This window comes from Variovorax sp. (assembly GCF_035634955.1).
GTDB lineage: Bacteria > Pseudomonadota > Gammaproteobacteria > Burkholderiales > Burkholderiaceae_C > Variovorax.
Map to the genome: position 1 here is coordinate 452,003 of NZ_DASQBZ010000015.1, position 54,766 is coordinate 506,768.

General features: G+C 68.8%; 57 protein-coding genes (2 of these 57 cut by a window edge). 21 read left to right on the forward strand and 36 right to left on the reverse strand.

Annotation, left to right across the window (positions count from 1 at the left end; genetic code table 11):
* A protein-coding gene (locus VES41_RS07055; RefSeq protein ID WP_324814746.1) for a CreA family protein crosses the window boundary here: on the forward strand, positions 1-21 show its 3' end. 468 nt of this gene lie to the left of the window's left edge; only the last 21 of its 489 coding nucleotides appear in the window; its start codon lies off the left edge, out of view; the stop codon is at positions 19-21.
* A 9-nt stretch (positions 22-30) separates the two neighbouring features.
* On the opposite strand, the gene ccmI is transcribed toward VES41_RS07055, so the two are convergent.
* The 17 genes from ccmI to VES41_RS07140 all read right to left on the reverse strand — a co-directional run bounded on the left by ccmI (position 31) and on the right by VES41_RS07140 (position 16,508).
* The gene (gene ccmI / locus VES41_RS07060; protein ID WP_324814749.1) at positions 31-1,347 is read right to left on the reverse strand and encodes a c-type cytochrome biogenesis protein CcmI; all 1,317 of its coding nucleotides are present in this window, start codon (positions 1,345-1,347) and stop codon (positions 31-33) included.
* Positions 1,348-1,411: 64 nt separating this feature from the next.
* The gene (locus VES41_RS07065) at positions 1,412-1,897 is read right to left on the reverse strand and encodes a cytochrome c-type biogenesis protein (RefSeq protein WP_324814750.1); all 486 of its coding nucleotides are present in this window, start codon (positions 1,895-1,897) and stop codon (positions 1,412-1,414) included.
* On the reverse strand, positions 1,890-2,435 hold the full coding sequence (locus VES41_RS07070; RefSeq protein ID WP_324814752.1) for a DsbE family thiol:disulfide interchange protein: 546 nt from the start codon (positions 2,433-2,435) through the stop codon (positions 1,890-1,892). The genes VES41_RS07065 and VES41_RS07070 overlap by 8 nt, the downstream gene beginning before the upstream one ends.
* Complete coding sequence (locus VES41_RS07075; RefSeq protein ID WP_324814755.1) at positions 2,432-4,408, reverse strand: heme lyase CcmF/NrfE family subunit; 1,977 nt, start codon at positions 4,406-4,408, stop codon at positions 2,432-2,434. Before VES41_RS07075 ends, VES41_RS07070 begins: the two co-directional genes overlap by 4 nt.
* Positions 4,405-4,857, reverse strand: a complete 453-nt coding sequence (gene ccmE / locus VES41_RS07080; protein ID WP_324814758.1) for a cytochrome c maturation protein CcmE — start codon at positions 4,855-4,857, stop codon at positions 4,405-4,407. Before ccmE ends, VES41_RS07075 begins: the two co-directional genes overlap by 4 nt.
* Positions 4,854-4,994, reverse strand: coding sequence for a heme exporter protein CcmD (ccmD, locus tag VES41_RS07085; protein WP_324814761.1), 141 nt, complete (start codon positions 4,992-4,994; stop codon positions 4,854-4,856). The genes ccmE and ccmD overlap by 4 nt, the downstream gene beginning before the upstream one ends.
* On the reverse strand, positions 4,991-5,782 hold the full coding sequence (gene ccmC, locus VES41_RS07090) for a heme ABC transporter permease CcmC (RefSeq protein ID WP_324814764.1): 792 nt from the start codon (positions 5,780-5,782) through the stop codon (positions 4,991-4,993). The genes ccmD and ccmC overlap by 4 nt, the downstream gene beginning before the upstream one ends.
* A gap of 11 nt (positions 5,783-5,793) precedes the next feature.
* Complete coding sequence (ccmB, locus tag VES41_RS07095; RefSeq protein WP_324814766.1) at positions 5,794-6,480, reverse strand: heme exporter protein CcmB; 687 nt, start codon at positions 6,478-6,480, stop codon at positions 5,794-5,796.
* The gene (gene ccmA / locus VES41_RS07100; RefSeq protein WP_324814768.1) at positions 6,477-7,127 is read right to left on the reverse strand and encodes a cytochrome c biogenesis heme-transporting ATPase CcmA; all 651 of its coding nucleotides are present in this window, start codon (positions 7,125-7,127) and stop codon (positions 6,477-6,479) included. Before ccmA ends, ccmB begins: the two co-directional genes overlap by 4 nt.
* A gap of 3 nt (positions 7,128-7,130) precedes the next feature.
* Positions 7,131-7,727, reverse strand: a complete 597-nt coding sequence (locus tag VES41_RS07105; protein WP_324814770.1) for a cytochrome c3 family protein — start codon at positions 7,725-7,727, stop codon at positions 7,131-7,133.
* Positions 7,728-7,733: 6 nt separating this feature from the next.
* Positions 7,734-8,195 (reverse strand): nitrate reductase cytochrome c-type subunit, encoded by a 462-nt coding sequence (locus VES41_RS07110; protein WP_324815025.1) that lies wholly within the window; start codon positions 8,193-8,195, stop codon positions 7,734-7,736.
* A gap of 123 nt (positions 8,196-8,318) precedes the next feature.
* Positions 8,319-10,811, reverse strand: a complete 2,493-nt coding sequence (napA, locus tag VES41_RS07115) for a periplasmic nitrate reductase subunit alpha (protein ID WP_324814772.1) — start codon at positions 10,809-10,811, stop codon at positions 8,319-8,321.
* Positions 10,812-10,872: 61 nt separating this feature from the next.
* Positions 10,873-11,184 carry a chaperone NapD gene (locus tag VES41_RS07120; RefSeq protein WP_324814774.1) on the reverse strand — a complete coding sequence of 104 codons (312 nt, stop codon included), beginning with the start codon at positions 11,182-11,184 and terminating at the stop codon, positions 10,873-10,875.
* A 107-nt stretch (positions 11,185-11,291) separates the two neighbouring features.
* Positions 11,292-11,459, reverse strand: coding sequence for a periplasmic nitrate reductase, NapE protein (gene napE, locus VES41_RS07125; protein ID WP_324814776.1), 168 nt, complete (start codon positions 11,457-11,459; stop codon positions 11,292-11,294).
* A 122-nt stretch (positions 11,460-11,581) separates the two neighbouring features.
* Positions 11,582-11,824 carry a F0F1 ATP synthase subunit C gene (atpE, locus tag VES41_RS07130; RefSeq protein ID WP_324815027.1) on the reverse strand — a complete coding sequence of 81 codons (243 nt, stop codon included), beginning with the start codon at positions 11,822-11,824 and terminating at the stop codon, positions 11,582-11,584.
* Between the two features lie 171 nt (positions 11,825-11,995).
* Entirely contained in the window at positions 11,996-15,097 is a 3,102-nt protein-coding gene (uvrA, locus tag VES41_RS07135) for an excinuclease ABC subunit UvrA (protein ID WP_414719052.1), read from the reverse strand.
* Positions 15,098-15,164: 67 nt separating this feature from the next.
* The gene (locus tag VES41_RS07140; RefSeq protein WP_324814779.1) at positions 15,165-16,508 is read right to left on the reverse strand and encodes a chloride channel protein; all 1,344 of its coding nucleotides are present in this window, start codon (positions 16,506-16,508) and stop codon (positions 15,165-15,167) included.
* Between the two features lie 132 nt (positions 16,509-16,640).
* Here VES41_RS07140 and ssb point away from each other — a divergent pair, with 132 nt between their 5' ends.
* Positions 16,641-17,192: a single-stranded DNA-binding protein gene (ssb, locus tag VES41_RS07145; protein WP_324814781.1), complete on the forward strand. Its 552-nt coding sequence runs from the start codon at positions 16,641-16,643 to the stop codon at positions 17,190-17,192.
* Positions 17,193-17,315: 123 nt separating this feature from the next.
* Here ssb and VES41_RS07150 read toward each other — a convergent pair whose 3' ends face one another.
* From VES41_RS07150 to VES41_RS07160, 3 genes are read right to left on the reverse strand one after another with little or no spacing between them, the layout of a single operon-like run.
* The gene (locus VES41_RS07150) at positions 17,316-18,572 is read right to left on the reverse strand and encodes a cyclopropane-fatty-acyl-phospholipid synthase family protein (RefSeq protein WP_324814784.1); all 1,257 of its coding nucleotides are present in this window, start codon (positions 18,570-18,572) and stop codon (positions 17,316-17,318) included.
* Positions 18,569-19,378, reverse strand: a complete 810-nt coding sequence (locus tag VES41_RS07155; protein ID WP_324814786.1) for a DUF1365 domain-containing protein — start codon at positions 19,376-19,378, stop codon at positions 18,569-18,571. The genes VES41_RS07150 and VES41_RS07155 overlap by 4 nt, the downstream gene beginning before the upstream one ends.
* The gene (locus tag VES41_RS07160) at positions 19,375-20,793 is read right to left on the reverse strand and encodes an NAD(P)/FAD-dependent oxidoreductase (protein WP_324814788.1); all 1,419 of its coding nucleotides are present in this window, start codon (positions 20,791-20,793) and stop codon (positions 19,375-19,377) included. Before VES41_RS07160 ends, VES41_RS07155 begins: the two co-directional genes overlap by 4 nt.
* Positions 20,794-20,877: 84 nt before the next feature.
* Between VES41_RS07160 and VES41_RS07165 the strand changes: the two genes are divergently transcribed.
* Together VES41_RS07165 and VES41_RS07170 are read left to right on the forward strand one after the other, a co-directional pair.
* Positions 20,878-21,585, forward strand: a complete 708-nt coding sequence (locus VES41_RS07165; RefSeq protein WP_324814791.1) for a sigma-70 family RNA polymerase sigma factor — start codon at positions 20,878-20,880, stop codon at positions 21,583-21,585.
* Positions 21,585-22,247: a ChrR family anti-sigma-E factor gene (locus VES41_RS07170; RefSeq protein ID WP_324815032.1), complete on the forward strand. Its 663-nt coding sequence runs from the start codon at positions 21,585-21,587 to the stop codon at positions 22,245-22,247. The genes VES41_RS07165 and VES41_RS07170 overlap by 1 nt, the downstream gene beginning before the upstream one ends.
* Position 22,248: 1 nt before the next feature.
* Here the strand turns inward: VES41_RS07170 and VES41_RS07175 are convergent, their stop codons facing one another.
* The 5 genes from VES41_RS07175 to VES41_RS07195 are packed head-to-tail and all read right to left on the reverse strand — an operon-like array spanning position 22,249 to position 25,803.
* Positions 22,249-22,668 (reverse strand): DUF2177 family protein, encoded by a 420-nt coding sequence (locus VES41_RS07175; protein ID WP_324814794.1) that lies wholly within the window; start codon positions 22,666-22,668, stop codon positions 22,249-22,251.
* 42 nt (positions 22,669-22,710) lie between these two features.
* The gene (locus tag VES41_RS07180; RefSeq protein WP_324814797.1) at positions 22,711-23,343 is read right to left on the reverse strand and encodes a DUF6134 family protein; all 633 of its coding nucleotides are present in this window, start codon (positions 23,341-23,343) and stop codon (positions 22,711-22,713) included.
* Positions 23,340-24,140 carry a DUF1295 domain-containing protein gene (locus VES41_RS07185; RefSeq protein ID WP_324814800.1) on the reverse strand — a complete coding sequence of 267 codons (801 nt, stop codon included), beginning with the start codon at positions 24,138-24,140 and terminating at the stop codon, positions 23,340-23,342. Before VES41_RS07185 ends, VES41_RS07180 begins: the two co-directional genes overlap by 4 nt.
* A complete protein-coding gene (locus tag VES41_RS07190; RefSeq protein ID WP_324814803.1) occupies positions 24,137-24,760 on the reverse strand; it encodes a DUF2878 domain-containing protein in 624 nt (207 codons plus the stop codon). The genes VES41_RS07185 and VES41_RS07190 overlap by 4 nt, the downstream gene beginning before the upstream one ends.
* Positions 24,757-25,803, reverse strand: coding sequence for a cyclopropane-fatty-acyl-phospholipid synthase family protein (locus VES41_RS07195; protein WP_324814805.1), 1,047 nt, complete (start codon positions 25,801-25,803; stop codon positions 24,757-24,759). Before VES41_RS07195 ends, VES41_RS07190 begins: the two co-directional genes overlap by 4 nt.
* A gap of 212 nt (positions 25,804-26,015) precedes the next feature.
* On the opposite strand from VES41_RS07195, the gene VES41_RS07200 reads away from it, so the two are divergent.
* Both VES41_RS07200 and VES41_RS07205 read left to right on the forward strand, forming a co-directional pair.
* The gene (locus VES41_RS07200; RefSeq protein ID WP_324814808.1) at positions 26,016-26,972 is read left to right on the forward strand and encodes a fasciclin domain-containing protein; all 957 of its coding nucleotides are present in this window, start codon (positions 26,016-26,018) and stop codon (positions 26,970-26,972) included.
* A 3-nt stretch (positions 26,973-26,975) separates the two neighbouring features.
* Complete coding sequence (locus VES41_RS07205; protein WP_324814811.1) at positions 26,976-27,575, forward strand: lipocalin family protein; 600 nt, start codon at positions 26,976-26,978, stop codon at positions 27,573-27,575.
* Positions 27,576-27,612: 37 nt separating this feature from the next.
* Here VES41_RS07205 and VES41_RS07210 read toward each other — a convergent pair whose 3' ends face one another.
* Genes VES41_RS07210 through VES41_RS07220 form a run of 3 tightly spaced genes read right to left on the reverse strand, consistent with a single transcriptional unit; the run spans position 27,613 to position 30,328 of the window.
* Positions 27,613-28,569 carry a LysR substrate-binding domain-containing protein gene (locus VES41_RS07210; RefSeq protein ID WP_324814814.1) on the reverse strand — a complete coding sequence of 319 codons (957 nt, stop codon included), beginning with the start codon at positions 28,567-28,569 and terminating at the stop codon, positions 27,613-27,615.
* Positions 28,569-29,357 (reverse strand): alpha/beta hydrolase, encoded by a 789-nt coding sequence (locus tag VES41_RS07215; protein WP_324814816.1) that lies wholly within the window; start codon positions 29,355-29,357, stop codon positions 28,569-28,571. The genes VES41_RS07210 and VES41_RS07215 overlap by 1 nt, the downstream gene beginning before the upstream one ends.
* Positions 29,354-30,328, reverse strand: coding sequence for a tripartite tricarboxylate transporter substrate binding protein (locus VES41_RS07220; protein WP_324814818.1), 975 nt, complete (start codon positions 30,326-30,328; stop codon positions 29,354-29,356). Before VES41_RS07220 ends, VES41_RS07215 begins: the two co-directional genes overlap by 4 nt.
* 223 nt (positions 30,329-30,551) lie before the next feature.
* Here VES41_RS07220 and VES41_RS07225 point away from each other — a divergent pair, with 223 nt between their 5' ends.
* From VES41_RS07225 to VES41_RS07250, 6 genes are all read left to right on the forward strand, one after another.
* Positions 30,552-31,541, forward strand: coding sequence for a tripartite tricarboxylate transporter substrate binding protein (locus VES41_RS07225; RefSeq protein WP_324814821.1), 990 nt, complete (start codon positions 30,552-30,554; stop codon positions 31,539-31,541).
* A 31-nt stretch (positions 31,542-31,572) separates the two neighbouring features.
* A complete protein-coding gene (locus tag VES41_RS07230) occupies positions 31,573-32,640 on the forward strand; it encodes a mandelate racemase/muconate lactonizing enzyme family protein (protein WP_324814824.1) in 1,068 nt (355 codons plus the stop codon).
* Between the two features lie 54 nt (positions 32,641-32,694).
* Entirely contained in the window at positions 32,695-33,471 is a 777-nt protein-coding gene (locus tag VES41_RS07235; RefSeq protein ID WP_324814828.1) for an enoyl-CoA hydratase/isomerase family protein, read from the forward strand.
* Positions 33,472-33,541: 70 nt separating this feature from the next.
* A complete protein-coding gene (locus VES41_RS07240) occupies positions 33,542-34,759 on the forward strand; it encodes an acyl-CoA dehydrogenase family protein (RefSeq protein ID WP_324814830.1) in 1,218 nt (405 codons plus the stop codon).
* Positions 34,760-34,863: 104 nt separating this feature from the next.
* Positions 34,864-36,093 carry a CaiB/BaiF CoA-transferase family protein gene (locus tag VES41_RS07245; protein ID WP_324814832.1) on the forward strand — a complete coding sequence of 410 codons (1,230 nt, stop codon included), beginning with the start codon at positions 34,864-34,866 and terminating at the stop codon, positions 36,091-36,093.
* Complete coding sequence (locus VES41_RS07250) at positions 36,093-36,710, forward strand: glutathione S-transferase family protein (protein WP_324814835.1); 618 nt, start codon at positions 36,093-36,095, stop codon at positions 36,708-36,710. Before VES41_RS07245 ends, VES41_RS07250 begins: the two co-directional genes overlap by 1 nt.
* Before the next feature lie 11 nt (positions 36,711-36,721).
* Here VES41_RS07250 and VES41_RS07255 read toward each other — a convergent pair whose 3' ends face one another.
* Positions 36,722-37,543, reverse strand: coding sequence for an amidohydrolase family protein (locus tag VES41_RS07255; RefSeq protein WP_324814837.1), 822 nt, complete (start codon positions 37,541-37,543; stop codon positions 36,722-36,724).
* Positions 37,540-38,112, reverse strand: a complete 573-nt coding sequence (locus VES41_RS07260; protein WP_324814840.1) for a carboxymuconolactone decarboxylase family protein — start codon at positions 38,110-38,112, stop codon at positions 37,540-37,542. Before VES41_RS07260 ends, VES41_RS07255 begins: the two co-directional genes overlap by 4 nt.
* Before the next feature lie 233 nt (positions 38,113-38,345).
* Between VES41_RS07260 and VES41_RS07265 the strand changes: the two genes are divergently transcribed.
* The gene (locus tag VES41_RS07265; RefSeq protein ID WP_324814842.1) at positions 38,346-40,148 is read left to right on the forward strand and encodes a tannase/feruloyl esterase family alpha/beta hydrolase; all 1,803 of its coding nucleotides are present in this window, start codon (positions 38,346-38,348) and stop codon (positions 40,146-40,148) included.
* A 36-nt stretch (positions 40,149-40,184) separates the two neighbouring features.
* On the opposite strand, the gene VES41_RS07270 is transcribed toward VES41_RS07265, so the two are convergent.
* On the reverse strand, positions 40,185-41,180 hold the full coding sequence (locus tag VES41_RS07270; RefSeq protein WP_414719054.1) for a tripartite tricarboxylate transporter substrate binding protein: 996 nt from the start codon (positions 41,178-41,180) through the stop codon (positions 40,185-40,187).
* A 195-nt stretch (positions 41,181-41,375) separates the two neighbouring features.
* On the opposite strand from VES41_RS07270, the gene VES41_RS07275 reads away from it, so the two are divergent.
* The 6 genes from VES41_RS07275 to VES41_RS07300 all read left to right on the forward strand — a co-directional run bounded on the left by VES41_RS07275 (position 41,376) and on the right by VES41_RS07300 (position 48,678).
* Positions 41,376-42,263: a transporter substrate-binding domain-containing protein gene (locus VES41_RS07275; protein ID WP_324814844.1), complete on the forward strand. Its 888-nt coding sequence runs from the start codon at positions 41,376-41,378 to the stop codon at positions 42,261-42,263.
* A gap of 4 nt (positions 42,264-42,267) precedes the next feature.
* Positions 42,268-44,124, forward strand: a complete 1,857-nt coding sequence (locus VES41_RS07280) for an ATP-binding protein (RefSeq protein WP_324814847.1) — start codon at positions 42,268-42,270, stop codon at positions 44,122-44,124.
* Entirely contained in the window at positions 44,121-45,458 is a 1,338-nt protein-coding gene (locus VES41_RS07285; protein WP_324814850.1) for a sigma-54 dependent transcriptional regulator, read from the forward strand. Before VES41_RS07280 ends, VES41_RS07285 begins: the two co-directional genes overlap by 4 nt.
* A 261-nt stretch (positions 45,459-45,719) precedes the next feature.
* Positions 45,720-47,507 carry a peptidase M20 gene (locus VES41_RS07290; protein ID WP_324814853.1) on the forward strand — a complete coding sequence of 596 codons (1,788 nt, stop codon included), beginning with the start codon at positions 45,720-45,722 and terminating at the stop codon, positions 47,505-47,507.
* 14 nt (positions 47,508-47,521) lie between these two features.
* On the forward strand, positions 47,522-47,962 hold the full coding sequence (locus VES41_RS07295; protein ID WP_324814857.1) for a peptidase dimerization domain-containing protein: 441 nt from the start codon (positions 47,522-47,524) through the stop codon (positions 47,960-47,962).
* A 179-nt stretch (positions 47,963-48,141) separates the two neighbouring features.
* Positions 48,142-48,678: a hypothetical protein gene (locus tag VES41_RS07300; protein ID WP_324814859.1), complete on the forward strand. Its 537-nt coding sequence runs from the start codon at positions 48,142-48,144 to the stop codon at positions 48,676-48,678.
* Between the two features lie 19 nt (positions 48,679-48,697).
* Here the strand turns inward: VES41_RS07300 and VES41_RS07305 are convergent, their stop codons facing one another.
* Positions 48,698-49,105, reverse strand: a complete 408-nt coding sequence (locus tag VES41_RS07305; RefSeq protein ID WP_324814862.1) for a DUF3606 domain-containing protein — start codon at positions 49,103-49,105, stop codon at positions 48,698-48,700.
* 77 nt (positions 49,106-49,182) lie between these two features.
* Here VES41_RS07305 and VES41_RS07310 point away from each other — a divergent pair, with 77 nt between their 5' ends.
* Positions 49,183-49,434 (forward strand): hypothetical protein, encoded by a 252-nt coding sequence (locus VES41_RS07310; RefSeq protein ID WP_324814864.1) that lies wholly within the window; start codon positions 49,183-49,185, stop codon positions 49,432-49,434.
* Here the strand turns inward: VES41_RS07310 and VES41_RS07315 are convergent.
* Positions 49,412-50,611 (reverse strand): MFS transporter, encoded by a 1,200-nt coding sequence (locus VES41_RS07315; RefSeq protein WP_324814867.1) that lies wholly within the window; start codon positions 50,609-50,611, stop codon positions 49,412-49,414. The genes VES41_RS07310 and VES41_RS07315 overlap by 23 nt on opposite strands.
* An 88-nt stretch (positions 50,612-50,699) precedes the next feature.
* On the opposite strand from VES41_RS07315, the gene VES41_RS07320 reads away from it, so the two are divergent.
* Positions 50,700-51,629 (forward strand): LysR family transcriptional regulator, encoded by a 930-nt coding sequence (locus tag VES41_RS07320; RefSeq protein WP_324814870.1) that lies wholly within the window; start codon positions 50,700-50,702, stop codon positions 51,627-51,629.
* Between the two features lie 26 nt (positions 51,630-51,655).
* Here VES41_RS07320 and VES41_RS07325 read toward each other — a convergent pair whose 3' ends face one another.
* The 3 genes in view from VES41_RS07325 to VES41_RS07335 are tightly spaced (at most 51 nt apart) and all read right to left on the reverse strand, a layout consistent with a single transcriptional unit that may run on beyond the window.
* Positions 51,656-51,874, reverse strand: coding sequence for a hypothetical protein (locus tag VES41_RS07325; protein ID WP_324814873.1), 219 nt, complete (start codon positions 51,872-51,874; stop codon positions 51,656-51,658).
* Positions 51,871-53,115: a PepSY domain-containing protein gene (locus VES41_RS07330; RefSeq protein ID WP_324814876.1), complete on the reverse strand. Its 1,245-nt coding sequence runs from the start codon at positions 53,113-53,115 to the stop codon at positions 51,871-51,873. Before VES41_RS07330 ends, VES41_RS07325 begins: the two co-directional genes overlap by 4 nt.
* Before the next feature lie 51 nt (positions 53,116-53,166).
* Positions 53,167-54,766, reverse strand: partial view of a TonB-dependent siderophore receptor gene (locus VES41_RS07335; RefSeq protein WP_324814879.1) — the 3' portion only. 512 nt of this gene lie beyond the right edge of the window; the window shows 1,600 of its 2,112 coding nt (coding positions 513-2,112); its start codon lies beyond the right edge, outside the window; its stop codon occupies positions 53,167-53,169.

Below are 54,766 nucleotides of genomic sequence, written 5' to 3' on the forward strand. Positions count from 1 at the left end.
CTGCCGCTGCCGGTCAGGTAGGGCGGCGAGTCAACGTCGGTCGCCGGGCGGCACCTCGCCGTCGATGACCAGCTGCACCTGGCGGCTGCCCACGGCCACCGGGCCGGCGCTGCCGACCAGGTCGCCCGGCTGCGGCATGGCCTGGCCGCTGGCGGAGATGCGGGCCTGCAGCATCACCTGCGCATGCCCCGAAAGGCGCAGGTCCGGGCGCATCGCCAGGCTGTCGTCCAGCGTGAAATCCAACGGCAGGTCGCTTGCCTTGCGCCGCAGAACGGCCAACGGCATGCGGCTGCCGTCGATCGGCCGGGCATAGACGAAGAGCACCTCGTCCGGCCCGGGCTTGCGGCCGGCTACGCCGCCGAGCGTGACGCGGCCGGCTACTTGCGAGGCTGACAGCGCGGCGGTGGTGTCGGCGGCAGTGCGATCTGGCCCCGTGGCGCCCGAGCCGGGGCCGGTGGCCATGGCGGGCGCAGCGGCCTTGGTGGCCGGGGCGTCTCCGGCGCGGACTTCGGCGCGCACCAGCGCCAGATCGGCGGCGATGCGCTGCGCGGTCTGCGAATCGGGGGGCAGCTGCGCCACCAGTTGCTCCCACCGGGCAATCGCTTCGAGCTTGTCGCCGCGCTGCAAGGCTGCGCTGCCGGCCAGCGCCAAGGCCTTGGGCTGGCGTGGATCGAGCGCCAGCGCGGCTTCGATCTGCGCGCGCGCGGGGCCTTGCAGCGAGCCGCCGTCGGCGCTGGCAAGCACGTCGGCATAGTCAGCGCGCAGGCGGGCATCGCCGGGCTGCAATGCCACGGCGCGCGCGTAGGCCGCGCTCGCATCCGCAGGCCGCTCCAGCACGGTGTAGGAGCGCGCGAGCAACTCCCATCCTTCGGCGTCGTCGGGTTGGGCGCGCAGCCGTTGCGCCAGCTGGGTCACCATGGCCTCCACCTGGGCGCCGCTGGCCAGATGCTGGGGCGCGTCGGCGTGATCGTCGTCCTGCCAAAGGACCATCGGGTTGCCCAGCTGCAGGTACAGGACGATCGCGGCGCTGGGCAACAGGGCGAGCAGCACGCTGGCCAGCAACGTGGCGCGCGGCGGTGCGGCGGACGCCGCCTGCGGCGCTGTCGCATGCGCTGCATCGTCGAGCAGGCGCCGGCCCAGATGGTCGAGCTCCTGCGCGCGCTGTGCCGGATCGAGCGCACCGGCGTCGAAGTCGCGCCCGAGCTCGTCGACCTGCGCGCGATACACCGCGGTGCGCGAGACAGGCTGCACGCCGGTGCCGGGCGGCGTCCGGCGCAGCAGCGGCACCAGCAGGCACAGCACGGCCACGCCGACGATGCATGCGCAAAGGACCCAGAACAGGCTCATCATCGCGGCACCTCGAGGTCTCGCGCTGCTGCGCAAGCCGGTGTCGCGGCAGACGGGCGGTGATTCATCGCACGCGCTCCCGCGCGGCGACGCCGTCGTGCTGCAGCAGGCGCTGCAGCTTCGCCCGCTCGTCCGCGCTCAGCGGCGCGCCGCCGCCGCGCCGGCGGCGCGACCGCCGCAGCAGGAGCGCGGCAATGGCCGCCAACAGGATCGGCGGCCCGAACCAGAGCATCCAGGTCACGGGCCTGACGGGCGGCGCGTAGAGCACGAAGTCGCCATAGCGTTCGACCATGTAGCGCTTGATGGCTTCTTCGTCGGCACCGTTACGCAACTGCTCGCGCACGCGCTGGCGCAAGTCCTGCGCCAGCGGCGCGTTGGATTCGGCCAGGCTCTGGTTCTGGCAGACCACGCAGCGAAGCTGCTGCTCGAGCGCGTGTGCGCGCGCATCCAGCGCGGCGTCGTCGAGCGTGGCCGCCGCCTGCGCAACCGACAGCGCCGCCAGCGCGGCCAGCACCGCCGACGGCAGGCGGACCATCGGCGCCCTAGGCATCGCCGGGGCCCTCCTGCTCGAGACGGCGCAGCAGCGGCATGAGCTGGTCGCGCAGCACCTGTTCCGTCAGAGGGCCGGCATGGCGCAATCGGACACGACCGGCGCGGTCGATGACGAAGGTCTCGGGAACGCCGTACACGCCCAGGTCGATGCCGGCGCGGCCATCGGCATCGGCCGCGTTGGCGACGAAAGGGTTGCCCAGCCGGCGCAGCCAGGCCCGTGCCGCCTCGGGCGAATCCTTGTAGTTCAGGCCGACGAGCGGTGCGCCCTGGTCGCGCGCCAGCCGCACCAGCAGCGGATGCTCCAGCTGGCAGGGCGTGCACCAGGAGGCCCAGACGTTGAGCAGCCAGGGCCGGCCCCGCATGCCGGCGCTGGCAAAGGGCGCGGCGCCGTCGTCGAGCGCGGGCAGCTCGAGCACGGGCAGGGGCTTGCCCAGCAGCGCAGAGGGCAACTCGCGCGGGTCGCGCTGCAGTCCGGCGAGCAGGGCCACGCCCAGACCGACGAACAGCAGCAGCGGGCCGAGGTGGCGTGCCTTCATGTGTGCAGTTCCGCGCCGCCGGGATGCACCGCCGGGCGCGTCTGGCGTGCCAGCCGGTAACGGCGATCTGCCGCAGCCAGCGCGCCTCCGCAGGCCATGAGCAGGCAGCCGATCCAGATCCAGGCGATGAAGGGCTTGACGTGCAGCCGCACCGCCCAGCGCTCGCCGGGCAGCGATTCTCCCATCGCAACGTACAGGTCGCGCCTGAGCGAGGTGTCGATCGATGCCTCGGTGGTCGGCATCTGCTGACTGCGGTAGAGGCGCCGCTCCGGCGTCAGCCGTGCCACCGGACGGCCCTCGCGCAGCACCTCGACCTGCCCGCGCAAGGCATCGTAGTTGGGGCCCTGGGCCGGCGCCACGCCGTCGAAGCGGAACTGAAGGCCCGCGAGTTCGACCATGTCGCCGGCGCGCATCGGCAGTTCGCGTTCCTGCGCCTGGCCGAGCGACAGGGTGACGCCTGCAATGAACACGCCAACGCCCGCGTGCGCCACCAGCATGCCCGCGTACGCGGCCGGCAGTTGCCGCAGAGCGGCCAGGCGCCTCCCCCGCGCCTGCCGCAGGCGGTCGGCCAGGCTGGCCAGGGCACTGGCCACGCACCACAGCGCCAGCAGAAGGCCCAGGCCGGTCGGTGCGGAGGGCCGGGGCAGCAGGGCGGTCAGCCCCAATGCCAGGGCCAGGCTGGCCGCGCCGGCCCAGCGCAGCCGCGGCAGCAGCCCGGCGGCCGGACTGTCGCGCCAGCGCGCCATGGGTGCCACGCCCATCAGCAGTACGGCCGGCACCATCAGCGGCACGAACACTTGCTCGAAATACGCCGGGCCGACGGAGATCTTGCCCAGCCCCAGCAAGTCCAGCAGCAGCGGATAGAGCGTGCCCAGCAGCACGGTGGCCGCCGCCACCGCGAGCAGCACGTTGTTGGCCAGCAGGAAGCTCTCGCGCGAGACCAGTCCGAAGTCCGCATGCCGCGCCAGGCTGGATGCGCGCAGCCCGAACAGCAGCAGCGCACCGCCGGCGAACAGCGCCAGCAGCGCCAGGATGAAGGCGCCGCGCGCCGGGTCGACCGCGAAGGCGTGCACCGAGGTCAGGATGCCGGAGCGGACCAGGAAGGTGCCCAGCAGGCTCAGCGAGAACGTGATGACCGCCAGCAATGTGGTCCAGCCGCGCAGGGCGCCGCGCTTCTCGGTCACGGCCAGCGAATGGATCAGCGCGGTGCCGCACAGCCACGGCATGAACGAGGCGTTCTCCACCGGGTCCCAGAACCACCAGCCGCCCCAGCCCAGTTCGTAGTAGGCCCATGCGCTGCCGAGCATGATGCCCAGCGTCAGGAAGCACCAGGCCGCCGTGGTCCACGGCCGCGACCAACGCGCCCACGCGGCGTCGAGCCGGCCGGCGAACAGTGCGGTCACCGCGAAGGCGAAGCTGACCGAGAAGCCGACATAGCCCATGTACAGCAGCGGCGGATGGAACACCATGCCCGGGTCCTGCAGCAGCGGATTGAGGTCGCGCCCCTCCATGGGCGGCGGCATCAGGCGGACGAAGGGGTTGGAGGCGAACAGCAGGAAGGCCAGGAACCCTGCGCTGATGGCACCCATGACCCCGAGCACGCGTGCCACCTGCGCCGGCGGCAGTTGGCGCGAGAAGAACGATACGGCGCAGGACCAGCCGGCCAGCATCAGGGCCCACAGGAGCATCGAGCCCTCGTGCGAGCCCCACACCGCCGCCAGGCGGTAGGGCAGCGGCAATGCGGTGTTGGAGTTGGCCGCGACGTAGCGCACGCTGAAGTCGTTGTCGGCAAAGGCCCAGGCGAGGCTGGCGAATGACAGCGCGACCAGCGCGCACTGCACGCGCGCCGCGGGAAAGGCCAGTGCAGTCCAGCGCGCCTGGCGGCGCACTGCGCCGGCCAGCGGAAGCGCCGCCTGCGCCAGGGCGACCAGCAGCGCGACGATCAGGCAGAAGTGGCCCAGCTCGGCAATCATCGCGGATCCATGGCCGCCGGCGGCTTCGGCCGGGCACGCGCCACGGCGTCGGCCGCTTCGGGCGGCATGTAGTTCTCGTCATGCTTGGCCAGCACCTCGCTCGCAAGAAAGGCGCCGTCGGCGCCCAGCCGGCCGCGCGCCACCACGCCCTTGCCTTCGCGGAAAAGGTCGGGCAGCAGGCCCCGGTAGACCACCGGCACGGTACGCGCGGTATCGGTCACCGTGAAGTGGACGGTCATGCCGTCGCCTTCGCGCCGTACCGATCCGGCCTCCACCAGCCCGCCGATGCGGAAGCTGCGCGCCAGCGGCGCCTCGTGCGCGGCCACCTGGCTGGGCGTGTAGAAGAACACCAGGTTGGAGCGAAAGGCGTTGAGCACCAGGGCGGTGGCCGCGCCGCCGCACAGCAGGGCGGCCAGCAGGAGCGCGAGCCGGCGCTGGCGGCGCGTCACGTCCTGGTCCTCGCGCGGCGCGCACGGCGCCGCAGCAGCACGAGTTCGACCACGATCAGCGCCAGGCTGATGCCGTAGGCCGCCGCGATGAAGCTTTCGTGGCCGCCGGCCAGGACGCGCTGCAGCAGCTCGGTCATGCCGCGCCCTCCGACCGCTTTCCGCCCGGCAGCAGGCCGCGTTCGCGCAGCAGCAGGCGCACCCGCACCAGCGCCACGGCGATGGTGTAGAGCCAGCACGCCAGCGCCATCAGCAGCATGCCGGCGAGCATGGTGCGGGCCATGGTCGGCGCGGCCGTCAGGCTCACCGAGGCGCCCTGGTGCAGCGTGTTCCACCACTGCACCGAGAAGTAGATGACCGGCAGGTTGAGCGAGCCGACCAGCGCCAGCACCGCGCAGGCGCGCTCGGCCCGGCGCGGCTCGTCGATCGCGCCTTCCAGCGCCATGAAGCCGAGATAGAGGAAAAGCAGCAGCAGCTCGGACGTCAGGCGCGCATCCCAGACCCACCAGGTGCCCCAGGTCGGCTGGCCCCACAGCGCTCCGGTGACGAGCGCAATGGCGGTGAACAGTGCGCCGGTCGGTGCCAGCGCCGACGCCATCATCGACGACAGCCGGGTGCCCAGCCACAGGGCCAGGCCGCCGTAGATCGCCATGAGCAGGTAGATGAACATCGACATCCACGCCGCCGGGACGTGGATGAAGATGATGCGGTAGACCTCGCCCTGCTGGGCGTCGGTGGGCGCCACGCCGAAGCCCACGTACAGCCCGGCCAGAGCCAGGATCGCCGCCGCCGCGAAACACCATGGCGCCAGCCGCCCCGCCAGCGGATCGAAGCGCACGGCGGATGCGTAGGCCAGCCAGCCCGAGGGCCGGGCGCGGCTGTTGGGGCGATGCGCCAGGGTGGTGTCGGTGGAAGAAGTCGGCGGCATTGCGTTTCTTCCTATTCGGCGGCAATGCGCAGGCCGGCGGCTGCCGCCAGCGGGCACAGCAGCAACGACAGCGCCAGGCACGCGCCCAGCAGCGAGAGTTCGGCCGTCATGGGCAGGCCGGCGTCGGCCGCCGCACCGGCCGCCGCGCCGAACACCAGCACCGGCGCACACAGCGGCAGCACGAGGATGCAAAGCAGCACCGCGCCGCCGCGCACGCCCAGGGTGAGCGCCGCGCCGACGGCGCCGATCAGGCTGAGCACCGGCGTGCCGACCATCAGCGAGGCGGCCAGCCCCATGGCCGCGGCAAACGGCATCCCGTACTGCTGCGCCAGCAGCGGCGTGAGCAGCATCAGCGGCAGGCCGCTGGTCAGCCAGTGCGCACAGATCTTGGCCAGTACCAGCCAGGCCAGCGGTTGCGGGGAGAGCAGCAACTGGTCCAGGCTGCCGTCGGCGAACTCGCGCGAGAAAAGCCGCGAGAGCGACAGCATGGACGCCAGCAGCGCCGTCACCCAGAGCATGCCCGGGGCCAGCAGCCGCAGCTGCCGGGCTTCGGGCCCGATCGCGAGCGGATAGAGGCTGCAGGCAATGACGAAGAACAGCAGGCCGGCGAACACCTGTCCGCGCCGACGCCAGGCGCGCAGCACGTCCTGCCGGACAATGGCGGCGAACGAGCGCCGCAGGTCGCGCGCCAGCGTCATGCGTCCAGCCGCAGGATGCGGCCCGGCGGCGAAAGAGGCTGGTGGGTGGCCACCACCGCCATGCCGCCGCGTCGCAGGTGCGCCTGCAGCAGGATGTCGAAGCGAGCCGCCGCCTCCTCGTCCAGGCCGCTCAGTGGCTCGTCGAGCAACCACAGCGCGCACGGCAGCAGCGCCAGGCGCGCCAGCGCGACGCGACGGCGCTGCCCTTGCGACAAGGCACGCACCGGCGAGTGCGCCGCCCACCCCATGCCCAGCGCATCGAGGCACGCGTCGATCTGCGCGTCGTGCGCCGTCTTGCCGGCCAGTTGCGCCGCGAAGCGAAGGTTCTCTGCGGCGCTGAGGTCCGCATCGATCCCGTCGGAATGACCCAGGTAGGCGACTGTGGGCAGGAAGTGCGGGTCGCCCGCGCGCACGGGCTGCGCGTTCCAACGGACTTCGCCCGACGCCGGAGGCAGGAGGCCGCACAGTACGCGCAGCAGGCTGGACTTGCCGCTGCCGTTGGGGCCATGCAGCTGCAGCAGCTCGCCCGCGCGCAATTCGAAGTCGACCGACGCCAGCAGCATCCGGCCGCCGCGGCTCACGCCCATGGCGTGCGCGCCCAAGCAGGTGTCCGCGGCTTCGCTCGGTACGGCCGCCGCGATGGCCACGCGTCATTGCTCCTTGGCTTTGGCCACGTCCGGAAGGTGGTGCGCGATGCCCTTGTGGCAGTCGATGCAGGTCTTTTCCTTGTTGGCCAGGTAGGTGGAATGCATCTGTTGCGCACGCGGGCTCTGCCGGGTGAAATCCATCGAGGCGTAGTCGTGGCAGTTTCGGCACTCGAGCGAATCGTTGGCCTTCATGCGCGCCCATTCGTGCTGGGCCAGTTCGAGGCGCTTGTCGAGGAACTTCTCGCGCGTGCTGATAGTGCCGAAGATCTTGCCCCAGACCTCCTTGGACGCCTGCATCTTGCGGGCGATCTTGTCGGTCCAGTCGTGCGGCACGTGGCAGTTGGAGCAGACCGCGCGCACGCCGCTGCGATTGGTGAAGTGGATGGTGGTCTGCAGCTCCTGGTAGACGTTGTCGCGCATCTCGTGGCAGCCGGTGCAGAAGGTCTCGGTATTGGTCAGCTCCATGGCCGTGTTGAAGGCGCCCCAGAACACCACGCCGGCGATGAATCCCCCGAGCGTGAGGAAGCCCAGGCTGTAGTGCACGCTGGGGCGGGTGACGGTCCGCCAGTAGCGCTTGACCAGTTGGACGAGGGCTTGCATGCGGACCTACTTGCTGCCGAGCACGCCCGGCGTGCGCTTGAGCAGCTTCTCCACGTCGACGAAGTCATTGCTCACCAGCGGCTTGGCGTCGGCCTGCGGCACGTGGCACTGCGTGCAGAAGTAGCGGCGCGGCGAGACGTCGGCCAGCACGTGGCCGTCGCGGTCCATGTAGTGGGTGATGCTCACCGGGATCGACTTGGCCGCCTCCGCCGCTGTGCGCGCGTGGCAGAACATGCAGCGGTTGAAGTCCTTGTCGACCTGGTAGCCGTCGATCGAGTGCGGAATGGTCGGCGGCTGCATCGTGTAGTTGCGCGTGCGTCTCACGTCCTTGTTCTCGGTCGGGAAGATCAACGGCGGCGTGGCCTGCTTGTCGAGGTCGGTGTGGCCGCGCATCGAGTCGACCAGCCCCTGTTCGGGCGCCGCCGCAGCCCGGTTCTGCTGCGCCGGCGCCGGCGCAGCCAGCATCATGAGGCACAGCAGCAACAGGCCACTGCACAGCAGCCGCACGAGGGACCCGGCCGGATCGGCCACACCCGCGGCGGGGCAGGAAGGGCGCGCAGGGGCTGCGCGGAGCATGGGCGCGAGCATGGTCTACACCTTCACGATCTTGACCGCGCACTTCTTGTAGTCGGTCTGGTGCGAGATCGGGCAGGTCGCGTCCAGCGTGACCTTGTTGATCAATTGGCTGGCGTCGAACCACGGCACGAACACCAGCCCGCGCGGCGGCGTGTCGCGTCCCCGCGTCTCTATGCGGGTGCGCATCTTGCCGCGCCGCGACACCACCTCGACCTCGACGCCGCGCCGCAGGCCCATGTCGCGCGCGTCCTGCGGGTGCATGAAGCACAGCGCGTTCGGAAAGGCGCGGTACAGTTCGGGCACGCGCCGCGTCATCGAGCCGGAGTGCCAGTGCTCGAGCACGCGCCCGGTGGCGAGCCAGTACGGATACTCCTTGTCCGGCACCTCGGGCGGCGGCTCGTAGGGCAGCGCGAAGATCACCGCCTTGCCGTCGGGATGCCCATAGAAGTCGAAACCCTTGCCGGCCTTGACGTACGGGTCGCTGCCTTCGCGGTAGCGCCACAGCGTCTCCTTGCCGTCCACCACCGGCCAGCGCAGGCCGCGTACCTCGTGGTAGGTGTCGAACGGCGCCAGATCGTGCCCGTGGCCGCGGCCGAAGCTGGCATATTCCTCGAACAGACCCTTCTGGATGTAGAAGCCGAACTCCTTCGACTCATAGTTGGCGTAGTCCGACGAGACTTCGCTGAGCGGGAACTTGTCGACATTTCCGTTGCGATAGAGCACGTCGTACAGCGTCTTGCCGCGCAACTCCGGCTGGGCCGCCACCAGGTCGGCGGGCCACACTTCCTCGACCTTGAAGCGCTTCGAGAACTCCACCAGCTGCCACAGGTCCGAGCGCGCCTCGCCCGGGGCATCGACCAGCTGGTGCCAGAACTGGGTTCGTCGCTCGGCGTTGCCGTAGGCGCCTTCCTTTTCTACCCACATCGCGGCGGGCAGCACGAGGTCGGCGGCGAGCGCAGTGACGGTGGGATAGGCGTCGGTGACGACCACGAAGTTGTCGGGGTTGCGGTAGCCGGGCAGGGTCTCCTGCACCATGTTCGCGGCCGCCTGCATGTTGTTGTTGCACATCACCCAGTAGGCGTTGAGCTTGCCGTCCTTGAGTGCGCGGTTCTGTTCCACCGCGTGGTAACCCGGCTTGGCCGGCACCGTGCCGGGCGGCACGCGCCAGGTCTTCTCGGCATGCGCGCGGTGCTCGGGGTTGGTCACCACCATGTCGGCCGGCAGCCGGTGCGAGAACGTGCCCACTTCGCGTGCGGTCCCGCAGGCCGACGGCTGGCCGGTCAGCGACATGGGGCCGTTGCCCGGCTGCGAGATCTTTCCCGTCAGCAGGTGCACGTTGTAGATCATGTTGTTGGCCCAGGTCCCCCGCGTGTGCTGGTTGAAGCCCATGGTCCACAGCGACATGACCTTGATGTTCGGGTCGGCATAGAGCTCGGCCAGCCTCAGCAGGTGCTCCTTCGACACGCCGGACAGCTTGCTCACGTAGTTGGCGTCGTATTTGGAGACGAAGCTGGCGAACTCGTCGAACGTCATCGGCGACGCCGCATTCGGGTTGGCCGCATTCTTGGCTGCCGTCTCCAGCGGGTTGTCCGCGCGCAGGCCATAGCCGATGTCGGTCACGCCCTTCTTGAATACGGTGTGCTTCTCGACGAAGTCCTTGTTGACCTTGCCGCTGCTGATGATGTGGTGCGCGATGTAGTTGAGGATGGCCAGGTCGGTCTGCGGCGTGAAGATGATCGGCATGTCCGCCAGGTCGAAACAGCGGTGCCCGAAGGTCGACAGCACGGCAACCTTGCACTTGGGATGGCTCAGTCGCCGGTCGGTGATGCGCGTCCACAGGATCGGGTGCATCTCCGCCATGTTCGAGCCCCACAGCACGAAGGCGTCGGCGTTCTCGAAGTCGTCGTAGCAGCCCATCGGCTCGTCCATGCCGAAGGTGCGCATGAAGCCGGTGACGGCCGAGGCCATGCAGTGCCGCGCGTTCGGGTCGATGTGGTTCGAGCGGAAACCCGCCTTCATCAGCTTGACCGCGGCATAGCCCTCGAACACCGTCCACTGGCCGGAGCCGAACATGCCCACCGCCTCGGGGCCCTTGTCCTTGAGCACGCGCTTGAACTGCTGCTCCATGACGTCGAAGGCCTGCTGCCAGCTGACCGGCGCGAACTCGCCGTTCTTGTCGTACTTGCCATCTTTCACGCGCAGCAGCGGCCGCGTGAGGCGGTCGCTGCCATACATGATCTTGGACAGGAAGTAGCCCTTGACGCAGTTGAGCCCGCGGTTGACGGCCGCTTCCGGGTCGCCCTGCGTGGCCACGACATGGTTGTCCTTGACGGCGACCGTGACGCCGCAGCCGGTGCCGCAGAAGCGGCAGGGCGCCTTCGACCACTTCAGCTTCGTCATGTCACTTTCGGTGACGAAATTGGCGGACTCGGCCGGCAGGTGGACGCCTGCGACGGAGGCGGTGGCCGCCACTGCGCTGCGCTTGATGAAATCCCGACGGGTGCTCATAAGGCGACCTCCGCGCAACGCGCCGCGGTGCGAGCCATCGTCGGATCGGCCGGGCAGTGGCTCATGGTGCGATCTCCTCGTCCATGGACGCGGCGTCCTCGCCGTGCTGGTAGACCAGCGCCGCGGACAGCACGCCGTGGACGGCGTGCAGCGCGTCGAGTTGCGACGCGATCGCCCGGAAGCTCGCTGCCTCGAGCGTGATGATCAGCTTGCCGTCGTCGCCGACGGCGTGGATCTCGGCGCCCGCCAGCCCTGCCACGTGGCGCCGGACTTCCTGCAGGTGCGCCGGATGGGCATGCACGACGACACCCGCGATGTGCCATTCATCCGGCTCATCCTGTGCGTGCGTGATGCAGGCATTCGTTTCGAGCATCGGCCAACTCCTCCGGAGGGCGCGCAGGCACCCTCCCTCACCGTTGAGACAGCAAGAAGATGTCGTCCGCGCGCCTTTACGCGGGCAGCCTGTCCGTCGGAAACTGTTCAGCTGGTGGGTGGACCGCTCACCATCTGGGTCATCCAGACCAGAAAGCCGTAGCCCGCGACGACGATGACCGACAGCACAGGCACCATCACGGCCGTGAGGAAGATGAAGCTGCGGAACTCTTCCTTCTTGCGCTGGCGCTCATCAATCGCGATGTCGTCTTTCATCGTGGGCCTTGTTCTCGATGCGATGACGGGCAGATTAGATGCATCCGGACAGCGGGTGTCAACTTCCGCGCGCCGGCGCTACATGGGATTGGCGCCGCAGCGCACGCCAAGCGCGACGCGTCTCAGCCAGCGAACGGATTCGCCGTGGCGAACCACAGCGCGATGCCGGTCGCGATGATGAAGGCGCCGTCGGTCACGCCCGCGGCCAGGAAGAAGGTGCCTTGCAGCTGGTCCTTGAGTTCGGGCTGGCGTGCGGCTGCCTCCAGCAGCTTTCCGCCGAGGTTTCCGATGCCCAGGCAGGAGCCGAGCGCGGCAATGCCGATGAGCAGGCCCACGGCCAGGGGAAGCAGGTCGGTGCCGTTCATGATGGACTTTCTCTCTTCCTTGCGAGGCCCTGCATGCCCGGGCGCTTGGCAGCCGGTGCCTTGCTGGCGCCGGTTGATGGCACTTTCGCGCGGATAGAGCGGGGCGTCCATGACCTGTCGGGTCATGCCTCGCAGCCCCGGAAGTCGACCAAGTCGACGTGGTGGCGGCGCCTACCGCCCCAGCAATCGCTTGAGATACCGCCCCGTGTGGCTGGCTTCGTTGCCCGCCAATTGCTCGGGCGTGCCCTCGCCCACCACGGTCCCGCCACCGGCGCCGCCTTCCGGGCCCATGTCGATGAGCCAGTCGGCGGTCTTGATCACGTCTAGGTTGTGCTCGATCACCACGATGGTGTTGCCCGCGTCGCGCAGTTGGTGCAGCACCTTCAGCAGCAGCTCGATGTCGGCGAAGTGCAGCCCGGTGGTCGGCTCGTCGAGGATATAGAGCGTGCGACCGGTGTCGCGCTTGGATAGTTCCAGCGCCAGCTTGACGCGCTGGGCCTCGCCGCCCGACAGCGTGGTCGCACTCTGGCCCAGCTTGATGTAGCTCAGCCCGACGTCCAGCAGCGTCCTGAGCTTGCGCTCGATGGCCGGCACCGCCTTCAGGAATTCGTGCGCGGTCTCGACCGTCATGTCGAGAATCTGCGCGATGTTGCGGCCCTTGTACTGGACCTCGAGCGTCTCGCGGTTGTAGCGCTGGCCGTGGCAGACCTCGCAGGGCACGTACACGTCGGGCAGGAAGTGCATCTCCACCTTGACCATGCCGTCCCCCTGGCAGGCCTCGCATCGTCCGCCGGCCACGTTGAACGAGAAGCGCCCCGGACCGTAGCCGCGCTCCTTCGCCGTGTTGGTTTCTGCCATCAACTCGCGGATCGGCGTGAACAGCCCGGTGTAGGTGGCCGGGTTGCTTCGCGGCGTGCGGCCGATCGGCGACTGGTCGACGTTGATGACCTTGTCGAAGTTCTCCAGCCCTTCGATGGCGTCGTACGGCGCCGGCTCGTCATGCGCGCGGTAGATCTGGCGCGCCGCGGCCGCATACAGCGTGTCGTTGACCAGGGTCGACTTGCCCGAGCCGGAGACGCCGGTCACGCAGGTGAACAGGCCCACCGGGAAGTCGACGCTGACGTTCTTCAGGTTGTTGCCGCTGGCGCCAAGCACGCGAATGAGCTGCAGGGCATGGGCGTCCACGGGCTGGGCGGCGGCCTGCGCCTGGGCTGCGGCGCGCCGTTCGGCCGCAGGGCTCATCGGAAAGCGGGAGCGCTTGGCGGTCTCGGCCGCCTGTGCCTTGCCGGCGGCCGGCTGCGGGCTCACCACCGGCAGGCGCGGCGTGCGCCGTGCGGGCACGGCGATGCTGCGGCGCCCCGACAGGTACTGGCCTGTGAGCGAATCGGGGGTGTCGGCCACTTCCTGGTAGCTGCCCTGCGCCATCACGCGGCCACCGTGCACGCCGGCGCCGGGCCCCATGTCGATGACATGGTCGGCGGCCTGGATCATGTCCTCGTCGTGCTCGACCACGATCACGCTGTTGCCGATGTCGCGCAGGTGCTTGAGCGTGCCGATGAGCCGGTCGTTGTCGCGCTGGTGCAGGCCGATGCTCGGCTCGTCCAGCACGTACATCACCCCGGTCAGGCCCGAGCCGATCTGCGATGCCAGCCGGATGCGCTGCGCCTCGCCGCCAGAGAGGGTGTCGGCGCTGCGGTCGAGGCTCAGGTAGTTCAGGCCGACGTCGTTGAGGAATTTCAGGCGCAGGCCGATCTCGCGCACCACCTTGTCGGCGATCTCGGCCTTGGCGCCACGCAGGTGCAGGCCCTGGAAGTAGGCCAGGCATTCGCGCAGCGTGAGCCGGCTGATCTCGTAGATGGCCATGCGGCCCGGCGCCTCGCCGGCCTGTGCCGGCTCGCCCACCAGGAAGACGTTGCGCGACTCGATGCGCAGGCGCGAGCCGCCGCAGTCCGGGCAGGGCTGGACGCTGCGGTAGCGGGCCAGCTCCTCGCGCACCATCGCCGAGTCCGTCTCGCGGTAGCGCCGCACCATGTTCGGGATGATTCCCTCGAACGGATGCCTGCGCGTGAGCTTCTTGCCGGCCTGCGCGCCCGACTCCATGGTGTAGCTGAACTTGATCTCCTCGCCGCCTGAGCCGTTCAGCAGCACCTGCTGGACCGACGCGGGCAGCGACTCGAAGGGCGCGTCGATGTCGAACTTGTAATGCTTGGCCACGCTCTCGAGCAGGCTGAAGTAGTAGCCGTTGCGCCGGTCCCAGCCCTTGATGGCGCCGCTGGCCAGGCTCAGCGACGGGAAAGCCACCACCCGGGTTGGATCGAAGAACTCGCGGTGGCCCAGCCCGTCGCAGGCCGGGCAGGCGCCGATCGGCGAGTTGAACGAGAACAGGCGCGGCTCCAGCTCGGCCAGGGAGTAGTGGCAGATCGGGCACGCGAACTTGGCGTTGAACAGGTGCTCCTTGTCGGGTGCACCCTCGCTGCCCAGCTCCAGCGCGATCGCCCGCCCGCCGGCCAGCCGCAGGGCCGCCTCGAAGCTTTCGGCCAGGCGCTGCTGCATGTCGGGCCGCGCCCGCAGGCGGTCGATCACGACGTCGATGTCGTGCTTCTCGGTCTTCTTGAGCTGGGGCAGGTCGCTGTATTCGTGGGTCCGGCCATCGACCCGGAAGCGTACGTAGCCGGCCGCCTGCATCTCCGTGAACAGTTCGGCGAACTCGCCTTTCTTCTCGCGCGCCACCGGCGCCAGGATCATCAGGCGCGGCTCGCCCTCCAGCGAGAGCACCGCGTCCACCATCTGGCTGACCGTCTGGGCCTGCAGCGCCAGCTGGTGCTCGGGGCAGTATGGCGTGCCGGCGCGGGCCAGCAGCAGGCGCAGGTAGTCGTGGATTTCCGTAACCGTGCCCACGGTGGAGCGCGGGTTGTGGCTGGTGGCCTTCTGTTCGATGCTGATGGCCGGCGACAGGCCTTCGATCATGTCGACGTCGGGCTTGTCCATCAGTTGCAGGAACTGCCGCGCATAGGCCGACAGGCTTTCCACATACCGCCGCTGCCCCTCGGCGTACAGCGTGTCGAAGGCCAGGCTGGACTTGCCCGAGCCGGACAGGCCGGTGATCACCACCAGCTTGTTGCGCGGGATGTCCAGGTCGATGTTCTTGAGGTTGTGCGTGCGCGCCCCCCGGATGCTGATGCGGGCCAGGGCAAGGGCGGCGCCCAGGTAGGCGGCATCTTCGGGGGGGCGGGTGGCCTGGTCGGCGACTTCTTTGGGGGCGGAGGCGTTCACGGGCGGGCTTCGAAGCGGATCTGGCGGCGGCTGCAGGGCAACCGGCCATGATAGGGCCCCGTGGCGATCAGCGCACGTCGCCGGGTTCGGCCGGACCGGAACTGCTGACAGCCTTGGCCACCATGTGGTCGGCCAGCGCCTCGTAGAGCGGCCGGCTGATCATGCGCGAGACGATGCTCGCCAGCATGGCCGCCGCCATCAGGCTCAGCACCATCGAGTGCCCGTCGACCATCTCCATCACGATGATGAAGGCGGTGAGCGGCGCCTGCGTCACGGCCGCCAGGAAGCCGGCCATGCCCATGGCGATCAGGGCGGTGGCCAGGCGCGGGTCGGCCAGCCGCGAGATGACGTCGCCCAGGCCTGCCCCGATCGACAGCGAAGGCGCGAAGATGCCGCCCGGCACCCCGCACCAGGCCGTGATCCAGGTGGCCACGCCCTTGAGCAGCGCGTACAGCGGCGACAGTTCCACCTCGCCGGCCAGCGTCCGCTTGACCGTCTCCGAGCCGGCGCCGAAGGTGGCCCCGTCGGTGACCAGCCCGATGACCGCAATGACCAGGCCGCCGCAGGCGGCGAACCACACCGGCCAGCGCGCCCGCCACAGGTTGAAGCGGTCCGGCACGCCGGTGAGCGACGCCGCCATGAGCCGCGAGAACAGGCCGCCGGCGGCGCCGCTGACCAGCGCCACCAGCAGGCCGGGCCCGAGCAGATCCCAGCCCAGGGCCGGCACCCGGATCACGCCGAAATAGGTCAGGTTGCCGAAGGCCGACACGGCCACCAGGCCGGCCAGCACGATGGCGGTGATGATCAGCCCCGAGGAACGCGCCTCGAGCCGGCCGGTCAGTTCCTCGATGGCGAACACCACCCCTGCCAGCGGAGCGTTGAAGGCGGCGGCGATGCCCGCCGCGCCGCCGGCGGTCAGCAGCGCACGGGCGTCGATGCTGGTGCCCGGCGACAGCCAGCGCCGGGCATGCTGCATGACGCCGGCCGCCACCTGCACCGAGGGGCCTTCCCGGCCGACCGACAGGCCGGCGGCAAAGCCGCCCACCCCCAGCACGATCTTGACGAACGTCAGGCGCAGGGAAACGAACAGCCCCACGCGCTCGGGCGGCAGCGCCGGGTGCAGGGCGGCCTTGATCTGCGGGATGCCCGAGCCGGCCGCGCCGGGAAACCAGCGCCCGGTGATCCAGGCGATGACGGCGGTAAGGGCGGGCGTCCAGAGAAGCACCGCCCAGGGCGTGTGCTGGTAGAGCGACTCGAAACCGGCGAAAGCCCAGTCGGCGGCAAAGGTGAATCCGACGACGAGCAGCCCGGCGACCACGGCGTAGGCCAGCACGATTGCCCGGTCGATCCATATGCGCCAGCCCGAAAGCTCGGCGCGCAGGTTCTGCAGGAAGTCTGGCTCGTGGTGCATCGTCAAGATGTTTATTGTGACAGCCGCTGCTTCCGGCGAGGGGTCGCCGTCGGGACGCCTGAGCCGGCAGGTGGGGCACAATGCGTCAGATCAGCACTTTTCGTTTTCTTCGTATTTCCCAGGGGCAGTTTCATGGCATCGGTCAACAAAGTCATCCTCGTCGGCAATCTCGGGGTCGATCCCGAAGTGCGCAGCTTTCCCAGCGGCGGCCAGGTGTGCAATGTCCGCATTGCCACCACCGACCGGTGGAAGGACCGCCAGAGCGGCGAGCCCAAGGAAGTGACCGAATGGCACAACGTCGTCTTCAACGACCGCCTCGCCGAGATCGCCGGCCAGTATCTGCGCAAGGGCGCCCCGGTCTACGTGGAGGGTTCGCTGCGCACGCGCAAGTGGACCGACAAGGACGGCAACGAGCGCTACACCACTGAAATCCGCGCCACCAACATGCAGTTGCTGGGCGGCCGCCAGGGCCAGGGCGGCCCGTCGGGTGGGGACGACGACGGCTACGGCGGTGGTGGCGGTGGCGGTTACGGGGGTGGCGGTGGCGGTGGCGGTGGCGGTGGCGGTGGTGGCTATTCCCGTGCGCCGGCGCCCGCGCCCCGGGCCGCCGCACCGGCGCCGCGCCAGGCACCTGCCAAGTCGTCGTCGGGGTTCGACGACATGGACGACGACATTCCGTTCTGAACGCCGTTTTTCCGCCGCTTCACTGAAAGCCGCCCTCTCCGGAGGCGGCTTTGTGCATTCTTGTCGGCCGGTGATCGCCCCGGCGTCGAAGTCCAGCCGCACGTCCCGGCGCGAGAAGGCGACTCAATCCGTCTCGCCCTGCGGCGAATGCGTGATCCTGTAGAGCGCCACGTCGATGCGCTCGCTGCGAAAGCCCACCTCGCAGTAGCTCAGGTAGTAGCGCCACATGCGCCGGAATCGCTCGTCGAAGCCCAGCGGCCGCACTTGCGGCCAGGCCGCCTCGAAACGCTGCCGCCATTCATGCACGGTCTGCGCGTAGCTGGCGCCGAAGCGGTCGGTGCATTCGAGTTGCAGACCCGCCTGCTTCGCTTGCGCTCGCAACGCGGCGTCGCAGGGCAGCATGCCGCCGGGGAACACGTGGCGCTGGATGAAGTCCGGGTTTCGGCTGTAGGAGTCGAAGTGGGCGTCGTCGATCAGGATGACCTGGACGACGGCCAGGCCGCCGGGCTTCAGGCGCTCGCGCAACGTCTGGAAGTAGCGAGGCCAGTAGGCCTGGCCCACGGCTTCGAGCATCTCGATGGAGACGATCCGGTCGTAGCTTCCCTCGACATCGCGATAGTCCTGGAGCCGAAGCTCCACGCGTTGCCCGAGCCCGGCCGCATCCACCTGGGCGTTGGCATGCGCGAGTTGCTCGCGCGACAGCGTGACGCCTGTCACGTGCACGTCCTCGTGCTGCGCCATTGCCATGGCCAGCGCGCCCCAGCCGCACCCGATCTCCAGGACCCGATCGCCGCCTTGCAGCTGCAGCAGCGATTCGATGCGCGAGAGCTTGCGCTGCTGCGCCTCTTCCAGGCTGAGGTCGCCCGGCGCGTAGATCGCGCTGGAGTAGATCATCCGCGGGTCGAGCCAGGCCCGGTAGAAGGCGTTGCCCAGGTCGTAGTGGGCGCTGATGTTGCGGCGGCTGCCCGCCGGCGTATTGGCGTTGAGAAGGTGCCGCAACCGGGTCCATCCACGGGCCAGCCAGCTGCCGGGCAGGGTGCGGTTGAGCGCCCCCTCGTTGCCAAGGCCGAATTCGAGCACGCCGAACAGGTCGGGGGTGGACCAGTCGCCATCGCAGTAGCTTTCGGCCCAGCCCAGGTCGCCCTGCGCAAGCAGGCGGCGCAGGGCGCGCCAGCGATGAACATGCACTGTGGCGTGCGCACCGTCCAGGCGCCCGCGCAGGCTGACGCGCTCGCCGTTGGGCAGCGTCAGGTCGAGGCTGCCCCGGTGCAAAGGGGCCAGTGCCCGCTGGATCTGGCCGCGCCATGTCCACGGACGGTCGGGGGCGGCGTCGGCATCCGCATCCGCGGCGCTTGCTGGGTTGAAGGTCAGTCGATTCACGGCAAAGTCGCTTCCTGGCTTCGGACGACGGTCAGCGGCTTGTCCGCGGCGCCGGGGTGGCGGCGAAACGGCGCGCCCTTGAGCAGCATGCGCAAGGCCTCCCAGTGGATGGCGCCGAGTACCTTCAGGCCCAGCAGCGGATGCCGCGCGAACACGGCCAGCAGGTTCGAATCGGTCAGCGGGGCCTGTGGCGCGGACAGGCCGGCACCGAGGACGACCGCGCCCTGAGCGTCGCAGGTGTCGATGCGCACCCCAAGCCGGTCCGACTCGTCGGCCGGCAGGCAAAGCGTGAATTCGTAGTTCAGGTTCATGTCCATGAAGGGCGATACGTGCAGGCGCTTGCCGCAGGCGTGGCGCAACGTGGCCTCGTGGCGCTGCGCGGGCGCCACCTCGACGAGATAGCGGTGCCGCTCGCCAAAGGTGTTTCTCACCTCGTAGATGACGGCCGCCATACCACCGTCCTCGTGCTCGCACAGGAAGATCGACAGCGGGTTGAACGCATGGCCAAGGATGCGCGGCATGGTCAGAAGGCGAACGCGCCCTCCGGCCGGAATGCCGGCGGCCCGTAGTTGCGCATCGATGTGCTCGCGCAGGCCCGTGCCGGGCGAGGCGCCATGGTCCGACTGGTACAGGCTGAACAGGTTGGGCCGATCGAGACTGAAGAGGCGCAGGCGCGCGGCCAGCGAGCCGAGTTCGTCGAGGTCGAGCAGCAGGAACACCACGCGGTAGCGCAGGCGATGCCGCATCGGCCGCATGCGCTGGTGCACGACGGTGGCCGCAAGCAGCCTGCTGGCAGGCGCGCTCATGCTGCAGGCACCCGTGCCGCCGCAGTCGTCGCCGAATGCAGCGCCGGAATGCGTCCGGATTCGTTTTCCACTGCCCAGGGACGCCGCACCCCGCCCAGTGCCTCGGCCACGGCCAGGCCGGCCTGCAAACCGTCCTCGTGAAAGCCGGCCCCGAAGTAGGCCCCGCAGAACCAGGTGCGGCGTTGCCCTTGAAGCCGCCACAGCTCGGACTGCGCCCGCAACGCTCGCGCGTCGAAGAGCGGATGTTCGTAGGTCTGGGTGTGAAGCAGCCGGCCCGGCGCGGGCGCCATCGCGGGATTGAGCGTCAGCAGGACCGGCGTCTGCGTGGCCAGGGGCTGCAACCGGTTCATCCAATAGCTCGCGCACAGGGTGTGGGCGTCCCGCCTGTGCCCGAGGTAGTTCCAGCTCGACCAGGCTCGGCGGCGCCTGGGCATGAGCCGGCTATCGGTGTGGAGAACGGCCAGGTTCCGGCTGTACGAGAACGACCCGAGCAGGTGCTGCTCGTCCGCGCTGGGTGCATCGAGCATGCCCAGGGCTTCGTCGGCGTGAGTGGCGACCACCACCGCGTCGAAGCGTTGCGGATGCCAACCGTCCGAGACGCGCACGTGAACGCCCTCGCGGTCGCGCGCCAGCGCGAGAACCGCCTGGCCCCTTCGTACGCGCTGTGCGTCGAGGTCGGCCGCCAGCGCATCGACGTACTGGCGGCTGCCGCCGAGCACGCTGCGCCACGCGGGGCGCTGGCCCAGGTCGAGCAGCCGGTGGTTTTCGCAGAAGCGGACGAACGCCTCCGTGGGATAGCGGCCGATACGCTCGGCCGGGGCCGACCAGATGGCCGCGGCCATCGGATACAGGTGGTCCGTGCGGAAAGCGTCGCCATAGCCGCGCGCATCGAGGTAGTCGTCCAGCGCCACGAGCCCGAAATGGCGCGCATCGGCCGGCGCATCGCGGTAGAAGCGCCGCAGTTCGGCCAGCATGCGCCAGAAGCGCGGGCGAACCGCATTGAGCGGCTGCGCCAGCAGTCCGGCCAGGCCGTCGCTCGAATATTCGAGCCGGCCGTCGTCGAGGCTCACCGAAAAGGACATGTCGCTCGCGTGCGTGCGCACGCCCAGGTGCCGGAGCATCGCCGTCAGGTTGGGATAGGCCGGCTCGTTGTAGACGATGAAACCCGTGTCGACTGCCAGCGGGGTTCCGTCCACATTCACGTCCACCGTGTGGGCGTGGCCGCCCAGCCGCTGGTGCGATTCGAACAGCGTGACGTCGTGGGCACGGGAAAGCAGCCATGCGGCGGACAGGCCCGAGATGCCGCTGCCGATCACGGCGAGCCTCTGCCGGCCCCGCAAGCCCTCTTGAAGGGGGTTGGCGCCACGGCTCGGGCCGAGCACCGGATCTGCAGGATTGGCTGGAATGGCAGGCATGGCGCGGTCCGCGTCGTGGAATTGCCTTCTTGTACGCAGCGAGCGCCGCGGCGGATCAATCCCGCGGCAGTGTAGAGGAGCGCTGTGATCCAATCGCGCCGATCATGCGTACAACGCTCCATGACCGGCCTACGGCAATCCTCGGACATCGACCCCGCCAGGCATCGAGCCCGTGCGCCCTACCTGTCCGTTGCCATGTTGCCTGATATTCCGGAGCATGCGCCGAGCCCCGAACTGCTGAGCCAGCTGCTGGCAAGCGTGGGCGCCAACGCCGATCGACAGGCCTTCGCCGCCCTGTTCAAGCATTTTGCGCCGCGTATCAAGAGCTATCTGATGCGCTCGGGCAGCTCGGAAAGCCAGGCCGAGGAGTTCGCGCAAGAGGCGATGGTCAGCGTGTGGAAGAAGGCCGCGGGCTTCGACCCTGCGGAGGCGGCCGCTTCGACCTGGATCTTCGCCATCGCCCGGAATCTGCGCATCGATCACTTCCGGCGGCTGGGCAACCGAATGGAGCAGCTGGCCTGCGATCCCCATGACGAAACCCTGGCCGACGGCGCCGATCCCGCCCCCACGCCGGAGCAGCAACTCTTCGGCCTGGAATGCGAGCGCGCCGTGCGCTCGGCCATGGCCGCGCTGCCGCCGGAGCAGCAACTGGTGCTGCGGCTTTCGTTTTACGAGGAGCATCCGCACGCGCGAATTGCCACCGAGCTCGGGCTGCCGCTGGGCACGGTCAAGTCCCGCGTGCGCCTGGCCCTGAACCAGCTGCGACGCCGGCTGGATGGAATGCAATCATGATGATTCGACATCATCCCGACGATGCGCTGATGCTTGCCTACGCGGCCGGAACGCTGGGTGCCGGCCATCGCCTTCTGCTGGACGTGCACCTCGAAGGCTGCGCAGTGTGCCGCCAACACCTGGCCCGGCTGAATGCCGTGGGGGGCATGTTGCTCGAAGAGCTGGCGCCGGCGGAGCTGTCGCCGCATGCCTTGGAGCGGGTCTTGGCTCGCATCGACAACGCCGGCCCCGCAGCCGCGGAAGACGTGCCGGGCCCATCGAATGGCGTGCGCGGCAAGCCCTGGCTCCCGGTGCCCTGGCCGGCTGCCATGGCCGCATGCGACGTCGGGCCCTGGCGCTGGATGGGCCCGGGCATGTACTGGAACCGGGTGATCCTTCCGGATGCGCCGCAGGCCAAGGTCTTTATGCTGCGCATTGGCGCCGGCCGCATGCTGCCGCAGCACACGCATAGCCAGAGCGAGCTCACGCAGGTGCTGTGGGGCGCTTTCGACGACGGCCGCAGCGAGTTTCGGGCGGGTGACTTCGACGAGACGGACGGCACGGTGCGGCATCAGCCGACTGTTCAGGCCGGCGGCGACTGCATCTGCCTGGCGTCGGTCGAAGGGACCCTGCGTTTCGACGGTTGGCTCGCCCGCCTCATGGGCGCGTCGATCGGCATGTAATTCAGCGGCGAGGGCGGCCGGCCCCGAGCCTGGACATCGCCAGCACGGTCAGGGCGGACGCCGCGGCCGTGGCGCACGCACCCCATGCCAGGTCGGCCAGCGTCACGGTCCATGACCAGCCCTGCAGCGTGGCCTGGTTGGTCAGGTCGTAGGTGGCATACGCCACGAAGCCCAGCATCGCCCCGCGAGCGGCGGCCAGGCGGACGCTTCTCGCCGCGAGTGCCGGCGCGATGGCCAGTCCGACCATGCCGCTGACGTAGACGACATAGAAGACGGCCGCAGCCACCATGTCGAAGGGTTGGCGCAGCAGCGCGCCGATCAGCGGCTGGTACAGGCGCGGCGTCATCAGCGTGAGCCACACGGCATCCAAAGCCAGGAAGAAAAATGCGGCCAGGATCCAGGCCAGTGCGGTGGTTCGCATGAACATTCCTTGTCTCAAATGGGGTTGCGCGGGCGCGGTGAGTCAGCGCAGGCGATAGGCGAGCTTGCGCCCGCCGCTCACCGTGGCATCCAGGCCCACCCATTGGCCATCGGTGGTCCACCAGATGTCGAGCGGTCGCTCGACGCCGCTCAGCCTCCATCGTTGCGCCGAAAGCATCCGGCCCTGCACGTCGATCTGCGCGGTGGCGGCGCGGGTGAGCTGCACCCGCTCGACGCGCCCGGTCTGCACGTTGAGCAACTGATTCTGTCGCTGCATGGCCGGATTCCAGTAGGCGAAGGTCATCAGGCAGCCATCGATCTGCTCCTGCCCCTGCGCGGTCCGTATGTCGAGCTTGCCTTGCGCCGTGCGGACGTCGACCCGTGTCGACTCCCCGCCATCGAGCGTCGAAGCCTGCAGCGACTGCAGGCAGTCGCCTTGCCACGTCTCTTCGGCCCGGTGCTCATAGCGATAAACGGGCACGCCCAGCAGGCGGACCTGGAAGCGGGCCTCGCTGATCACCTGCCGGGACCCGTCGGCCTTCGTCGCCACGACGAAGCGGTGTTCGCCGATCGGCTCGCCGTCGAGCAGCACAGTGAAAGTCCAGGTCTGGGCGGCGACGCCTCGCGCCATGGCCAGCAACGCAAGGCCGAACCAGAGGACGCGGCGCGGCTTCATGTCTTCGTCGCCGGCGTGCGGGGCCGGCCGGGAAAGAATGCTGGCGTGCGGGCGATGTAGTCGCGATAGGGTTGGCGGTGCTCGACCAGATCGGCCTCGAGCGGCCCGACGCCCGAGACCTTGAGCAGCAGCACGGTGACCAGCAGCGGCGAGGCCAGCGCCCAGGCGCCATGCGGCCCGGCTGCGAGCGCGATCAGCCCGAGGCCCCACCAGAAGCAGCATTCGCCGAAATAGTTGGGGTGGCGGCTGTAGCGCCACAGGCCGCGATCCATCACGGTGCCGCGCGAAGCCGGATCGACCCTGAAGCGGGCCAGTTGCCAATCCGCCGTGGCCTCGAAGGCCAGGCCGAACAGGGCAACCAGCGCGCCGACCAGATCCAGCACGTTGAGCGCGCCCGCCGATGCGATGGCCGCTCCGAGCGGCGCGGAGACGATCCATGCCAGGACCGCCTGCAGGCCGAAAACCAGGTAGAGGCTCCTGAATCCGAAGCCGGGCGAGTTGCGGGCGCGAATCGCCGCGTAGCGCCGGTCTTCCGTGCGGTCATGCCATTTGCGCACTCCCAGGTGGAGCGAAAGGCGAACGGCCCATGCGCCGGCCAGGCTCAGCGCAATCCAGCCGCGCGGCCCGGCGCGTTGCAGGCAAACCGCGTAGGTCACGCCCGCGGCCAGGATCATGATGGGCCAGAACGGATCGACGATGCTGGCGTCCTGGCGCATCAGGCTGAGCACCCACACCGCCAATGCGATCGCCAGGCAGGCGGCCAGTCCGGGCAGGGCGCAATGCAGCAGCAAGGTCACGATGCCTCGCCTGCAGCCGCGCGCCGCACGATGCCGTCTAGCCGACCTGCCAGCGCCACGAACAATGGCATCAGGGCTGCCCAGCCGATCGCCTGTGCCGGCCACAGCGTGGAGGCGTCGTACACCTGCGCCGCACCCAGTCGCGCACCGCCGAAGAACGCGAGCGGCCCTGCGAAGGCACCACAAACGGCCGCCAGGAGATGGCGGCCGTGCAGCCAACGCAGGCTGACGTTGAGCATGCAGCCCAGCAAAGGCCACAGCAGTAGCAGCCACAGCGGCGCGGGCGCGCCAGGCACGGCCGTGCCCACGTAGTGAAAGGCGTCCAGCTGCGCCTGCGCCGCCTCCGCAAGCAGGCCGACGACGGTGACGCTGAGCAGCAGCGCAGCCTCACGCGCAGGGTGCGCAGCGGTGCCGAGGTGCCACGCCAGCACTGCCAGCACGACCGCACAACCAGCCACTTCGAATCCATTGGCGGCGCCCAGTACGGCGGCAAACCAGGCCAGCTGGCACAGAGCGAAGTTGGCGATGCGCAGTGCCGTTCCGGGGGCGGACACGTCGCTTCCCGGCGGCTGGGCCACCGGGCGCGGGTTCAGTGGCCGGGCGCGCGGCAAAGGGTTCATGGCCGGCGCTCCATCAGGTAGTGGCTCACCCACCATTGCTGCCCGCCGTTCCATCCGAACAGCTCTTCGACCGCCATGAAGAACAGCCGCCAGCGCATCCACCAGATGGCCTGCGTGTCCTGGTGGGCTGCCTGCACGATCGGCAGCAGTGCGTCGCGACGTGCGTCCATGTTGTCGAGCCAGGCGCGAGCGGTGCGGGCGTAGTGGCGCCCGTCCCACCGCCACCGGTCGGCCAGGCGAAGGTGGTCCTGGAAGTACAGCGGCAGATCGTCGCTGGGCATCATGCCGCCGCTGAAGAAGTGGCGGGCCATCCAGTCGCTGTCATCGCGGACGTCGAAGGCGTACGGCGCCTCGCGATGCGCGAACACGTGCATGAAGAAGAAGCCGCCAGGCCGTATCCAGCTGGCAACGCGCGCAAATGCCGTTGGCCAGTTGCGCAAGTGCTCGAACATCTCGACCGAAACGACGCGGTCGTAGCGATATGGCCCCGCGTCGAAGGCGTTCATGTCGCAGGTGACGACGCGCAGGTTCTCCAGGCCGAGGCTCCGGGCACGTGATTCGATGTAGAGGCGCTGCGATCTGGAGTTGGAGACCGCGGTGATGCGGCTGGCCGGGTAGTTCTGCGCCATCCACAGACTCAGCGACCCCCAGCCGCAACCGAGCTCGAGCACGTCCTGCTCATCGGCCAGGCGGGCGTGCGCGCACGTGGCTTCCAATGCCGCCGTCTCCGCCTGCGCGAGGCTGTGGTCGATGGCCTCGTCCGGCCAGAGGCAGCAGCTGTACTTCAGTCTCGGCCCCAGCACCTGCTCGAAGAAGGCTGCCGGCAATTCGTAATGCTGCTCGTTGGCCTTGTGCGCCAGGGGCGCCAGGGGGGCGCCGAACATGCTGTTCGCGAAGTGCCGGGTCTTCGCCAGGGTCGACGCGGCATTGCCGCCGACCTCGACCAGACGCTGCCGCAGGAGGTTGCGGATTCCCAGGCGAACGATGCAATCGGGCACGAGCCCTTGTTCTACCCATCGGATGGTGGTGGCGTCGGAAAGCATCGGCGGCGGCTTGCGTGTTGAGCTTGCTCTTGTACGCAGCCACGGCGTTCTTGGATCTGCGGGCGAATCCGCTCGCGGCGCGACGCGCAACGAGACGTAAATCTCGCGGCGTGGGTCATCCGCGGCACAGGCCAGTGCGTACAGGTTCGCGCATGCCGGATCGTTGTGGTGCCCCGCACCCGCCTGGCATGAGACAACCCAAGGAGACGCCGATGACCATGAAGCCGAATGTGAGTCGCCGCCATTGGATCGCAGGAGCGGCCGCAGTGATTGCCGTGCCGACTTTGCTCGCCGGATGCGGAGGCGGCGGCAGCGACCCGTCCGACAGAAAGAACCTCGTCACGCTGGCTCAGAGCAAGCCCGAGCTGAGTCTCTTCGTCGAGGCGGTCGACGCGGCGGGCCTGCGCGAGACATTGTCCGGCGGAAGCTACACCGTATTTGCACCTGACAACAATGCCTTTGCCGCGCTGTTGGCAGAGCTGGGCACCACGAAGGACGCGCTGTTTGCAGACACGTCACTGCTGGGCTCGGTGCTCAAGTACCACGTGCTTTCGAGCGTGGTGCCCAAGGACGCCATCCCGCTTGGCAAGGCGATCGAGCCCATCGGCGGAGGGTTCTTCAAGATCGAACGGCAGGGCAATGACTACCAGGTCACCGACGGACGCAATCGCATCAGCGCGATCACGAGCACCGACTCGGTGGCTGCCAACGGCGTCCTGCACGTGGTCAATCGCGTACTGCTTCCCGCCGACAAGGACATTGTCCAGACGGCGCAGGCGACGCCGGATCTGAGTATCCTGGTCGAAGCGGTCATTGCCGCGGGACTGGTGGATGCATTGAAGGCGCCCGGTCCGCTGACGGTGTTCGCGCCGACCGACGACGCCTTTGCCGCGCTGCTGGCGGAACTCGGCATGACCAAGGACGCCTTGCTGGCCGACACCGCACTGCTGACGAAGGTGCTGACCTATCACGTGGTTGCGGGCCGCACGCTCAAGGCCGACATCCGCGTCGATGCGCCCATCACCACGCTCCAGGGGCAGACCATCCGGGTCAACGCCGATCTGCGTGTCGTGGATCAGCGCAACCGCACCAGCGGATTCTTGGCGACCGACGTGTTTGCAAGCAACGGGGTGGTGCATGTCATCGACCGGGTGCTTCTGCCGGCGTAGGTCATGGCGCGGCGCGAAATGATTCATCCGCGTGCGCGTGGGCGCCGACGGACAGGGTTGCCGGCAGGCAATGCCTGCCTGGGGCTGTTGCTTCTGGCGGCGAGCGTGGCATTGGTCGGCTGTGCCAGTTCGCCCGACCGCAAGCTGGCGCCCCTGGCTCTCGCGGACCATGTGGACCTTCCTCGCTTCATGGGCGACTGGTATGTGATCGCAAGCATCCCGACGTTCCTGGAAAAAGGGGCGTACAACGCGCGGGAGCATTACAGGCTGGAGGCCGACGGCACCATCGCCACGACCTTCACCTTCAATGCGGGGGCCTTCGACGGACCCTTGCGCACTTACGAGTCGCGAGGGTTCGTGATCGACGAGCGGTCCAATGCCATCTGGGGCCAGCAATACGTCTGGCCGGTGAAGGCCGACTACCGGATCGCCTACGTATCCGACGACTACACGCAAACGGTGGTCGCACGCGAGAAGCGCGACTATGTCTGGATCATGGCGCGCACGCCTCGCATCTCGGAAGAATCGCTTCGCCGCTTGAGCGCCTTCGTCGCCAGCCAGGGCTACGACCCCGCGCTGCTCGTGCGTGCGCCAACGCGTTGACTGGCGCCGTGGCCCAGGGGCCGGAGTGTCGGCAAGCTCAGGTGCGCCACATTCCCTGTCGCGCCATCTCGCGGACGATGTGCACGAGATGCCCGGCCACCGCGGTCACGGCGCGCGATGGCCCCTTGGCCTTGGCGAAGGCCATGGCGACCGTGCGCTGGAACGGCGGCTCCTCGATGCGCGCGGCCTGCAGCTTGCCTTCCTGGACCTCCTGCCAGACGGCATGCAGCGGCAGCACCGTGTAGAGGCGCTCCTGCGCCGTGAGCTGCTTCTGAAGCGGCAGCGAATCGGCCTCGATCACCGGCGCCAGCGCAATGCGCGCCTGCCGTGCCCCGGCGTCGAGCGCGGTGCGCAGCCCGTTCGGAGCGCCGGGCAGTATGAACGGCAGCCCGTTGAGGCTGGCGAAGGGCACCGCGCCCGCGGCGGTCAGCGGGTCGTCGGCCGGGCCGATGAGGTAGCTGTCTACGGTGGCCAGCGATTCCTCGTGCTCCGGCAGCGTGGGCCCGTAGCGGTAGAGGATGGCAATGTCGATGCGCGCGTCGGTCAGCCATTCCTCGACCTGGCCGCTGGATCCTTCCAGCACCCTGAGGCTGACGCCGGGGTAGCGGCTGCGCAATTCGGCGAACAGCCGGCCGATCAGGATGGTGCCGATCGAGGGCAGGCTGCCCAGCGTGACCGTGCCAGCCGGCTCGCGCAGGTCGGCCCGGATGTCCTGCTCCAGCGCCTGGGCCCGCTCCAGCAGCGCCTTGACCTGCGGGAACAGCCGCTGCCCGGTCTCGGACAGCTCCACGCCCCGGCCGGTGCGGTTGAACAGGCGTGAACCGCATTCGCGTTCGAGCGCGTTGACCTGGCGGCTGAGGAAGGACTGGTTGCTGTCCAGGAAGAGGGCCGCACGCGTCAGGCTTCCCAGTTCCCCTATCGCGACGAACGACCGCCATTTCTGGAGATCCGAAGCGAGACCCAGTTCGAAGTCCGTGGCCTTTGACTTGTGCATCAGGCCGGATTATCGACTTGGCGTGCCCATTCGGCGATGGCCTGCGCCACCGCCTGCGGCTGCTCGGGCACCAGCGCATGGCCGGCGTTGGCGATCACCCGCACCGACACCCGGTGGTGGCCCAGCACGTCGGCCAGTTCCCGGCGTGTCGGCGGCGGACGCCAGGCGTCCTGCTCCCCCTGGAGGTCCAGCACGGGCGCGTGGCTGCGGCCGAACCAGTCGTCCCGGGGCGGGTGCTGCGCCGCCCGGCGGTAGGCGGCCCGCCATTGCGGGTGCCAACCCTGGAGCCAGGAGCGCGGGTCGTTGCCAGGGGCGAACATGCAAAGGCGCAGCGCCTCGAGACGTGCCGGCTCGGCGCAGGTGGGGTCCGAGGCGATCGCCAGAGCCTGCGGCATGCCGGCCGGGAATTGCCGGGCGGCCGCGCCTAGCACCACCACCCCGCGCACGCACTCCGGGTGGCGCAGGTCGGTGACCCGGGCGACCCAGTGCCCATAGGCATGGCCCACCACGATCGCCGGGGCGGCGCCCAGCTTCTCGATGACTCCGGCAACATCCGCCGCCAGCGTTTCAAGCGTCATGCCTTCGGGCGGGTCGCTGCTTCGGCCCATGCCGCGCGGCTGCGGACGCAGCACCCGCAAGCCCCGGTCTGCCAGCAGCTCGGCCAGCAGGTCGAAGTCCTCCGAATCACGCAGGGAGGAAGGAAGCAGCACCACCGCCGGCCCGGCGCCCTCGATGATCACGTCGATGTGCGCCGGACCCAGTTGCAGCAGTTCGCGCCGCCGGTTCATTCGAGCGTCGCGCCGGAAGTCTTGACGATCTGCGCCCACTTCGGTATCTCGCTGCGGATGAGCGCCGCGAACTCGTCCGGCGAGGACGTCGCGGGCTCGATGCCCAGCGCCGTGAGCTGCCGCCTCATGCCGGCGTCTCCCATGGCGCGGTTCACGGCCGTATTCAGTTCGGCCACCACGTCGCGCGGCGTGCCCGCGGGCGCCAGCACACCCAGCCAGTTGGAGACCTCGTAGCCGGGCAGTCCCGCTTCAGCCAGCGTGGGAACCTGCGGCAGCGCCGCCATGCGCGTGCGCGAGGTCACCCCCAGGGCGTGCACGCGGCCGGCCTTGATCTGCTCCTCGTACACGGTGAACGAATCGAAGGTCATGTCGACGCGCCCGGCCAGCAGGTCGGTCAGCAGTGGTGCGCTGCCCTTGTAGGGAACATGCAGGAGGTCGACATCGGCAAGCCTTTCGAACAGCGCGCCCGAAAGGTGGCTCGAACTGCCGTTGCCGGCCGACCCGTAGGTGAGCTGGCCCGGCCTGGTCCGCGCCAGCGCCACCAACTGGGCGACTGTCCGCGCGTCGACCGATGGGCCCACCACGAGCACGCGCGGCGTGATGTGCGTGAGCGCGACCGGGGCGAAGTCCTTCAGGGGGTCGTAGCGAAGCTTCGGATAGAGGGCCGGGTTGATGGCCTGCGTGCCCATGGTGCCGAACAGCAGCGTGTAGCCGTCGGCCGGCGCGCGTGCCACGATCTCGCACGCCATCGTGCCGCCCGCGCCGCCCCGGTTGTCGATCACGACCTGCTGCCCGAGTGCCTCGCCCAGGTGCTGTGCCAGGGTGCGCGCCATCAGGTCGGCCGCGCCCCCGGCCGGGAACGGCACCACCACGCGAAGCGGCCGCTGCGCGAAGCTCGACCATGCTGCCAGCGGGCTTGCGGCAAGGGCGATGCCGGCCAACAGGGCACGGCGGCGAATCGGACTGGGCATGGTCTTGTCTCCGAGCGTTTCGCGCCGACTCTAGGCGTTCGGACCGGGCCTGCCCATGCATGCGCCGGCATGGCTGCCTTGCAGGTTCGCCCAACCCGGCGCCTGCATAGCAGCCTTGCGCAAACGATGCATGGCTCGGCGGCGGTGCCGCTCCTAGACTGGCCGCACCATCAAGATCAAGACCGGTCGAAGACCGCGTCGAACCGCCACGAGAGACAACACCATGGCACTGACTCGCCGATCGCTTTCCGCCGCCCTCGCCCTGACGCTCGTCGGCGGTGGCATCTTCGTCACGACGGCCACGTCCGCGCGGGCCGAGGACTGGCCCGCCAAGCCCATCAAGCTCATCGTGCCCTATGCGGCTGGCGGGCCGACCGATGCCATCGCGCGCCTGCTGGCAACCAAGGTGGGCGCCACGCTGGGCAAGCCGGTGGTGGTCGACAACCGCGCCGGCGCGGGCGGCACCATCGGCGTCGATGCGGCCGTCAAGGCGCAGGCGGACGGCTACACCTTCGCCCTGATCGCGCCGGGGCCGCTGGCGGGCATGCCCAACCTGATGAAGACGCCCTACACGCTCGACGACATGCAGTACCTGACGCTGGTCGCGAAGATCCCCAGCGTGGTGGTCGTCAACAGCAAGTCCGGCATCGATTCGCTCGAGGCACTGGTCAGGAAGGCCAAGGCCGAACCCGGCAAGCTCAGCTACAGCTCGGCCGGCCCCGGCACCACGCCGCACATCGGCATGGAGATCTTGAAGGACCAGGCGGGCATCGACATCCTGCATGTCCCGTACAAGGGTGCCGCGCCCGCCATCACCGGGCTGCTCGGTGGCGAAGTGCAGGTTGCCATGGTCGACCTGCTGCCGGTGATGGCGCACGTCAACAGCGGCTCGCTCAAGGCGCTTGCGGTGGCCGCCACCTCGCGGGTGCCGCAGCTGCCCGACGTGCCCACCACCGCGGAGAAGGGGCTGCCCAACGTGACGATGGAAACCACCTACGGAATCATTGCGCCCAAGGGCGTGCCGGCAGCCATCTCCGCGCGAATGCGCGACGCGTTCGTCGCCGCGGTCGAGTCGCCCGACATGAAGCAGAAGTTCCTGCAGCAAGGCGCGCTGCCCATGACTTCCAGCGCCGAGCAGTACCAGCAGCTGATGCGGGCGGAGGCTTCCAAGTGGAAGGGCATCATCGACAAGGCCGGGATCACGCTGCAGTGAAGGCGCGCCCGTCCGCAATCGCAAGACGCACATGAAGATCGCCTCTGCCGACTTGCGGCCCTGCGTCCAGGCGCTCGCCGACCCGCAGTGGAAGTTCGCGCGCGCCCAGGTGCCTCGCCTCGAAGGGTGGGTGCTGCGCCTGGCCGACGATGACGGGCACGAGGGGCTCGGCTACTGCCACGCCATTCCTGCCATCTCCACCCACGGCGCCGGCGCCGAGGCCGGACTGGCCTTCCTGGCGCAGGGCCTTGTCGGACGGCCGCTGGACGACCTTGCCGGCACGATGGAGGAGGTGGATGCCACGCTGGCCTACCACCCCACCGTCAAGGCGGCCATCGACATGGCGCTGCACGACCTGCTAGCGCGCCGCCTCGGCGTGCCGGTCAACGTGCTGCTTGGCGGCCGGATGCGCGACGCGGTGGCGCTGTCGCGCATCCTGCCGATCAAGGCGCCGGACGAGATGGCGGCCATGGCCGAAAGGCTGGTCGCCGAGGGGTACCGCCAACTCAAGCTCAAGCTCTCCGGCGACACCGACCTCGACGTGCAGCGCATCGCAGCGGTGCGCGCCGCCGCGGGCGAGGGCGTGACGCTGACGCTGGACCCCAACCAGTCCTACCACGCCAAGCAGCTGATCGCCGCTTTCGGCCGCATGGAGCGCTACGGCATCGCACTGATCGAACAGCCCTTCCCCGCGGCCGACATCGCCGGCCTGGCCTTGCTGACCCGCACGCTGCCGGTGGCGATCGAGGCCGACGAAAGCGCGCAGAGCGTGCGCGACGTGTTCCGGCTGGTGTCCGAGCGCGTCGTGGACGTCATCAACCTGAAGGTCACCAACCTGGGCGGCATCCGGCGCTTCATGCAGGCGCTGCGGATCTGCGAGGCCGGCGAGGTAGGCTGCCGCGTGGGCGCCGCCTTCGGGCCCGCGCTGCTGCAGGCCATGAGCCTGCAGGCGGCGAGCGTGGTGCGGCGCCTGCCGTATGCCTGCGAGTTGTCGGAGCACCTGCACCTGCGGGACGATCCTTTCACGCCACTGCCGGTTCATGACGGCCGCTTGCGGCTGCCGCAGGGGCCCGGTTGCGGGGTGCGCTATGCGTCATGAAAGCCACTGGCGCCAGCGTGGCTGCCGTGGAATACGAACAAGGAAGCAAGAACCATGAATGACCTGACTCAGCTCGAAGTGCGCATCGATGATTTCGTCGCCACGCTCACCATGAATGCGCCGCCGGTCAACGCGCTGACACGCACGCTCAATGACGAACTGACGCTGGCGCTTGACCGCATCAGCGAGATGGACGAAGTGCGCGCGGTCGTCCTGACAGGCGCGGGCAAGGTGTTCTGCGCCGGCGCCGACCTCAAGGGGCGGGCTTCCGTGATCAAGGGGCCGGGCGACCTGCCCGCACATTCGCGCCGTACCCGCGAATGCTTCCACGCGATCCGCGAATGCGCCAAACCGGTGGTGGTCGCCATCAACGGGGCGGCGCTCGGATCGGGCCTGGCCATGGTGGCCTCGAGCGACGTCCTGGTGGCGTCCGAGAAGGCCTCGCTCGGCCTGCCGGAAGTCGACGTCGGCCTGCTGGGCGGCTGCCGCCATGCGATGCGCCTGTTCAGTCATTCGCGCTTGCGCCGCATGGCGCTCACCGGCATGCGGGTGGATGGCGCCGAGCTGTACCGGCTGGGCGTGGTCGAGGCTTGCGTGCCCCCCGATGAGCTGATGCCCAGGGCGCTGGAGATCGCCCGGACGATCGCCGCCAAGAGCCCCGTGTCGACGCGCATGGGCAAGCACACCCTCAACGTCATCGAGGACATGAGCCTGCGCGACGGGTACCGCTACGAGCAGGACATGACGGCCCAGATCGGCCGGACCGATGACGCCCGGGAAGCGCAGCGCGCGTTCGCGGAGAAGCGCGCGCCGGTGTTCACCGGCCGCTGAACTGTCGCGACGGTGATCGACAGGTGGCGCCGGCCCGAGTCCAATCGCGCTTTCGTCCCCAGGAGTTCCCATGTTCGCCGAACCATCCCCGAAGTCCGCCGAGTTGCTGCAGCGCCTGAGCGCCTTCTTCGACCAGCACATCTATCCCAACGAGGAGCGCTACCACCGCGAGATGGAAGCCTTCCGCCGGCAGGGAAATCCCTGGCAGGTCGTGCCCGTGATCGAGGAGCTCAAGCCGAAGGCGCGTGAGGCCGGGTTGTGGAACATGTTCCTCCCCCACCCTTATGAGGGACATGGCGGCATCTCCAACCTCGATTACGCGCCGCTGTGCGAGGTGATGGGCCGCGTCTCGTGGTCCGGCGAAGTCTTCAACTGCTCGGCGCCCGACACCGGCAACATGGAGACGCTGGAGCGCTATGGCACCGATGCGCACAAGCAGCAGTGGCTCAAGCCCCTGCTGGCCGGCGAGATCCGCTCCGCCTTCCTGATGACCGAGCCCGCCGTGGCCTCGTCGGATGCGACCAACATCCAGTGCTCGATCCGGCGCGACGGCGACCATTACGTCATCAACGGCCGCAAGTGGTTCTCGTCCGGCGCCGGCAGCCCGCGCTGCAAGATCTTCATCGTGATGGGCAAGACCGACCCGGATGCGCCGCGCCACGCGCAGCAGTCCATGGTGCTGGTGCCGCGCGACACCCCGGGGGTCACGGTCGAGCGGCACTTGTCGGTGTTCGGCTATGACGATGCCCCGCACGGCCACATGGAGGTGGTGCTGGAGAACGTCCGGGTGCCGGTGGAGAACATCCTGCTCGGCGAAGGCCGGGGCTTCGAGATCGCACAGGGCCGCCTCGGCCCCGGGCGCATCCACCACTGCATGCGCTCTATCGGCGCCGCCGAGCGGGCGCTGGAGCTCATGTGCGACCGGCTGCGCAAGCGCATCGCCTTCGGCAAGCCGCTGGCGGAACAGTCCATCTGGCACGAACGCATCGCCGAGTCGCGCTGCATGATCGACCAGGCCCGACTCCTGACGCTCAACGCGGCCTGGAAGATGGACACGGTGGGCAACAAGGTGGCCCGCGCGGAGATCGCGATGATCAAGGTGGTTGCGCCCAACATGTCGTGCAAGGTCGTGGACTGGGCGATCCAGGCCCACGGCGGCGGCGGCGTCAGCCAGGACTTCTGGCTGGCCGAGGCGTACGCCCACCAGCGCACCGTGCGCCTGGTCGACGGCCCGGACGAAGTGCACCGCAACGCCATCGCCAAGCTGGAGCTCGCCAAAGGCCGCTGAGCAGCGGTGCTATGCGCGCGGGCGCATGGCAGTGTTGTCGGCCGCCCGCTAGCCGGGCGGCGCGGCGATTCCGAGAATGCAGGGCATCAAGGAGATTCGCCAGAATGAGCACCGCCACCGGCCCGCTGTCCCATGTCAAGGTACTCGACCTCAGCCGCATCCTCGCTGCGCCTTGGGCCGGCCAGATCCTGGCCGACCTGGGCGCCGAAGTCATCAAAGTCGAGCGGCCGGGGGCCGGCGACGACACGCGCGGCTGGGGCCCGCCCTTCCTGAAGGACGCGCAGGGGCGCGACACGAAAGAGGCGGGCTACTACCTGGCCGTCAACCGCGGCAAGCGCTCCATCACGGTCAGCCTGGACAAGCCCGAGGGCCAGAAGATCGTCAGGGAACTGGCGTTGCGCGCCGACATCGTGCTGGAGAACTACAAGGCCGGAACGCTGGCGCGCTACGGCCTCGACGAGGCCTCGCTGCGCAAGGTCAACCCACGGCTGATCTATTGCTCCGTCACCGGCTTCGGCCAGACCGGCCCGCGCCGCGACCAACCCGCCTACGACTTCCTGATCCAGGCCATGGGCGGCCTGATGAGCGTGACCGGCGAGAAGGACGGCAAGCCCGGCGGCGGACCGCAGAAGGTGGGCGTGCCCATCGTCGATCTCATGACCGGCATGTATGCCGCCGTATCCGTCCTGGCCGCGCTGGCGCGGCGCGAGCACAGCGGAGTGGGCGACTCGATCGACATTGCGATGCTCGACGTGCAGGTTTCCACGCTGGCCAACCAGGCCATGAATTACCTGGTCTCGGGCAAGGTGCCGCGCCGCAACGGCAACGCCCATCCCAACATCCAGCCGCAGGACGTGTACGCCTGCGCCGATGGCGACGTGATCCTGGTGGTGGGCAACGACGGCCAGTTCACGAAGCTGTGCGAGGTCTTCGACCAGCCCGGATGGGCGACCGATCCGCGATTCGCGACCAACGCCCAGCGCGTGCGCAACATCGGCGAACTGTCGGCGCTGCTGCGCGACCAGTTTCTGGAATGGGAGCGCGACAAGCTCATCGCGGCGCTCGACGCGGCCGGCGTTCCCTGCGGGCCGATCAACTCGGTGGCCGACGTCTTCAAGGACCCGCAGGTGAAGGCGCGCGAGCTGCTTCGCCACGTGCCGCACCCGAACGGCGTGGATGCGCCGCAGGTCGCCAGTCCGATGCGCTTCGGCGGCCAGGCGCTGCCAGCGGGCAGCGCGCCCCCGCTGCTGGGCCAGCACAGCGACGCGATCCTGGCCGAGCTGGGCTACGCGAGCGCAGACGTCGAGGCGCTGCGCAAGGCTGAGGTGATCTGATGTCCGGCTCCCTGACCCTGCATTGGTCGCCCAAGTCGCCGTACGTGCGCAAGGTGATGGTCTGCGCGCATGAACTCGGTCTCGTCCCCAGGCTGAACCTGGTGCGCTCGGTGGCCGCCATGCTCAAGCCGAACCCCGCGATCATGGCCGTCAATCCGCTGTCCAAGATCCCGACACTGGTGCGCGAGGATGGCTCGGCATTGTCCGACTCGGTGGTGATCTGCGAATACCTGAACGCCATGGCCGGCGGACCGCTGTTTCCCGCCGAGGGCGAGGCGCGCTGGCAGGCGCTGCACTGGCACGCACTCGGCGACGGCCTGCTCGACGCGCTCATCCTGTGGCGCAACGAGCGCGAGCGCCAGATGCCACTGCAGCCGCTGGTCGATGCATTCGAACTCAAGACGCGAGCCTCGCTGCAATGGCTGGACGCGCAGGCACCTGCACTCGAGGCGGCGCCGCTCTCGATCGGCCAGATCACCGTCGGTTGCGCGCTCGGCTACCTCGACTACCGCTTCGACGCCTTCGGCTGGCGGACGCAGGCGCCCGCCCTGGCACGGTGGTTCGCCGGCCTGTGCGAGCGCCCGTCGTTCAGGGCGACGGAGCCTGCCGACGGCTGACGCGCGGCGCCTCAGCGGTAGAGGTGCTCCGCGTTGGTGCTCAGGACCTGGCGCACCAGCGCCTCGCTGTCGGCCCATTCCATGAACATGTCGAGCAACTGCACCGGGTCTGGTGCCGGCGTCACCCGCAGGTGCGGCCAATCGCTGCCCCAGACCAGACGCTCCGGATTGACGTCAACCATCTTCTCCTGGAACGCCCGCCCGACGCCCCAGTCGCTTTCGTTCAGCAGGTTGCGATAGGCGCACAGCTTGATCCACACCTTGCCGGTTTCGAGCAGCGCGAGCAGCGCCCGGAAGCCGGGGTCGTCGACACCCGCCTTCGCATCGAAGCCGCCCATGTGGTCGATCACGACAGGCACGGGCAGCGCGCGCAGCCGAGGGGCAATGGCCTCGATCGCGGCGCAGTCGGTCCACAGCTCCGCATGGAGCCCGGCATCGGCGAGCTGCGGCGCCAGCGAGAACAGGTCGTCCAGCGAAGCGCTGCCCGCGAAGTTGGAACCGGCGCCGCTGCGATGGCTGAAGCGGGCACCGCGCACGCCCCGCGCCCGCAGGCCGGACCATGCCAGGGGACTGCCGGGCCGCACCACGATCACCCCGCGCAGCGAAGGCTGCGCCGCCAGCGCGTGCAGCAGCAGCGCGTGGTCGTCGCCATAGGCGCTGGGATGCACCAGCACGCCGTTGGTCAGGCCCAGGCGGCGCAGCAGCGCGATGTACTGCGGCTCGATGGCCTCTGGTGGCGTGTAGCTGCGCTCGGCCGCCAGCGGGAAGCGCTCGTACGGCCCGAACAGGTGGGCATGGCAGTCCCAGCTGCCGGGCGCGCCGTCCGTCTTCATCCCAGATCCTCGTGCTGCGGCAGCGCAAAGGCCGGTTGCACGCCATCGGGCAGCGGGATCTCGTGGCAGTTGAGCGTCATGGCGACCATGGTGTAGTAGCCGACCAGGGCGGTGAGCTCGACCACCGTGCGCTCTCCGAATCGCGCCAGCACTGCCGCATAGGTGGCATCCGAGACCGACTTGTCACGGTTCAGCTCCACCGCGTAGCGCCAGATCAGCGCATCGTCCTGCGACATGCCGGGCGGCTCGGCCTGTGCCAGCAACGCCTCGATGATGGAGGGCTCGATGCCGGCCTTCTCGCCCTCGATGCGATGCGCATACCACTCGAAGGGAGAGCGGCATGCGCGTCCCGTCACCAGGATCGCGATCTCGGACAGCCGCGGCGGAAGGGATGTGTCGTAGCGCAGCAATGCACCCAGCGCCTGCCAGCGGTCCGCGAGCTCGGCGTTGTGCAGGACGGCCCGCAACGGGCCCTGGATCTTCCCGCGCGGGCCCGAAACGATCTTGTCGTACACCGCGCGCTGCGCGGTGTCCATGGTGGCGGGGGAAGGAAGTGAGATGCGAGGCATGGCTGGTTCTCGATGTGGGCCGACCCGACGGCCGGCGTGATGCATCGATCATAGGCAGGGGCCCCGCCGCCGTGGCCGGGCGGACGACAACGCTGCTATGCGCAAACCCGCAAACCCGCGCTACCAGGTTTGGCGAGCGCCTTGCAAAGCAGCGTTGACGAATGGCTGCTGGCTGCGGCCGAGCCACCGACCTAGATTCGGCGCTCGATTCAAGCCAACGAAAAGGAGACCCCATGTCATCGATGCGCCCCACGGTCCGCGGCAGTGCCCCCGGCCGCATGCCCACCCCATTGCTTCGGCTTCTGGCCGTTGCATTGATCTGCATCAGCGCCGCGGCGTGCGGTGGCGGCGACGGCCAGGCGGCCGACCCTGGGACGAACGCGGGCGCAGCGGACGATCCTGGTACGCCCGCCGACGGTGCGAAGTCGCCGCTGATCGCGTGCGCGGCGCTGGCGGGCAAGAGCGTGCCGCCATCGTCGATCGGCCTGCCGACGTCGGGCGCGACGATCACCTCGGCGGACCTGATCGCAGCGGCGCCCGAGTCCGTGGGCGCGACCAGCGTCACCCGAGCACTGCCGGAGTACTGCAAGATCCAGGGCGCCATCCTTCCGGTCGATCCGGCGGCCGGACCGATCAAGTTCCAGATCAACATCCCGACCCGATGGAACGAGAAGACCATCCAGGTGGGCGGTGGCGGACTCAACGGGTCCATTCCGGCGAATCTGGCGGCGATCGGAAGCGGTGGCTCGCCCATCAGCGGCGCGTTTCCGCCTGATGCGCCCTACCCGCTGTCCAGCGGCTACGCCATGTTCGGCGGCGATTCGGGGCACCAGGAGTCGGGCACCGTGGCCACCTGGGCCCTCAATCAGGAAGCCTGGGTCAACTTTGGCCATGCCGCGCTGAAGAAGACGCACGACGCAGCCTTCGCGGTCATCCGCGACTTCTATGGATCGAGTCCGCGAACGAGCTACTTCATGGGACAGTCGCAAGGTGGCCGGGAGGCAATGGAAGTTGCCCAGCGCTATCCGGATGACTACGACGGCGTCGTGGCGACGTCACCTCTCATCGGCTACACCGCCCACGTTGTCCACAAGACATTGCTGGCCACCGTGCAGACCGGCGACGGATGGATACCGCCGGCCAAGCAGGCCGCCATCGGCGCCGAGGTGCTCCGGCAATGCGACGGCCTGGACGGACTGATCGACGGCGTCATCGGCAACTATCGGGGCTGCGCGGCGCGCTTCGATCCGCTGCACGTCGCGCAGCCCTATGCGGCGATCCGTTGCCAGGACGGTGCGGACACCGGCAACGACTGCGTGTCCGATCGCCAGATCGCGACCCTCGACCAGATGCATGCGCCGACCAGGTTCGGCTTCGACCTTGCCAACGGGTGGTCGGAGTTTCCGGGCTATGAGGTGGGGCGTGAGTCGGCCGGCGGCTGGCTCAACACGAATCCGCAGCCATCGCAGGCCACCCAGCCCGCATTGGGGCAGCCGGGGGCGACGCTCAGCTACGGGATCATCAAGGACCCGGCCTTCAACCTGGTGAACTTCTCGATCGCCGCATACAAGGACCGGATCATCGAAGCCTCCGCCATCATCGACTCGACCAACACCGACCTGAGCCGGTTCTTCGCGCGTGGCGGGCGGCTCATCATCAAGGCACAGGGCTCGGACTACTCGTCGAACCCGCACACGGTGATGCGGTACTTCGACCAGCTGGTGGCGCGGTTCGGGAAGGAGGCGGTCGACCAGCACGTGCGCTTCTACATGCTGCCCAATGGTGACCACAACGGCGGGGTGCAGAGCCTGCCGGCCGGCACGGCGCAGCCGCAGTACGTCGATCTCGTCAGGATGTCGACCGATTGGGTGGAAAAAGGGATCGAGCCGCCGGATGCGCCGATCGTCAGCGCCATGGCGCCATTGCCGCCCTTCGCCGTGAATGCGACGCGTCCCATGTGCCGCTATCCCGCCTACCCACGCTATGTCGCGGGGGACGCCAGGGAGGCGGGCAGCTACAGGTGCACGGCGCCTTAGCGCGGGGACTTCGGTCCCCCGGAAAACTGCAGGCCCTCAGTCTTCCTTCATGCCAGTCGCCTTGACGACTGCGCCGAGGCGGGCCCTTTCCTCGTCCACGAACTTGACGAAGGCGGCGCGGTCGCCGCCGACGGGTTCGATGCCCATTTCCTTGAGCCGCTTCACGGTTGCCGGGTCCTTCATGGCCTTGTCGACGGCGTCGGCCATCTTGTCGAGAATCGCCGGCGGCGTGCCGGCCGGCGCATGCACGCCGGCCCAGTGCGCGATGCGGATGTCGTCGAAGCCCTGCTCCATCGCAGTCGACAGCTGCGGGTAGGCCGAGATGCGCTGCGTCCACGTGGTCGCCAGGGCCTTGAGCTTGCCGCTGCGAATGTAAGGCAGCACCACGATGCTGGCCTCGGAGGTGGCGTCCACCTGGTTGCCGAGCACGGCGGTGATCGACTCGGACCCGCTCTTGTAGGGCACCACGTCGAGCTTGGCGCCGTGGTCCTTCTCCAGCAGGCCTTCCACGAAGTGGGGCGTGCTGCCGGTGCCGGCCGTCGCGAAGTGGAGCCCCTGGCCCTTCTTCGAGGCGGCAACGAATTCCTTCAGGTCCTTGTAGGGCGCGTCGGCCGGCGCCACGATGACCGATGGCGCAAGGCCGATCATGGCCACCGGCACCAGGTCGCTGTCCTTGTACGGCACGCTCTTGCGGATCATGCTGTTGGACACCACGCCGGCGGCGCTGACCAGGAAGGTGTAGCCGTCGGGCGCGCTCTTGGCCACGACGTCGGTGCCGAGCATGGCGCCGGCGCCGGGCTTGTTCTCGATGACGATCGGTTGGCCGAGGACTTTGGAGGCCCCTTCGGCGGCAGCGCGCGCCATGAGATCGTTGGCACCGCCGGCCGAGAAGGGCACGACGAAGCGGATCGGTTTGGTCGGCCAGGGTTGGGCCTGGGCGGCGGCGGGCAGGGCCATGCCGAGTGCGGCAGCGCCCGCGCAGGCAAGAACGGTGAGCCGGCGGAAGTTCATGCGTATCTCCTGAGTCTTCATGTTGGAATGACTCAAGGATGCCACGCCGGCGCGCGAAGGACGGATTTCCGTGCCGCCCCGAGCGGGCCAGCCGGAAAACCGTCCGCATCGACAGGGCCCCGACCCGCCCGCCCCTGTACCGGCGACACGTCGGCGCCGCTGGCACAATGCGTGCTGGGAAACGGTGTCTGACATTCGTCTCCCGCGCGCCCGCCCATGCTGCGTCTCCTGCTCGTTTCCGTCTCCCTGTTCTGCTGCGTCAGCACCGTGGTTGCGCAGCCCATCGACACCCTCAAGCGCATTGCCGACACGGGCACCATCAATCTTGGCCACCGCGAATCCTCTGTACCGTTTTCGTACTACGACAACCGGCGCCAGGTGGTCGGCTACTCGCACGAACTCATGCTGCGCGTGCTGGACGCGATCAAGACCGAGCTGAAGTTGCCGGCGCTGACGATCAAGCTCGTGCCGGTCACGCCGCAGAACCGGATGGCGCTGGTGCAGAACGGCGCGGTCGACATCGAATGCGGTTCCACCACGCACAACCGCGAGCGCGCTCGCCAGGTGGCGTTCTCGGTGTCGATCTTCAAGATCGGCACGCGCCTGATGACGGCGCGCGACTCCGGCATCTACGACTTTCCCGACCTCGCCCGCAAGCGCGTGGTCGTCACTGCCGCCACCACCTCGGAGCGCCTGCTTCGACTGTTCAACGAGGGCATCGGCCGCAAGTTCAGCATCGTGGTCGCCAAGGACCACGACGAGTCGTTCGCGCTGCTGGAGGCGGGACGGGTCGATGCCTTCATGATGGACGACGCCCTGCTGTACGGCGAGCGCGCCAAGGCTCACGACCCGGACCGCTGGGTGGTCGTCGGCTCGCCCATGTCTTCGGAGGTCTACGGCTGCATGATGCGCAGCGGCGACCGCGAGTTCAAGCGCATCGTCGATGCTGCGTTGACGCAGCAGATGCAGTCCGGCGAAGCCATGCGCATCTACGCCAAGTGGTTCGAGCAGCCGATCCCGCCGCGCGGACTGAACCTGAACTGGCCGGCGTCGCCGGATCTGGTGGAGTTGTATCGCAAGCCGAACGACCTGCCGATCGATTGAGCGCGTGCGCGGCCAGAGAAATTTCTTCCGCACCCGCGCCGCCAGGCGCCTGCTGGCCAGCGTCGCGGCCCTGGCGCTGATGGGCGTCAGCGGGGTGCTGTCGTACCGGCAAGGGGAGCAGGCCGGAACACAACAACTGCAGAGCGAGGCGAACCATCGGCTTGACCTGTTCGCCTCGGCGGTGGAAGGCATGGCCAAGCGGCTCGAGCACGTGCCCGCCACGATCCAGCTGAACCCGGAGATCCTGGCGCTGCTGCGCGGACCGGTGTCGCCCGAGCGCGTGGCCGCGGCCAATTCCTACCTGCGCCGGCTCAATGCGCACGTGGGCAGCCTGGCGGCGTTCACGCTGGACGTGCGTGGTGTCGTGGTGGCGTCGAGCAACGACAGCCATCCGGACGACAGCATGCTCGGCACGGACGTGTCGTTCCGCCCGTATTTCCTGGAGGCCTTGTCGGGTCGCGTCGGCCGTCATTTCGCCATCGGCGTGGACGGGCGCATCCCGGGCTACTTCGTCTCCCACCCGATCCGCGACGGCGCGCAGGTGGTCGGCGTGGCCGCCATCAAGATCAGCCTGGATCCGATCGACCAGACCTGGAGCATGGTGGGCGTGCCGGCGCTGCTGGCGGACGCCAATCGGGTGGTGATCCACAGCTCGTACCTGCCCTGGCGCTACACCGCGCTCGCGCCCGTGACGCTCGAGCAGCGCGTGGACATGCAGCTGACGCGGATGTATGCCGACCTGCAGATCCGTCAGTTCCCCATGTCGCCGCGCCTGGACGAGCAGGCCGAGAGCCAGCAGATCGGCGAGCAGCTCGTGCTGACGCGCCCGCTCGACGGCATGGACTGGCGCGTCATGCTGTTCCTGGACCTCAAGGAGGTGCATCACGCAGCGCTCATGCAGGGCGTGATGTCGGCCGTGGCCGCGGCCTTCGTCGTGCTGCTGGTGCTCGTGCTGGTGCAGGCGCGGCGCATCCAGCGGCAGCGGCACGAGGCACGGCGGCTGCTGGAAAGCGCCAACGTCGAGCTGGAGTCGAAAGTCGAGGCCCGCACGCAGGACCTGACCGAGGCCAACGCGCTGCTAAAGCGCGAGGTGCGCGACCGCGAGCAGGCAGAGCAGTCGCTGCGCGCGGCGCAGGATGAGCTGGTGCAGACCGCCAAGATGGCCGTGCTGGGCCAGCTGGCGGCCGGCATCACGCATGAACTGACGCAGCCTCTGGGCGCGGTCCGCACGCTGTCGGGCAACGCGGAGGAGTTCCTGCGCCGCGGCCAGCTCGACCCGCTGGCCGGCAACCTGCAGATCATCGGGCGGCTGACCGACCAGATGGGCAACATCATCCAGCCTCTCAAGGCCTTCGCGCGCAAGTCCGACGCCGTGCATGGTGCCACCGACATCGGGCAGACCCTCAGCAACGCCCTGTTCCTGTACGGCCCGCGCCAGCGCAAGATGAAGGTCGAGGTGATCAATGCCTGCGCCCCCGGAACGGTGTTCGCCTGGTGCGACGCCAACCGGCTGGAGCAGGTGCTGATCAACCTGATCGGAAACGCCCTGGACGCCATGGCCGACACGCCGCAGCCCTGCCTGTCGCTGCGTGCCGGCACGCACCTGCGCATGAACGGCGGCGGGCGCTGGACCTGGATCGACATCGAGGACAATGGCGCCGGCCTGTCGCCCGAGGCGCGCGAGCAGCTGTTCGAGCCGTTCTTCACGACCAAGGCGCCCGGCGCCGGCCTGGGCCTGGGACTGGTGATCTCGCGCGACATCGTCCGCGGATTCGGCGGCGATATCCTGGCGCTCGACCGCCATGGCAGCGGCACCTGCTTCCGGCTGCAGATACCGGCCGAGGCCCCATCGACACCATGAAGCTCTCCGACCTCAGTGTCCTGATCGTGGAGGACGATCCCCACTTGCAGCTCGGCTGCGTGCAGGCCATGCAGCTGGCGGGCATCGTCGTGCGCGCCGTCACCTCGGCCGAGGAGGCGCACGGCCTGGTTGCGCCGGGCTTCGCCGGCGTGGTGGTGACCGACATGCAGTTGCCCGGGCAGGACGGCCTGGAGCTCATCCGGTGGTGCCGCCAGCGCGATGCCGACCTGCCCTTGATCATGATCACCGGCCACGGCGACGTGGGTCTGGCCGTCGAGGCCATGCGCAGTGGCGCCTACGACTTCATCCCCAAGCCGTTCTCGCCCGACGTGCTCGTCGAGGTGGTGCGGCGCGCGCTGGAAAAGCGCGCCCTGACGCTTGAGGTTGCGGCGCTGCGCAAGTCACTCGCCAGCCGCGCGGGCCTGGAGAGCCAGCTGATCGGCAACTCGCCGCAGATGCAGCGCATGCGGCATCTCATCGGCGAGGTGGCCGACTCGCCGGTCGACGTGCTGGTGCACGGCGAGACCGGCACCGGCAAGGAGGTCGTGGCGCAGGCACTGCATACGCATTCGATGCGAAGAAGCAGCCCATTCGTCGCCCTCAACTGCGGCGGCATGCCCGACGCGCTGCTCGACAGCGAACTCTTCGGCCACGAGTCCGGCGCGTTCACGGGCGCGCAGAAGCGGCGCATCGGGAAGATCGAGCACGCGCACCAGGGCACGCTGTTCCTGGACGAGCTCGAATCCATGCCCACCGGCATGCAGATCAAGCTGCTTCGCGTGCTGCAGGAGCGGCGCGTGGAGCGGCTGGGGTCCAACGAAGGCATGCAGGTGGACGTGCGCGTGGTGGCCGCGACCAAGGAAAACCTGCTGCAGCGGGCCAAGGACGGCACCTTCCGGGCGGACCTGTACTACCGGCTCAATGTGGTCACCATCGAGCTGCCGGCGCTGCGCGAGCGCCGCGAGGACATCCCGCTGCTGACCGAGCATTTCATGCTGCTGGCCGCCAGCCGCTATGGCCGGCCGCACCCGGGCGTCACGCAGGACCAGATGCGCCGGCTCATGGCGCATGACTGGCCCGGCAACGTGCGCGAGTTGCGCAACGTGGCCGACTGCCTCGTGCTGGGTATTCCGAGCGGCGTGCTCGGCGCCCAGGCGAACGGCGGCGCCGATGTGGCCGCGCCCTCGCTCACCGAGATGGTCGACGGCTACGAGCGCGACCTGATCGCCGCAGAGCTCAGCCGCAACCAGGGCAACGTCGCGCATAGCGCGCGGGCATTGCGCATACCAAAGACCACACTGGCGGACAAGGTGCGCAAGTACGGCCTGTCCTGAGCGCGCGGCGGCGCGACGGAATTCCGTCTGCGCTCGCGCCCCCGGGTGCGGCTTTCCGTTCCCCGTCGGCGAACGGGTTCCTCGATGCCGTTGATTTGATTGGATTTCTCGCGCGGTGCGGCGCGTGTTCGGCGTGGCACATGCATTGCAATAGGAGAGGCGTCATCGTGTGCTGGCACGACTGGCGAAATCGAACGGCCGGGACTGCCGGCCGATCTTTCGGATGCCCCCGATTCGACGACCCAACGAGGAGTGAAGTTCATGGCAGAAAGACTGAGTAACCTGCGCCTGCTGTTCCTGGCATCGGCCCTGGTCCTGACGGCTTGCGGCGGAAGCGACAACGACCCGCCGCCGGCACCCCCGCCTGGCGGCGAGGTCGAACCACCCGCACCTCCACCGCCGCCTCCTCCGCCGGCACCGCCGCCGAGCAGCTCGAACGTTCCCACGATCTCCCCCGAGGTGGTGGCCGCTGCCGAGAAGATCACGTCGGACGCGCAGGTCGCCGCGGTCGTCCAGGACTTGCTCACGCCCGAGAACGCGAAGGGACGTTTCAACCAGCACATGGAACTGGTGCGCATCGCCTCGCCCTCTCGCTACGAGTACCGCATGGCGGCCGAGATCCACCGCAGGATGGCCGGCGAGTGGGGCTTCTCGCCCGACGAAGTGAAGACGAGTGCCGACGGCAACCTGCCGGGTTCCGACGTGCAGATCGTCGACGGCATGCCGGTCTACAACGCCTGCGTGGAGATCAAGGGGTCCTACTCCAGCACGCCGGGCGCCCAGTCCTACAACGGGCAGTTTCCGAAGGTCCTGGTCGAGTCGCACATCGACGTGGTGAATCCCGAAGTGCTGCCGCCCGACAGCAATCCGTACCAACCGATCCGGCTGCAGCCCATCAGCCAGCCGATCGTCACGCTGCCTTCGGAGCTGGACATGATCGCGGACCAGCTCGCATTCGATGCCGGGGGCCGCATCGTCGAGGACTCCAACTATGCCCAGGCAAGCCGCTGGTTCAAGGACGCCAATGCTGCGCGAGACGGCGGCGGCGTGCGCAGGTATGTGCCGGGCATCGGCGATGCCATGGGCAATACCACTGGTGTGATGACGCTGGCGCAGATGATGAAGAAGCACAACATCAAGCCGGTCTACGACATCTGGATCTGCGGCACCGCGGGCGAGGAAGGCAAGGGCAACCTGGCCGGCATGAAGCAGCTGTACGGCTATGACCAGGATCGCGGGACCGGCACCAACCCGCTGAACTTCGTGACCAACTTCGGCAACGAGGGCGGCGGCTCCATCAACTTCCTCGGCAGCTACCGCTTCGAGATGAAGTACAAGGCGCCCGCGACCCCGGGGCCGAACCAGCCGAGCGCACTCGAGGCGATGGCCGCGACGGTGGCGAAGATCGCCGACGTGAGAACGCCGTCCGAGTTGCGCGAAGGCGCCCCCAGGACCACCTACACCGTGGGGCAGGCCAGCTGCGAGGCGCCGGCCTCCGGCAGTACGGTGGTGCCGAGCTGCACGATCCTGGTCGACATGCGTTCTCCGCTCACCGAGACACTGGACGAGGTGCGCGCCGCGATCGAGCCTTTGTTCCAGGCCGGCGTGAGCGATGAGAACGCGCGCTACGGCGCGGCCGAGGGCAGCGCCCAGGCCGTGACGAAGGAGCTTGTGTGGTTCGGCCTGCGTCCCGCGCACGTCAACCAGGACAAGAGCGACATCGCCATCCAGGCCGGCTGGCAGGCCGCGCAGACCGTGGGCGTGGACAAGCAGACCCAGCTGGACACCGGCGCGGGAAGCCTGAACGACAACGTGCCCGCGGCGATCGGCGTGCCGACCTACAACTGGAACCTGGCGTCGACGGCGGGCAGTGGTGGCACCCACGCATTCTGGGAGTGGAGCACGCGCGGCAATCCAGACATGGAAGCCCTGCGCATCCAGCGCGCGATGACTGCGGCGCTCATCAGCGCCGGCTTCCACGCCGCCGACGGCACCGTCGTGCCGCCATTGGCCGGTCCCATCGGTCCGCGTACGGCACAAGTCCAGTGAGCAAGGAGTTCATGATGAAGAAGACGATTGGTTCGTTTCTGTGCGTTGCCGTTCTGGGTGCCATCGGCGCCCCGGCTCTTGCCCAGACAAGCGGCGGCCTCGTGGTCGAGTTTCAAGGGCCGGGAGGCCACAGCAATGGCAATTACGGGCGCACGAGCGCGCTGCATGCTGCCGGTCGCTCGCTGATCCTGCTGCAGAAGGCCGGCTTGCCGCCCGGCAGCTATACGGTCTCCGCCCTGCAAGGCGGCAACTCGGTCAACAGCATCGCGTCGGACGGCCACTACGAGGTGGCACTGACGGCAGCCGACCCCACGGCGTACGAGGGGCTGGTCGCGCAGGTCACGGCGGCGGCAAAGGCCGGCGCGGATGCCGAGAATGCGTTCCGCGGCGTCAAGGAGGGCGACCTCACGGCCGGCGCACCCGCGACCATCCGCTATACCGTCACGCCGAAGTAGTCGTCTCCAGACCGACGCTACGATGAAGAAGGAGGGGGGCGATCCCCTCCTTTCTTTTGCGCTGTAGTGGTGCGTCTGGCCGCGATCTATCCCCTTTGGCCGAGCCGCAAATACTTCATTCTGGGCATGCCGCAGCCGTGGCCTGCGTCCATCATGGTTGCCTTGCCAAGGAGAACGCCATGCTCGGACTCACCACGCTGGGAACGGTTCATACCCTCGTCTCCCTGGTCGCCCTGGCGGCCGGATTCGGTGCCTTGCTACGGGACGGCCGCATCGATCCTGGCAATTCGCTAGGCAAGGTCTACACCTGGGCAACCGCGCTGACCTGCCTTACCGCACTGGGAATTTTCCAGCGCGGCGGCTTCGGCGTGCCGCATGCGCTGGCCATCGTGACGTTGCTGGTATTGGGCCTGGCGCTGTGGCCAGCCGGCAGCCGCTTGTTCGGCGGGACTTGGCCTTCTGTGCAGACCGTGGCCTTTTCCCTGACCCTGTTCTTTCACATGATTCCAGGGGTGACCGAGACATTCACCCGCCTGCCCGTAGGCAGACCATTCTTCACGGGGCCGGACGACCCGGACCTCCAAATGGTGGTCGGCGTGTTGTTCCTCATATTCCTGGTCGGCTCGGCCTATCAGGTCTGGTGGCTTCGTGGCGCATCGCGATCGCAAGCGGCGCCGCCGCTGCCGGGCGCCCACAACGCAGGCAGCGCGCGCTGACTGGGCGCGCCCGCTCCGCCTACCGCTGTCGCGCGAGATAGGCGCGCACCGCATCGGCAGAGTTGCCGACTGCCTTGACCGCCTCGCGCAATTTCTCCTCGGAGCAGCCGAGGCTGGCGGTCCACGTGCGCACTTCATGCTCCTGTTCCAGCGCGATCAGCTTTCGATCGCTCCCGGTCTTGCTCGGATCGTCCGGCATGGTGATCTCCTGAATCTGCTTCGACGCCGACAGGATGAGCGCGACGGCGCCCGTGGAATGTAGGAACGGTTCACGAACAGGCGTGCGGCACGACCATTCGTGCGATCGGCATTCGGCGACATCCGCGCCCGTCCGCGTCTCACAGGCGCCGCGGCTCGCGCGTCCCACAGTGTCGGCAAACCGAGTGACGAAGACGATGCGCGGTGTCTTGAAGCGAGTGAACACCATGCGCTTGGCGTTCGGTCGTACAGTGCGTCGGGGCGAATCCCCGGTCGCTTTCAATGGACTTTTGCCAAGGAGGCTGAATGAGCACCACCCAAGACTGGATCCGATCGGTTCGCGAGGCCGACAACAGCCGTGCCGACTTTCCGGGCGAGCATTTGCTCGTGCTGGGCGTCGGCATCGCGTTGATGGTCACCGCCGGTCGCGGCGACCGGTCATTTCTCTCGCGTGCATTGATTGGCGCTCTGGCGGGCGCGTTCATCGGGCGCGCGGCCAGCGGGTCCGGCGGCGTGGCGCGCCTGGCATCGCTGATCAACCAGCGGCGCCTGTTCTAGGGCACGCCCGCTGCAGGGCCCCCGGTTCAGCGCTGCGATCCGCGCCGCGGCTCCACAGCGCGATCGCCAGGCCCGACAGCGTGAGAAGTGCGGCCACCCAGCCGAGGGCGGGCAGCCCGGGGCCATGGTCGACCGTCATCCCGCCGGCCCATGCGCCCAGCGCGTTGCCCAGATTGAAGGCGGCGATGTTGAGGCTGGACGCCAGGTTCTGCCCGGCGCCGGCCGCCTGGTCCAGCACGCGCATCTGCATCGGCGCGGCCGTGGCGAAGGCGGCGGCGCCGAGTAGCGCGAAGTACGGCACCGCCGTCCATGCCGACCCGATCGCCCACTGCATGCCAGCCAGCACGATGGCCAATGCCGCCAGCGTGCCCAGCACGGCCGGCAGGGCGCCGCGGTCCGCCAGCCGCCCACCGAGCAGGTTGCCCACGGCGAAGCCGCCACCGAACACCAGCAGCACCGCCGAGACGGCAGCCTGCGGCATGCCCGTCACCTGGGTCAGCAAGGGCTGGATGTAGGTCACCACGGCAAAGACCCCGGCGAACCCGAGCACCGTGAGTGCCAGGCCGCGAAGGACGCCCGGGCGCGCCAGTACCGCCAGTTCTTCGCGCAGCGCGGGCACGGCCCGGTCTTCGCGGATCGCCGGCACCCACCATGCAATGGCGGCGAACGCCACCACGCCGATCAGGCTGACCGCCCAGAACGTGGCCCGCCAGCCGAAATGCAGGCCGATCCATGCGCCGGCGGGCACGCCCAGCAGGGTGGCGGCTGTCAGGCCGGTGAACATGATCGCGATGGCCGAGGCGCGTCGGTCCGGCGCCACGAGCCCGGTGGCGACCACCGAGCCGACGCCGAAGAACGTGCCGTGGGCCAGCGCCGTGAGTACGCGCGCCGCCATCAGCCAGCCGTAACTGGGCGCCACCGCGCAGGCGATGTTGCCGAGCGTGAAGATGGCCATCAGCGCCAGCAGCACCCGCTTGCGCGGCAACCTGCGCATGGCCAGCGTGAGCAGCGGCGCGCCAGCGGCAACCCCCAGCGCATAACCGGAGATGAGCAGGCCGGCGGTGGTCAGCCCGACGTGCAGGTCGGCGCTGACCTGCAGCAGCAGGCCCATGATGACGAATTCGGTGCTGCCGATGCCGAAGGCGCCCGCAGCCAGTGCAAGAAGTGAGATTGGCATGATGCCGCTACTTTGCGGGGCGGCCGCGCTTTTGAATAGACGGCCCTGAAGATTAGGATATGTGAAATCAATTCACAAGAATCCCGCCATGCCCCGCATCGACGTCAACCGCTCCGGCGAAATGGAAGTCTTCGTGCAGGTGTGCGATCGCGGCGGCTTTTCCGCCGCCGGCCGCGTGCTGGGCATGACCCCATCGGCCGTCAGCAAGCTGGTCGCCCGGATGGAGGCACGTCTGGGCGCGCAGCTGGTGCGCCGTTCCACTCGCGCCTTGCAGCTGACACAGGAGGGCGAGCAGTTCTACGAGCGCAGCGTGCGCGTGCTGGCCGACATCGACGAGGCCGAGCGCAGCCTTGGCGCGGCCAGCGCGCCGCGCGGACGCGTGGCGATCAACGCCAGCAGCGCCTTCGGGCACCTTGTCATTGCGCCCCTGCTGCCGCGCCTGGCTGCGCTGTATCCGGAACTGGCCATCGACATGGCGGTCACCGACCGCGTGGTGGACCTGCTGGAGGCGCGGGCCGACATCGCCGTGCGCTGGGGGCCGCTGCCGGCGTCGGACCTCGTGGCGAGGCCGCTCGGTGCCACGGCGCAGTCGGTCGTGGCTTCCCCGGGCTACCTCGCGCGCTGCGGCACGCCGCGCCGGCCCGAGGATCTGGGCGCGCATCGGCGGCTCGACTTCAGCTACCGGCGCCGGGTGCCGGACTGGCCGTTCGTGGTGCAGGGCGAGGCAGTGACCATGCCGACGCAGGCCAGCCTGCGCGCCGGCGACGGAGAAACCCTGCGCATGCTGGCGCTGGCGGATGCCGGCCTGGCGCGCCTGTCCAACTACCAGACGCATGACGACTGCGAAGCGGGCCGCCTGGTGCGGGTGCTCGAAGACTTCAACCCGCGCGAGCTCGAGCCGATTCACGCGGTCTATCTGGGGCGGCCCGGACGCCTGCCGGCCCGGGTGCGGGTGGTGCTCGACTTCCTGCAGGCGCACGTGCGTGGCGACCCGCGTTTCGAGCGCACGGACGGTTGAGCGCCTCGAAGGCGCGGCCGGAAGCGCTACCGGCTTGCCCGCCGCCCCCAGCCGTACCAGGCACCGACCAGCACGGGAATGCCCAGCGCGATCCAGGCCAGCACGTCGCCTGCGCCGCCGTCGCTGAACAATGCGGAGACCAGGCCCACCGCGGTCAGGAGCCCGAGCACGATCGGCCAGCCCCAGAGGCGCCAGAACGGCATGGACGGCCTGTCGTGCTGGAGCGTCGTGTGGCGATGGCTCATGCGCTGGTCCCCAGCGATGAAGCCTGCCCCGCTTCAGCGCGGCTGCGGGCCGCGTGGCCGGCCAGTCCCGGCTCGCCCAGCGGCGGCACGGCGCCGGGCGATGGCCCGGCGCGCGCCTCCTTGGGTGCATGCACATGCGTCGGGTCGCCCCGCTTGAGCCACAGGTACAGGCCGCTGCCCAGCACGATGATGGTGGCGATGTCGAGCACCGCCCAGATGATCTGCATCGGCATGCCGCCGTAGTCGCCGAAGTGCAGCGGCTGCGACACCAGCAGCGCGGTCAGGTACCAGGGCAGCGCCGGGCTGGCGGTGACGGCATTGGTCTTCGCGTCGACCAGCACGGGATGCAGCAGCTTCGAGGTCAGCGGTTCGTTGCCGCGCAGGAACACGGTGTTGTGGTGCGGGCTGGAAAACGCGGTGCCGGGAAAGGCGATGAACGACGGCTTGGTATGCGGCGCCGTGGCCAGGGCCACGTCCAGCGACTTCTGCACCGATGCGCGCTCGGCCGCCGGCACCAGCGGCTGGCCCTGGTAGGGCTGCAGGATGTGGCTGAGCTGGTCGTACTGCCAGTACTTGATGAGCAGGTCGGCCCAGGTGTTGATCATGCCGGTGGCGCCGACCACGAAGGCCCACACCAGCGTCACGATGCCCAGCAGGTTGTGCAGGTCCAGCCATTTCAGGCGCGTGCGGCGCTCGCGGCGCACCGTGCCGAACTCGAGCTTGCGCATGAAAGGCGAATACAGCACCACGCCGCTGACGATGGCCACCAGCAGCAGCAGGCCCATCAGCCCCAAAAAGAGCTTGCCCGGCAGGCCGGCGAACAGGTCGACATGGAGCTTGAACATGACCCACATGAAGCCCTCGTCGAACTTCGGCTGCGCCAGCACCTGGCCATTGCGGGCGTCCACGGCGACCGACTTGAAGTCGTCCGTCGGCGCCGGCGTCGGCGTCAGGGTGACGAACCAGACGCGGTCGTCGTCCTCGTCGGGCGAGACGAACTGCACCACCCGGTCGGGATGCAGCGCGTGGGCGTTGCGGATCACCTCGTCGAGGCTGACGCGCTGACGGTCCGCCTCGCCGGTCATCGGCGGCGCCTCCACCTCGGTGCCCAGCAGATGCCCGATCTCGTGATGAAAGATCAGTGGCAGTCCGGTGACGCAAAGAAGCAGCATGAAGGCGGTGCACACCAGGCTGCTCCACTTGTGGATCCAGCTCCAGGACTTGATGGCTTTGGCTTTCATGCTGCGTGGTCTTTCATGGGCTGCGAGGCGCGGCGGGGCTGCGTCGGTACGTCAGAAGCGGTAGGTGGCGCTGGCGACCGCCGTGCGGCCGGCGCCCCACCAGCAGTCGCCGCGCGACAGGCAGGTGCTGAAGTAGTTCTTGTCCGTCAGGTTGTTGACGTTCAGGGCCAGGCGCCAGCGCGGATTTTCCCACGCGATCATGGCGTCGAGCAGCGTGGCGCTCGGCACGCGCGGGCCAACGCCGTACGACAGGTCGCGGAACGAGCTCAGGTAGCGCACCCCGGCGCCGACCGAGAAGCCGCCGGTGTCGCCAACGGCGAAACGGTACTTTGCCCAGACGCTTGCCTGATGCTCGGGCAGGCCTTCGATGATGTCGTCCACGTCCGTGTACGTATAGTTGGCGATCAGGTCCATCGCGCTGCCGATACGTCCGCGTGCTTCGAGTTCGACCCCGCGTGCACGGGTGTCGTCGAGCTGCTCGATCACCTCCGGCATGGGCGAGGTCGTGCGTTCCTTCTCGCGCAGGTCATAGACGGCGGCGTTGAAGGCCAGCGCCTGCTGCTTCGGCTCGTACTTGACGCCCAGTTCCCATTGCTCGCCGCGCAGCGGCTTGAGCAACTGCCCGTTCTGGGGCGATTGCGGCGTGAACGACTCGGCATAGCTCACATAGGGCGACCAGCCGGCGGGATGCGCATACAGCAGCGCAAAGCGCTTGGTGGTCGCGTCGTCGTCCTGCTCGATCGAATCCTCTGCACCGGACGTGGTCTGGTCGTATCGCAGACCGGCCAGGAACACCCAGTTGTTCCATTTCATCTGGTCCTGGACGTAGTAGCCCTGGCTGTCCTGCCGGGTGCGCGGCAGCGGGTCGCGCGTGGCCGGCAGCTGCAGGTTGCCGTAGACCGGCGCATAGGCGTCGATCTCGCTGTAGCCGACCGTGCCGCCGTACACGTTCTCGCGCTGGCGCGAGAAGTCGGCGCCGATCAGCAGCGTGTGCTGCAGCGCGCCGGTGGCAAAGCGCCCCGTGACGTTGTTGTCCATCACGTACATCTCGTTCTTGGTCAGCTGGTAGTCCAGGTAGCGGCCGAGGATGCGCTTGTTGATCGGATCGGACCCCCAGCCGCCGGGGATGGTGAAGGAGTCGCCCCAGTGGTAGCGGTTGTCGTTCTCGTTCTTTGCCCAGCGGAAGTTCTGGCGGAACGACCAGGCATCGTCGAAGCGGTGCTCGAACTGCCAGCCGAAAGTGGCGCGCTCGCTGTCGTAGTAGTCGCCCGGTTCGCCGATGAAGCGGCTGCGCGGCAGCTGGCCGTTGGGGTTGCCCAGCAGCGTGCCCTCCCAGGGGAAGAACTGGGAGCTGCTGCCGCTGCTGTCCTTCTGGTAGAGCGCCTGCAGCGTCAGCGAGGTGGCGCCGCTGGGGCGCCAGGTCAGCGACGGCATCAGCACCGTCCGGTCGTCCGGCACGTAGTCGACCTGGGTGTCGGACTTGCGCGCCAGGGCCACCAGCCGGTACGACCAGTCGCCGTCGGCGCTCAGGGCGCCGGTGAGGTCGGTCTGGATCTGCTTGCGGCCATAGTTGCCCAGTTCGACGCCCACTTCACGTTGCGTCTCCACCTGGGGGCGCTTGCTGACCATGTTCACGATGCCGGCAGCGGTG

Coding starts and splice junctions, on each gene's coding strand:
- ccmI (WP_324814749.1), bottom strand. CDS start 1,347: ATGAGCCTGTTCTGGGTCCTTTGCGCATGCATCGTCGGCGTGGCCGTG.
- VES41_RS07065 (WP_324814750.1), bottom strand. CDS start 1,897: ATGCCTAGGGCGCCGATGGTCCGCCTGCCGTCGGCGGTGCTGGCCGCG.
- VES41_RS07070 (WP_324814752.1), bottom strand. CDS start 2,435: ATGAAGGCACGCCACCTCGGCCCGCTGCTGCTGTTCGTCGGTCTGGGC.
- VES41_RS07075 (WP_324814755.1), bottom strand. CDS start 4,408: ATGATTGCCGAGCTGGGCCACTTCTGCCTGATCGTCGCGCTGCTGGTC.
- ccmD (WP_324814761.1), bottom strand. CDS start 4,994: ATGACCGAGCTGCTGCAGCGCGTCCTGGCCGGCGGCCACGAAAGCTTC.
- ccmC (WP_324814764.1), bottom strand. CDS start 5,782: ATGCCGCCGACTTCTTCCACCGACACCACCCTGGCGCATCGCCCCAAC.
- ccmB (WP_324814766.1), bottom strand. CDS start 6,480: ATGACGCTGGCGCGCGACCTGCGGCGCTCGTTCGCCGCCATTGTCCGG.
- VES41_RS07105 (WP_324814770.1), bottom strand. CDS start 7,727: ATGCAAGCCCTCGTCCAACTGGTCAAGCGCTACTGGCGGACCGTCACC.
- VES41_RS07110 (WP_324815025.1), bottom strand. CDS start 8,195: ATGATGCTGGCTGCGCCGGCGCCGGCGCAGCAGAACCGGGCTGCGGCG.
- napA (WP_324814772.1), bottom strand. CDS start 10,811: ATGAGCACCCGTCGGGATTTCATCAAGCGCAGCGCAGTGGCGGCCACC.
- VES41_RS07120 (WP_324814774.1), bottom strand. CDS start 11,184: ATGCTCGAAACGAATGCCTGCATCACGCACGCACAGGATGAGCCGGAT.
- napE (WP_324814776.1), bottom strand. CDS start 11,459: ATGAAAGACGACATCGCGATTGATGAGCGCCAGCGCAAGAAGGAAGAG.
- atpE (WP_324815027.1), bottom strand. CDS start 11,824: ATGAACGGCACCGACCTGCTTCCCCTGGCCGTGGGCCTGCTCATCGGC.
- VES41_RS07140 (WP_324814779.1), bottom strand. CDS start 16,508: ATGCACCACGAGCCAGACTTCCTGCAGAACCTGCGCGCCGAGCTTTCG.
- ssb (WP_324814781.1), top strand. CDS start 16,641: ATGGCATCGGTCAACAAAGTCATCCTCGTCGGCAATCTCGGGGTCGAT.
- VES41_RS07155 (WP_324814786.1), bottom strand. CDS start 19,378: ATGAGCGCGCCTGCCAGCAGGCTGCTTGCGGCCACCGTCGTGCACCAG.
- VES41_RS07160 (WP_324814788.1), bottom strand. CDS start 20,793: ATGCCTGCCATTCCAGCCAATCCTGCAGATCCGGTGCTCGGCCCGAGC.
- VES41_RS07170 (WP_324815032.1), top strand. CDS start 21,585: ATGATTCGACATCATCCCGACGATGCGCTGATGCTTGCCTACGCGGCC.
- VES41_RS07175 (WP_324814794.1), bottom strand. CDS start 22,668: ATGCGAACCACCGCACTGGCCTGGATCCTGGCCGCATTTTTCTTCCTG.
- VES41_RS07180 (WP_324814797.1), bottom strand. CDS start 23,343: ATGAAGCCGCGCCGCGTCCTCTGGTTCGGCCTTGCGTTGCTGGCCATG.
- VES41_RS07190 (WP_324814803.1), bottom strand. CDS start 24,760: ATGAACCCTTTGCCGCGCGCCCGGCCACTGAACCCGCGCCCGGTGGCC.
- VES41_RS07195 (WP_324814805.1), bottom strand. CDS start 25,803: ATGCTTTCCGACGCCACCACCATCCGATGGGTAGAACAAGGGCTCGTG.
- VES41_RS07200 (WP_324814808.1), top strand. CDS start 26,016: ATGACCATGAAGCCGAATGTGAGTCGCCGCCATTGGATCGCAGGAGCG.
- VES41_RS07205 (WP_324814811.1), top strand. CDS start 26,976: ATGGCGCGGCGCGAAATGATTCATCCGCGTGCGCGTGGGCGCCGACGG.
- VES41_RS07210 (WP_324814814.1), bottom strand. CDS start 28,569: ATGCACAAGTCAAAGGCCACGGACTTCGAACTGGGTCTCGCTTCGGAT.
- VES41_RS07215 (WP_324814816.1), bottom strand. CDS start 29,357: ATGAACCGGCGGCGCGAACTGCTGCAACTGGGTCCGGCGCACATCGAC.
- VES41_RS07220 (WP_324814818.1), bottom strand. CDS start 30,328: ATGCCCAGTCCGATTCGCCGCCGTGCCCTGTTGGCCGGCATCGCCCTT.
- VES41_RS07225 (WP_324814821.1), top strand. CDS start 30,552: ATGGCACTGACTCGCCGATCGCTTTCCGCCGCCCTCGCCCTGACGCTC.
- VES41_RS07230 (WP_324814824.1), top strand. CDS start 31,573: ATGAAGATCGCCTCTGCCGACTTGCGGCCCTGCGTCCAGGCGCTCGCC.
- VES41_RS07235 (WP_324814828.1), top strand. CDS start 32,695: ATGAATGACCTGACTCAGCTCGAAGTGCGCATCGATGATTTCGTCGCC.
- VES41_RS07240 (WP_324814830.1), top strand. CDS start 33,542: ATGTTCGCCGAACCATCCCCGAAGTCCGCCGAGTTGCTGCAGCGCCTG.
- VES41_RS07245 (WP_324814832.1), top strand. CDS start 34,864: ATGAGCACCGCCACCGGCCCGCTGTCCCATGTCAAGGTACTCGACCTC.
- VES41_RS07250 (WP_324814835.1), top strand. CDS start 36,093: ATGTCCGGCTCCCTGACCCTGCATTGGTCGCCCAAGTCGCCGTACGTG.
- VES41_RS07255 (WP_324814837.1), bottom strand. CDS start 37,543: ATGAAGACGGACGGCGCGCCCGGCAGCTGGGACTGCCATGCCCACCTG.
- VES41_RS07260 (WP_324814840.1), bottom strand. CDS start 38,112: ATGCCTCGCATCTCACTTCCTTCCCCCGCCACCATGGACACCGCGCAG.
- VES41_RS07265 (WP_324814842.1), top strand. CDS start 38,346: ATGTCATCGATGCGCCCCACGGTCCGCGGCAGTGCCCCCGGCCGCATG.
- VES41_RS07270 (WP_414719054.1), bottom strand. CDS start 41,180: ATGAAGACTCAGGAGATACGCATGAACTTCCGCCGGCTCACCGTTCTT.
- VES41_RS07275 (WP_324814844.1), top strand. CDS start 41,376: ATGCTGCGTCTCCTGCTCGTTTCCGTCTCCCTGTTCTGCTGCGTCAGC.
- VES41_RS07285 (WP_324814850.1), top strand. CDS start 44,121: ATGAAGCTCTCCGACCTCAGTGTCCTGATCGTGGAGGACGATCCCCAC.
- VES41_RS07290 (WP_324814853.1), top strand. CDS start 45,720: ATGGCAGAAAGACTGAGTAACCTGCGCCTGCTGTTCCTGGCATCGGCC.
- VES41_RS07295 (WP_324814857.1), top strand. CDS start 47,522: ATGAAGAAGACGATTGGTTCGTTTCTGTGCGTTGCCGTTCTGGGTGCC.
- VES41_RS07300 (WP_324814859.1), top strand. CDS start 48,142: ATGCTCGGACTCACCACGCTGGGAACGGTTCATACCCTCGTCTCCCTG.
- VES41_RS07305 (WP_324814862.1), bottom strand. CDS start 49,105: ATGGTGTTCACTCGCTTCAAGACACCGCGCATCGTCTTCGTCACTCGG.
- VES41_RS07310 (WP_324814864.1), top strand. CDS start 49,183: ATGAGCACCACCCAAGACTGGATCCGATCGGTTCGCGAGGCCGACAAC.
- VES41_RS07315 (WP_324814867.1), bottom strand. CDS start 50,611: ATGCCAATCTCACTTCTTGCACTGGCTGCGGGCGCCTTCGGCATCGGC.
- VES41_RS07320 (WP_324814870.1), top strand. CDS start 50,700: ATGCCCCGCATCGACGTCAACCGCTCCGGCGAAATGGAAGTCTTCGTG.
- VES41_RS07325 (WP_324814873.1), bottom strand. CDS start 51,874: ATGAGCCATCGCCACACGACGCTCCAGCACGACAGGCCGTCCATGCCG.
- VES41_RS07330 (WP_324814876.1), bottom strand. CDS start 53,115: ATGAAAGCCAAAGCCATCAAGTCCTGGAGCTGGATCCACAAGTGGAGC.